57 protein-coding genes (2 of these 57 running past the window's edge) are annotated in these 57,671 nt (G+C 52.4%); 8 read left to right on the top strand and 49 right to left on the bottom strand.

The genetic code is table 11. From position 1 onward, the window contains the following. The 3 genes from RI501_RS04680 to RI501_RS04670 all read right to left on the bottom strand — a co-directional run. Positions 1-714 carry the 5' portion of a LiaF transmembrane domain-containing protein gene (locus tag RI501_RS04680; protein WP_313820571.1) on the bottom strand. The gene continues 9 nt to the left of window position 1, outside the view, so 714 of the gene's 723 nt are visible here — the first part of the coding sequence; the start codon lies at positions 712-714; its stop codon lies beyond the left edge, outside the window. Then, a complete protein-coding gene (locus RI501_RS04675) occupies positions 711-1,172 on the bottom strand; it encodes a LytTR family DNA-binding domain-containing protein (RefSeq protein WP_313820570.1) in 462 nt (153 codons plus the stop codon). The genes RI501_RS04680 and RI501_RS04675 overlap by 4 nt, the downstream gene beginning before the upstream one ends. Positions 1,173-1,330: 158 nt before the next feature. After that, positions 1,331-2,106 (bottom strand): IS5-like element ISLpl3 family transposase gene (locus RI501_RS04670; RefSeq protein WP_096109514.1). Its coding sequence is split into 2 segments (ribosomal slippage): positions 1,331-1,782 and positions 1,782-2,106, totalling 777 coding nucleotides; the frame shifts between segments, so codons are not numbered across the junction. Between the two features lie 188 nt (positions 2,107-2,294). On the opposite strand from RI501_RS04670, the gene clpP reads away from it, so the two are divergent. Next, on the top strand, positions 2,295-2,891 hold the full coding sequence (clpP, locus tag RI501_RS04665; protein WP_057731106.1) for an ATP-dependent Clp endopeptidase proteolytic subunit ClpP: 597 nt from the start codon (positions 2,295-2,297) through the stop codon (positions 2,889-2,891). Between the two features lie 83 nt (positions 2,892-2,974). Here the strand turns inward: clpP and RI501_RS04660 are convergent, their stop codons facing one another. From RI501_RS04660 to RI501_RS04510, 31 genes are all read right to left on the bottom strand, one after another. Continuing rightward, a complete protein-coding gene (locus RI501_RS04660) occupies positions 2,975-4,318 on the bottom strand; it encodes a PFL family protein (protein WP_313820569.1) in 1,344 nt (447 codons plus the stop codon). An 11-nt stretch (positions 4,319-4,329) separates the two neighbouring features. Continuing rightward, entirely contained in the window at positions 4,330-4,599 is a 270-nt protein-coding gene (locus RI501_RS04655) for an ACT domain-containing protein (protein WP_057731110.1), read from the bottom strand. A gap of 306 nt (positions 4,600-4,905) precedes the next feature. Beyond that, positions 4,906-5,835, bottom strand: coding sequence for a DNA-binding protein WhiA (gene whiA / locus RI501_RS04650; protein ID WP_057731112.1), 930 nt, complete (start codon positions 5,833-5,835; stop codon positions 4,906-4,908). 4 nt (positions 5,836-5,839) lie between these two features. Next, positions 5,840-6,853 carry a gluconeogenesis factor YvcK family protein gene (locus RI501_RS04645; RefSeq protein WP_313820568.1) on the bottom strand — a complete coding sequence of 338 codons (1,014 nt, stop codon included), beginning with the start codon at positions 6,851-6,853 and terminating at the stop codon, positions 5,840-5,842. Further along, positions 6,850-7,734, bottom strand: coding sequence for an RNase adapter RapZ (gene rapZ, locus RI501_RS04640; RefSeq protein ID WP_313820567.1), 885 nt, complete (start codon positions 7,732-7,734; stop codon positions 6,850-6,852). Before rapZ ends, RI501_RS04645 begins: the two co-directional genes overlap by 4 nt. Before the next feature lie 156 nt (positions 7,735-7,890). Then, entirely contained in the window at positions 7,891-8,436 is a 546-nt protein-coding gene (locus RI501_RS04635) for an HdeD family acid-resistance protein (protein ID WP_313820566.1), read from the bottom strand. A 180-nt stretch (positions 8,437-8,616) separates the two neighbouring features. Next, the gene (gene uvrA, locus RI501_RS04630; protein WP_313820565.1) at positions 8,617-11,481 is read right to left on the bottom strand and encodes an excinuclease ABC subunit UvrA; all 2,865 of its coding nucleotides are present in this window, start codon (positions 11,479-11,481) and stop codon (positions 8,617-8,619) included. Between the two features lie 20 nt (positions 11,482-11,501). Continuing rightward, entirely contained in the window at positions 11,502-13,508 is a 2,007-nt protein-coding gene (uvrB, locus tag RI501_RS04625) for an excinuclease ABC subunit UvrB (protein ID WP_313820564.1), read from the bottom strand. 106 nt (positions 13,509-13,614) lie between these two features. Beyond that, a complete protein-coding gene (locus RI501_RS04620) occupies positions 13,615-14,151 on the bottom strand; it encodes an acetyltransferase (RefSeq protein WP_313820563.1) in 537 nt (178 codons plus the stop codon). A 3-nt stretch (positions 14,152-14,154) separates the two neighbouring features. After that, positions 14,155-14,796, bottom strand: a complete 642-nt coding sequence (locus tag RI501_RS04615) for an HD domain-containing protein (RefSeq protein WP_313820562.1) — start codon at positions 14,794-14,796, stop codon at positions 14,155-14,157. A gap of 218 nt (positions 14,797-15,014) precedes the next feature. Next, positions 15,015-15,956: a thioredoxin-disulfide reductase gene (trxB, locus tag RI501_RS04610; RefSeq protein ID WP_313820561.1), complete on the bottom strand. Its 942-nt coding sequence runs from the start codon at positions 15,954-15,956 to the stop codon at positions 15,015-15,017. A gap of 67 nt (positions 15,957-16,023) precedes the next feature. Next, positions 16,024-16,923 carry a UTP--glucose-1-phosphate uridylyltransferase GalU gene (galU, locus tag RI501_RS04605; protein ID WP_313820560.1) on the bottom strand — a complete coding sequence of 300 codons (900 nt, stop codon included), beginning with the start codon at positions 16,921-16,923 and terminating at the stop codon, positions 16,024-16,026. 40 nt (positions 16,924-16,963) lie between these two features. Then, complete coding sequence (locus RI501_RS04600) at positions 16,964-17,977, bottom strand: NAD(P)H-dependent glycerol-3-phosphate dehydrogenase (protein WP_313820559.1); 1,014 nt, start codon at positions 17,975-17,977, stop codon at positions 16,964-16,966. Positions 17,978-17,991: 14 nt separating this feature from the next. Further along, entirely contained in the window at positions 17,992-18,843 is an 852-nt protein-coding gene (gene lgt, locus RI501_RS04595; protein ID WP_396442531.1) for a prolipoprotein diacylglyceryl transferase, read from the bottom strand. Positions 18,844-18,845: 2 nt separating this feature from the next. After that, positions 18,846-19,793, bottom strand: a complete 948-nt coding sequence (hprK, locus tag RI501_RS04590) for an HPr(Ser) kinase/phosphatase (RefSeq protein WP_313820557.1) — start codon at positions 19,791-19,793, stop codon at positions 18,846-18,848. 170 nt (positions 19,794-19,963) lie between these two features. Continuing rightward, on the bottom strand, positions 19,964-20,335 hold the full coding sequence (locus RI501_RS04585) for a phage holin family protein (RefSeq protein ID WP_313820556.1): 372 nt from the start codon (positions 20,333-20,335) through the stop codon (positions 19,964-19,966). After that, a complete protein-coding gene (locus RI501_RS04580; RefSeq protein WP_313820555.1) occupies positions 20,336-20,674 on the bottom strand; it encodes a PspC domain-containing protein in 339 nt (112 codons plus the stop codon). It lies immediately after the preceding gene. A 473-nt stretch (positions 20,675-21,147) separates the two neighbouring features. Next, complete coding sequence (gene phoU, locus RI501_RS04575; RefSeq protein WP_313820554.1) at positions 21,148-21,825, bottom strand: phosphate signaling complex protein PhoU; 678 nt, start codon at positions 21,823-21,825, stop codon at positions 21,148-21,150. 14 nt (positions 21,826-21,839) lie between these two features. Continuing rightward, complete coding sequence (gene pstB / locus RI501_RS04570; protein WP_313820553.1) at positions 21,840-22,598, bottom strand: phosphate ABC transporter ATP-binding protein PstB; 759 nt, start codon at positions 22,596-22,598, stop codon at positions 21,840-21,842. 16 nt (positions 22,599-22,614) lie between these two features. Further along, on the bottom strand, positions 22,615-23,403 hold the full coding sequence (gene pstB, locus RI501_RS04565) for a phosphate ABC transporter ATP-binding protein PstB (protein WP_313823138.1): 789 nt from the start codon (positions 23,401-23,403) through the stop codon (positions 22,615-22,617). A gap of 48 nt (positions 23,404-23,451) precedes the next feature. Then, the gene (gene pstA / locus RI501_RS04560) at positions 23,452-24,336 is read right to left on the bottom strand and encodes a phosphate ABC transporter permease PstA (RefSeq protein WP_313820552.1); all 885 of its coding nucleotides are present in this window, start codon (positions 24,334-24,336) and stop codon (positions 23,452-23,454) included. 1 nt (position 24,337) lies between these two features. Next, a complete protein-coding gene (gene pstC, locus RI501_RS04555; RefSeq protein WP_313820551.1) occupies positions 24,338-25,270 on the bottom strand; it encodes a phosphate ABC transporter permease subunit PstC in 933 nt (310 codons plus the stop codon). Then, positions 25,267-26,154 (bottom strand): phosphate ABC transporter substrate-binding protein, encoded by an 888-nt coding sequence (locus RI501_RS04550; protein ID WP_396442508.1) that lies wholly within the window; start codon positions 26,152-26,154, stop codon positions 25,267-25,269. Before RI501_RS04550 ends, pstC begins: the two co-directional genes overlap by 4 nt. Positions 26,155-26,340: 186 nt before the next feature. Continuing rightward, a complete protein-coding gene (locus tag RI501_RS04545; RefSeq protein ID WP_313820550.1) occupies positions 26,341-27,729 on the bottom strand; it encodes a sensor histidine kinase in 1,389 nt (462 codons plus the stop codon). Next, entirely contained in the window at positions 27,722-28,429 is a 708-nt protein-coding gene (locus tag RI501_RS04540; RefSeq protein WP_313820549.1) for a response regulator transcription factor, read from the bottom strand. Before RI501_RS04540 ends, RI501_RS04545 begins: the two co-directional genes overlap by 8 nt. A 3-nt stretch (positions 28,430-28,432) precedes the next feature. After that, on the bottom strand, positions 28,433-29,584 hold the full coding sequence (locus RI501_RS04535) for a PDZ domain-containing protein (RefSeq protein ID WP_313820548.1): 1,152 nt from the start codon (positions 29,582-29,584) through the stop codon (positions 28,433-28,435). 224 nt (positions 29,585-29,808) lie between these two features. Further along, a protein-coding gene (gene prfB, locus RI501_RS04530; protein ID WP_313820547.1) for a peptide chain release factor 2 occupies positions 29,809-30,925 on the bottom strand; the annotation gives its coding sequence in 2 pieces (ribosomal slippage) (positions 29,809-30,852 and positions 30,854-30,925; 1,116 coding nt in all). A 121-nt stretch (positions 30,926-31,046) separates the two neighbouring features. Further along, positions 31,047-33,410, bottom strand: a complete 2,364-nt coding sequence (secA, locus tag RI501_RS04525; RefSeq protein ID WP_313820546.1) for a preprotein translocase subunit SecA — start codon at positions 33,408-33,410, stop codon at positions 31,047-31,049. 290 nt (positions 33,411-33,700) lie between these two features. Further along, positions 33,701-34,261, bottom strand: a complete 561-nt coding sequence (hpf, locus tag RI501_RS04520; RefSeq protein ID WP_313820545.1) for a ribosome hibernation-promoting factor, HPF/YfiA family — start codon at positions 34,259-34,261, stop codon at positions 33,701-33,703. A 139-nt stretch (positions 34,262-34,400) separates the two neighbouring features. After that, positions 34,401-35,075: a ComF family protein gene (locus RI501_RS04515; RefSeq protein WP_313820544.1), complete on the bottom strand. Its 675-nt coding sequence runs from the start codon at positions 35,073-35,075 to the stop codon at positions 34,401-34,403. After that, positions 35,072-36,382: an ATP-dependent helicase ComFA gene (locus RI501_RS04510; RefSeq protein WP_313820543.1), complete on the bottom strand. Its 1,311-nt coding sequence runs from the start codon at positions 36,380-36,382 to the stop codon at positions 35,072-35,074. Before RI501_RS04510 ends, RI501_RS04515 begins: the two co-directional genes overlap by 4 nt. Positions 36,383-36,461: 79 nt before the next feature. Here RI501_RS04510 and RI501_RS04505 point away from each other — a divergent pair, with 79 nt between their 5' ends. Continuing rightward, positions 36,462-37,124 carry a YigZ family protein gene (locus tag RI501_RS04505; RefSeq protein WP_313820542.1) on the top strand — a complete coding sequence of 221 codons (663 nt, stop codon included), beginning with the start codon at positions 36,462-36,464 and terminating at the stop codon, positions 37,122-37,124. A gap of 140 nt (positions 37,125-37,264) precedes the next feature. Here the strand turns inward: RI501_RS04505 and RI501_RS04500 are convergent, their stop codons facing one another. Beyond that, entirely contained in the window at positions 37,265-38,359 is a 1,095-nt protein-coding gene (locus RI501_RS04500; protein ID WP_313820541.1) for a glycosyltransferase family 4 protein, read from the bottom strand. 560 nt (positions 38,360-38,919) lie between these two features. On the opposite strand from RI501_RS04500, the gene RI501_RS04495 reads away from it, so the two are divergent. Both RI501_RS04495 and RI501_RS04490 read left to right on the top strand, forming a co-directional pair. Further along, on the top strand, positions 38,920-39,288 hold the full coding sequence (locus tag RI501_RS04495; RefSeq protein WP_313823135.1) for a CidA/LrgA family protein: 369 nt from the start codon (positions 38,920-38,922) through the stop codon (positions 39,286-39,288). A gap of 23 nt (positions 39,289-39,311) precedes the next feature. Beyond that, entirely contained in the window at positions 39,312-40,118 is an 807-nt protein-coding gene (locus tag RI501_RS04490; RefSeq protein ID WP_313820540.1) for an LrgB family protein, read from the top strand. A gap of 87 nt (positions 40,119-40,205) precedes the next feature. Here the strand turns inward: RI501_RS04490 and RI501_RS04485 are convergent, their stop codons facing one another. Then, a complete protein-coding gene (locus RI501_RS04485; RefSeq protein ID WP_313820539.1) occupies positions 40,206-40,946 on the bottom strand; it encodes a sulfite exporter TauE/SafE family protein in 741 nt (246 codons plus the stop codon). A gap of 125 nt (positions 40,947-41,071) precedes the next feature. Here RI501_RS04485 and RI501_RS04480 point away from each other — a divergent pair, with 125 nt between their 5' ends. The 3 genes from RI501_RS04480 (at position 41,072) to lrgB (ending at position 43,092) form a co-directional block, all read left to right on the top strand. Next, positions 41,072-41,641 (top strand): TetR/AcrR family transcriptional regulator, encoded by a 570-nt coding sequence (locus RI501_RS04480; protein WP_313820538.1) that lies wholly within the window; start codon positions 41,072-41,074, stop codon positions 41,639-41,641. 189 nt (positions 41,642-41,830) lie between these two features. Continuing rightward, complete coding sequence (locus RI501_RS04475; RefSeq protein WP_313820537.1) at positions 41,831-42,289, top strand: CidA/LrgA family protein; 459 nt, start codon at positions 41,831-41,833, stop codon at positions 42,287-42,289. Beyond that, a complete protein-coding gene (gene lrgB, locus RI501_RS04470; protein WP_313820536.1) occupies positions 42,286-43,092 on the top strand; it encodes an antiholin-like protein LrgB in 807 nt (268 codons plus the stop codon). The genes RI501_RS04475 and lrgB overlap by 4 nt, the downstream gene beginning before the upstream one ends. 427 nt (positions 43,093-43,519) lie before the next feature. On the opposite strand, the gene RI501_RS04465 is transcribed toward lrgB, so the two are convergent. The 4 genes from RI501_RS04465 to RI501_RS04450 form a co-directional block, all read right to left on the bottom strand. Next, on the bottom strand, positions 43,520-45,355 hold the full coding sequence (locus tag RI501_RS04465; RefSeq protein WP_313820535.1) for an APC family permease: 1,836 nt from the start codon (positions 45,353-45,355) through the stop codon (positions 43,520-43,522). A 444-nt stretch (positions 45,356-45,799) separates the two neighbouring features. Next, positions 45,800-47,425, bottom strand: a complete 1,626-nt coding sequence (gene groL, locus RI501_RS04460; RefSeq protein ID WP_313820534.1) for a chaperonin GroEL — start codon at positions 47,423-47,425, stop codon at positions 45,800-45,802. A 66-nt stretch (positions 47,426-47,491) separates the two neighbouring features. Beyond that, on the bottom strand, positions 47,492-47,776 hold the full coding sequence (gene groES / locus RI501_RS04455; RefSeq protein ID WP_313820533.1) for a co-chaperone GroES: 285 nt from the start codon (positions 47,774-47,776) through the stop codon (positions 47,492-47,494). 671 nt (positions 47,777-48,447) lie between these two features. Continuing rightward, complete coding sequence (locus RI501_RS04450) at positions 48,448-49,086, bottom strand: redox-sensing transcriptional repressor Rex (protein WP_057732308.1); 639 nt, start codon at positions 49,084-49,086, stop codon at positions 48,448-48,450. A gap of 365 nt (positions 49,087-49,451) precedes the next feature. On the opposite strand from RI501_RS04450, the gene RI501_RS04445 reads away from it, so the two are divergent. Beyond that, on the top strand, positions 49,452-51,404 hold the full coding sequence (locus RI501_RS04445; protein WP_313820532.1) for an ABC-F family ATP-binding cassette domain-containing protein: 1,953 nt from the start codon (positions 49,452-49,454) through the stop codon (positions 51,402-51,404). A gap of 84 nt (positions 51,405-51,488) precedes the next feature. On the opposite strand, the gene tsaD is transcribed toward RI501_RS04445, so the two are convergent. From tsaD to tmk, 9 genes are all read right to left on the bottom strand, one after another. Further along, positions 51,489-52,532 carry a tRNA (adenosine(37)-N6)-threonylcarbamoyltransferase complex transferase subunit TsaD gene (tsaD, locus tag RI501_RS04440; protein ID WP_313820531.1) on the bottom strand — a complete coding sequence of 348 codons (1,044 nt, stop codon included), beginning with the start codon at positions 52,530-52,532 and terminating at the stop codon, positions 51,489-51,491. Positions 52,533-52,587: 55 nt separating this feature from the next. Next, positions 52,588-53,205 (bottom strand): ribosomal protein S18-alanine N-acetyltransferase, encoded by a 618-nt coding sequence (rimI, locus tag RI501_RS04435; protein ID WP_313820530.1) that lies wholly within the window; start codon positions 53,203-53,205, stop codon positions 52,588-52,590. Next, the gene (gene tsaB, locus RI501_RS04430; RefSeq protein ID WP_313820529.1) at positions 53,189-53,911 is read right to left on the bottom strand and encodes a tRNA (adenosine(37)-N6)-threonylcarbamoyltransferase complex dimerization subunit type 1 TsaB; all 723 of its coding nucleotides are present in this window, start codon (positions 53,909-53,911) and stop codon (positions 53,189-53,191) included. Before tsaB ends, rimI begins: the two co-directional genes overlap by 17 nt. A gap of 200 nt (positions 53,912-54,111) precedes the next feature. Further along, a complete protein-coding gene (locus RI501_RS04425) occupies positions 54,112-54,852 on the bottom strand; it encodes an acyl-[acyl-carrier-protein] thioesterase (protein ID WP_313820528.1) in 741 nt (246 codons plus the stop codon). Beyond that, entirely contained in the window at positions 54,842-55,744 is a 903-nt protein-coding gene (rsmI, locus tag RI501_RS04420; RefSeq protein ID WP_313820527.1) for a 16S rRNA (cytidine(1402)-2'-O)-methyltransferase, read from the bottom strand. The genes RI501_RS04425 and rsmI overlap by 11 nt, the downstream gene beginning before the upstream one ends. A 16-nt stretch (positions 55,745-55,760) precedes the next feature. Further along, positions 55,761-56,102 carry a DNA replication initiation control protein YabA gene (locus RI501_RS04415; RefSeq protein ID WP_313820526.1) on the bottom strand — a complete coding sequence of 114 codons (342 nt, stop codon included), beginning with the start codon at positions 56,100-56,102 and terminating at the stop codon, positions 55,761-55,763. Positions 56,103-56,125: 23 nt separating this feature from the next. Continuing rightward, entirely contained in the window at positions 56,126-57,142 is a 1,017-nt protein-coding gene (holB, locus tag RI501_RS04410; RefSeq protein WP_313820525.1) for a DNA polymerase III subunit delta', read from the bottom strand. 9 nt (positions 57,143-57,151) lie between these two features. After that, positions 57,152-57,481: a cyclic-di-AMP receptor gene (locus RI501_RS04405; RefSeq protein WP_313820524.1), complete on the bottom strand. Its 330-nt coding sequence runs from the start codon at positions 57,479-57,481 to the stop codon at positions 57,152-57,154. A gap of 13 nt (positions 57,482-57,494) precedes the next feature. After that, on the bottom strand, positions 57,495-57,671 hold the end of the coding sequence (gene tmk, locus RI501_RS04400; RefSeq protein ID WP_396442507.1) for a dTMP kinase. The gene runs 477 nt beyond the window's last position; only the last 177 of its 654 coding nucleotides appear in the window; the start codon falls outside the window, past its right edge; the stop codon is at positions 57,495-57,497.

Here is a 57,671-nt window from a genome sequence, read left to right as displayed (position 1 = left end):
AATCACGGTCAGTCCCGATAACGATATTCGGCCCTGAATGACGACCGTGGGCCCATCACCAGGGGTGTGACTGCCCTTCTCCTCGACGCCACCCAGGCTCGAATCAACCGCGATTTTCACCGGCCAAGTCCGGGGAAGGTACAGTTCCGCACCGCCCAACGACACGTCAAGGTTAATGACCGCACCGGCCGGATTCAGCCGAACATCATCGAAGTACAGCTTGGCGTCACCCATTCGCACCCACACATCGGCGCGTTGAAAGTCCTGCGACTGGAGGTACCGAATGCCACTGCCCATGTTAACGCTGACCCGCGTTTGGGCCTCATCCGTAGTCATCCGTTCCGTGGTCTGCCGCCCGTGATGCCAACTACTTTGCTGATGATACTGATAATGGTAGTTAAAATAATGATGCGGATTCAAAATTAACGACAACCCAATGGTCACCAGTAAAGCCACGCCCAGGATGGTCCACGGTCCCAGCGCCGTGATCCCCAACGGCTTGGCAAACAAGATGGCTAACGCTGCCAGACCAAAGACCGTCCCGGTGATTCCCCGGTGGGCCAGGCTAAAGACCACGATCGCCACCAGAAAAATCGCGAATAAAATCCGCCAGAAACCAAACTGATAAGGTAAGATTCCTAGCTGACTCAAGACCAATACCACGGCTCCCACGATAAAGAAGCTCCCCCAAAACCACCGTCGACTCGTTCTCATTTTGTGAACCCCTTTCGTTCTAATGCCCGTTTAACGTCACCGTAATAGCGACGAGACACGTACAATTGCTTATGCGACTGCTGAAACTTGACCAAGTTTCCCGTTAGCGACCTGCTCAGTGACGCCACCTGATCCCGGTTTAAGATGGCCGATTTGGACGCCCGAACAAACTGATCGGGTAACCGTTCGGCTAACTGGTACAAAGGCTCACGGGTGGTGTAGAGTTGGTCAACCGTGTGGACCGTGACCTGGTGACCCGCCGCCTCACAGAATAGGATGGTCGCAATGGCGACGCGGACCTGCTTCCCCCGGTGACTGAGCGTCAGCTGTTGGGGCGTTACGGCCGCTTGAAGCGCGGCCACCAGTTCCGCCGTCCCCGCCGTTTGGGGTGGCACCCGCAAAACCACTTCCGGCGTGGTTAAATTTTCGTCTTGTTCGATGCGGACCCGCACAGCCATCCCCCCTTTTGTGTCTTTAGTACACCATAGCCGCATTCCCTTGTAAACACAACGCACACAACGGGCATCGTTAGCGACCCAACCGGTCGTTTTTCGATGATAGAATACGTGACGTTTACCCATTTTCTGTTATGATGGGGCTAGGGTCCGTCTGAAAACTACTTAAGTAAGATGCAAATTGAGGCAATGTAAACCGTAGCCAGATAAACATGAGCGAGCTTATCATAACGCGTTGCAATCCTACGAAAGTTCTTCAACTGATTGAAGAAGTTCTCAATCAAATGGCGCTCACAATAAACGTGGTAATCACAGGTCCACTTGTCTTTGGTATTTTCCTTTGGCGGAATGGTATAGACGGCTGCTTTATCTTTAATATACTGGCGAAGTTTCGCGGTGCCATAGGCTTTATCCGCGATAATATTTGATTGAGAAATATCGAAGCCTTCCAGCAACTCACTGGCAACTTGGCTATCATGTACTTGACCACCTGTTAGGCGAAAACCCAAGGGATTCCCTAATCCGTCAACGAGTGCGTGAATCTTGGTCGTTCGGCCACCTCGACTTAGTCCAATAGCTTGATTTTCGACCATACATTCGGCGTTTTTTTTGCCCCAGTGGCCTTTTGATGCGCTCGAACGATCGTTGAATCTAAGCTCAAGTTTTCCATGTCGGGATTGTCAATCAATTCGAGAAAAACCTGTTCGAACAAGCCTGAACTTACCCAGGCTCGGAAGCGACTATACACCGTTTTCCAAGAGCCATAGCGTTCAGGTAGATCACGCCAAGGAGCCCCGCTGCGCATGAGCCAGAGGATAGCGTTGAGGGCGGTACGGTTGTCTAGGCTTGATGGACGGCCAGTCCGGTATGGCGGGAAGTATCCTTTGATTCGGTCCCACTGAGCATCTTCCAGTTCGTATCGTTTAGGTGTTGTCATCGGAATGCCTCGATTCGTTTTTCCTCAGATTATACCTGAATTTTTAGTTTTCAGACAGTCCCTAGTTAAATGGTTCTGGTCCTCAAGTAAGTCATTTCGTTTGACCTACTCTGACCATAGCGGTACACTGACAACATGTTAGCAAACTGCTAGCCATTCTATGTAAATTCAAAGGAGGCTATCTTGTCATGAATTTAGTACCAACGGTTATTGAACAATCATCCCGTGGCGAACGGGCCTATGATATTTATTCACGACTTTTAAAAGACCGGATCATCATGCTATCCGGCCCCATCGAAGATGACATGGCCAACGCCATCATCGCGCAATTGCTCTTCTTGGATGCCCAAGATTCCACTAAGGACATTTCCTTGTATATCAACTCGCCCGGTGGTGTCGTTTCTTCCGGGTTAGCCATTTACGATACCATGAACTTCATTCAATCCGACGTACAAACCATTACGTTGGGGATGGCGGCTTCCATGGCTAGTGTCTTGGCTTCCTCTGGGACCAAGGGCAAGCGGTTTGCCTTACCACACGCCCAAGTCATGATTCACCAACCTTCTGGTGGTGCTCAAGGTCAACAAACCGAAATCGAAATTGCGGCGCGTGAAATCTTGAAGACCCGGAAGTTGATCAACCAAATCTTGGCGGACAACTCCGGTCAACCAATCGAACGCATCAACAAAGACACCGAACGGGACAACTACTTAAGTGCCCAGGATGCCGTTGATTACGGTCTGATCGATCACATCATGACCAACAGTTCCGAACAAAAGAAGTAATTTACGCATACTCCTTGCGATAAAAAACGTTCTCGTCAATCGACGGGAACGTTTTTTGTCGTTCATAATTGCCTTCAGTTAGTTTAGTTTTTAAACGAATGAATCGGTGCCGGGATATGGCCACCTCGCGCGATGAAGGCCTGGGGTTGACTAGCATTGACGGGCATCACCGGAGCGCGGCCAAACAAACCGCCAAACTCGACTTCATCCCCCACCGTTTTACCCGGTGCCGGAATGACCCGTACCGCGGTGGTCTTATTGTTGATCATCCCAATGGCCGCTTCATCGGCAATCATGCCGCTGATGCTGGCCGCACTGGTGCCACCGGGGATGGCAATCATGTCTAACCCCACGGAGCAGACCGCCGTCATGGCTTCCAGCTTCTCGAGACCTAGTCGACCGGCCCGCACGGCGCAAATCATTTCGGCATCTTCGGAAACCGGGATAAAGGCCCCCGACAACCCGCCGACGTGTTCACACGCCATCACACCACCCTTTTTAACGGCGTCGTTGAGGAGTGCTAAGGCCGCTGTGGTCCCCGGCGCACCGACACTTTCCAGACCGATTTCCTCCAGAATTTCCGCCACGGAGTCCCCTTCGTTCGGCGTGGGCGCTAGCGACAGGTCAACGATACCAAACGGGACACCCAGGCGTTCCGACGCGATACTGCCCACGAACTGCCCCATTCGAGTGACCTTAAAGGCCGTCTTCTTAATCTGTTCGGAGACCACGTCGATCCGTTGGCCGCGAACCTGTTCTAAGGCTCGTTTAACCACGCCGGGACCACTGATCCCAACGTTAATGATCCGGTCGGCCTCCCCGACCCCGTGGAAGGCCCCCGCCATGAAGGGGTTATCCTCCACGGCATTGGCGAAGACCACCAGGCCCATGCAGTTGACGGGGTCAATGGCCGCGGTCTGCTTAATGATGCGGCCTAGTTCACCCACCGCGTCCAGGTTGATGCCGGCCCGCGTCGACCCAATGTTAACCGAGCTGCAGACCCGACTGGTTTCGGCTAAGGCCTGTGGAATCGAGGCAATCAACTTGCGATCCCCACTTTGATAACCCTTTTGGACCAGTGCGGAAAAGCCCCCAATCAGGTCGACTCCGATGGCTGTGGCCGCTCGTTCCATAGTTTGCGCGTAGGCGACGTAATCCGCATCACCACTAGCGGCCGCCACCAACGCAATCGGTGTCACGGCAATCCGCTTATTAATGATGGGAATCCCGTATTCCGTTTGAATCTGACCAGCCACCTTGACTAGGTCCTTGGCGCTGGTGGTAATTTTATCGTAAATCTTCTGGCGGGCCTTAGCCCCATCGCTATCGATACAATCCAACAGGGAAATCCCCATGGTAATCGTCCGAATATCCAGGTTTTCCTCATCAATCATTTGAATCGTTTCGAGAATTGACCGACTCTCCATCTGCCCGCCCCCTATAACTTCTGGATGGCGTCAAAAACCGCCTGCCGTTGAATACGAATCGTGAGATCGTTGGCCTGACCCAGCTGTTCCAACAATTGCTTGGCTGCCACAAAGCTTAAATTAGCCTCGTCCCACTCACTCAATAACATCATGGTAAAATTCTGGTCCATGATGGTTTGCGAAATATCGACAATATTCATGTCGTGCTGGGACAGTTCGTTAGCGACCGCCGCCACGATGCCCACGTGGTCGTGCCCGATCACCGTAATAATTGCTCGCATTAGTTGTACCTCCAGCTCATAGTTATTGCTATTATGATAGCACGACCGCAATGAAAGCGCACCCACTCTTTTTTCACGCTAGTGACTAAAAAGACCGTTTCTCGGAAATTAAGCTCCGAGAAACGGTCTTTGATTTTTAGTAGTAACGTTGGTATTACACTCTTAGGTTGGCGCTATCTGCGGCCGCCGAAACGTGCTTTTAGGGGGCAACGGGTTCCGCTTAGCCCCATTTCGGCGATTAGCCAAGCCCAGGCTAATCACCGAAATGACGTTAATGCTCGCCCGCTGACCGCCCCTGAACACACTCTATGCCTCGCGTAACTGCTTAGCGTAATCGTTAATCTTTCGTAACCGGTGGTTGATCCCGGATTTCGAAATCGGTCCCCCGGGTACCAAATCGCCTAGTTCCTTAAGACTGACTTCCCGGTGCGCCAGACGCGTTTCCGCCACCTCGCGTAACTTCGTCGGTAATTGCCCTAACCCCACGGTCGCCTCGATGTACTGAATATTATCGATTTGACGGGTAGAGGCATTGGCTACCTTGTCCAGATTGGCGTTCTCGCAGTTAACTAGCCGGTTGACCGAGTTACGCATATCGCGCATAATCCGGACGTCCTCAAACTTCAACATCGCCGTGGTGGCCCCGATTAATGACAGAAAGTCAGCAATCTTTTCGGCCCCCTTAAGGTAGGTGATGTACCCACTACGCCGCTCGATGGACCGGGCATTTAAGTTGTACTGGTTCATCATTTTGGCAATCATCTGGTTGTGCTCCTCATACAAGGAGTAGATCTCCAGGTGGTAGCGACTGGTTTCCGGATTGTTGACCGACCCGCCGGCCAAAAAAGCGCCTCGCAAGTACGAGCGCATCTGCAAGTCGGACTTTAAGATGCTTTCCGGAACGGATTCGGAAAGCTGGACCCCATCAAAGATGCCGAGATCCGATAAAACCTCGGTCACGCCCGTTTTGACCCGCACGATGTACAGGTTATTTTTCTTCAGCTTCATTTTCCGCCGCACCAATAATTCACTTTCCAGATCGTAGAACTGCTTGAGCAGTTGGTACATCCGGCGGGCAATGGCGGGGTTTTCCGTTTGAACGTTCAGGACAAAGTGGTGATTGGCCAAGCCTAGGGCCCCGTTCATCCGAATCAGGGCGACTAATTCGGCCTTGGCATTGTCCCGGTGAACCTCCAACGTGGTCAGCTCTTTTTTGACTTCGCTGGCATAAGACATGTGGTTAAAACCCCCGATCGATACGGTAACGCGGCTGGCCAATCAGGTTCAGCAGTTCGCTGACCACCTCTTGACCGTTATGAAACGCCCCGTTATCGCGTAATTGTAAGAAGTCCGTCGAAATTACCCGACATCCTTGGTCGCGTAATCCTTGGAAATCGTGACGGACTGGTTGAGACATTTCGTCCCACCGTTGATAGTCGATGTACTGGTCCGGCACCTTACGGGTGTTGACCAGGACTGTGTCAATAAAGTTAGTGTTTAAATGTTGATTCAGTACCCGCACATGATCGGCATCGGTAAAGTTTTCGGTTTCACCCTTTTGCGTCATGATGTTGCAGATGTAGACCACTTCGGCCGGGCTCTTACGCACCGCGTTGCCGACGCTTTCGATCATTAGGTTGGGCAGGATACTGGTAAACAAGCTCCCCGGACCTAAGACAATCTGATCGGCATCCATGATAGCGTCGATCACGGGCTGAACCGCGTGGGGTTGCTGGTGGTGATTACTCGTTTCGACCCACACCCGTTTAATCAGCTTGTGAGCCGCCGTGATTTCCGACTCCCCTTTAAGGGTACTGCCATCGGCAAATTGCGCGTGTAACTCCAAGGGTTCGTTGGCTGCCGGATAGATGTGGCCATTCACCCGCATCAGTTGCGATAATTCTTGCACCGCGTCGAAAATACCGCCCTTCATCTCGGACAGCGCCGCGATAATCAGGTTACCAATCGCGTGACCGGCAAAGAAATCGTCGGTAGTTTCAAACCGATACTGGAACAAATCTTTATAAATATCGGGAACCTCGGCCAAGGCCACCATCACGTTACGGATGTCACCAGGCGGCACCACGTTGACGTAGTGGCGAATAATGCCGGAGGAACCGCCGTCATCGGCCACGGTCACGACCGCGGTGATGTCGACGTTCTGGTCCCGTAGATTCCGCAGAATCACGGGTAACCCGGTTCCCCCACCGATCACGACAATCTTCGGCCGGTGGGTATGCATAGGATCTCTCATGAGCGGTTAGCGGACTCCTTTCTCTTCTCAATATCGCGATGGGTCACGTGGACGGGGTACTGATCCCCGAGTGCCTGCCCAATGCGCTGAGCCAAGGCAACCGAACGGTGCTGGCCGCCGGTACACCCAATGGCGATGGTGAGGTTAGCTTTGCCTTCCTTTTTATACCCCGGCATGATGGACTGTAAGAGCTCCAGGAAGCGCTGGTAAAAGGCCTCGGTCTGGGGCTGCTTCATCACGTAATCGTACACGGGTTGGTCTAACCCCGTCTGGTCCCGTAACTCCGGTAAATAGTACGGGTTCGGCAAGAACCGCACGTCCATCACGATGTCGGCGTCGATCGGCAACCCGTACTTAAACCCAAAGGACATCACTTCGATGTGGAAGGTCTGGGTCGTTTCGGTTTCGTAGTTATGAAAAATCTCTTCGCGTAGTTTGCGCGGCGTAATCTTGGTGGTATCAATCACCAACTGAGCGGCCTGGCGAATGGGGGCCAGCAGGTGCCGTTCCCGTTGAATTCCCTCCATGACCCGGCCATTGCGGGCCAACGGGTGTGAGCGCCGGGTTTCCTTGTACCGGGAAACCAGTTCTTCGTCGGAGGCGTCGAGGAACAACACCTGCGCCTGCATGGTTCCGTGGATCGCCACGTCGTTTAGCATCCGCACGATCTCGTCGTAAAACGCTCGCGACCGTAGATCAATCACTAGGGCAATCTTATTGAGTTTGCCAGATTCGCGTACCAGATCCCAAAACTTGGGCAGTAGCGATGGTGGTAGGTTATCAATACAGAAGTAGCCTAAGTCTTCGAAGCTTTGCATGGCCACCGTTTTACCGGCCCCACTCATCCCGGTAATAATTACTAAATGGACCTGTTCAGTCATGTGTGTCACCCTCTCTACCGAAAAATCATCTTCATGCAGTATAGCACACCGGGCGTGTCTTTTCTAATATTTGCCAGAATCCACCGGTTTTAGCGTTCAAACTGGCCCGGGTACCAAAAAAGGCCCGGCACCCGGGCCAGACCTTACTTCGTAAATTTACTGACGACTCCGCGCAATGGCGATCCAGATTGCGTTCACCCCGAAGACCGCGAAGAACACCGCAATCAACGTGTTGAGCGAGAGGGCCGCAACCACGGGATTAATAAATAACATAATCCCAATGATTAACGTCAAGACGTCTAACACCATCGATACCCAGAAGAACCCGCCGCCGAAACGCCGCAGATGGCTCCCCACAATCAGCCGTTCAATCGAATCAAAGATAAACCACAGGGCAAACAAGTAACCCAAGGTGACGATGGCACTGTTCATATCGAAGAAGAACACCACCGCAATCAAGATATCCAAGATCCCGAAGACCAGCGCAAAGTTCGCGTGAATCCCCGTGACCTCGTGCAATTTCCGGTAGCCCGCAATCGTGGTCAAGCCACTCAAAAGCGCCATGACCGCAAAGATAATGGCTAGGCCCGTTAACCCAATCTTAGGTGAACGGAACAACCCATACGCGGCAACGATAAACAAAATACCGAGAATGAATTCGCCCCAATCAAAGCCCCACCGGGTTCGGTTCATATTAAACATGCTGTGACACTCCCTCTCACAAGTTCAGTCGTGTGTGACTGGTTTTATTCATTGTACTGGTTTTCTAAATTTCCCACAAGTTAAGGAGCAACGCTAAAGGCGCTCACCCCTATTCACACTAGGAATGAGCGCCTTTCTAACAATTTCATAACATGGGACTAACCTGCTGCCAAGTTTCCCTTACTGCTTCGCCGTTGGCTGGTCTTCTTCGGTCCGTTTGCGGTCACGTTCTAAGACGGGCTTGAGGTACTGACCCGTGTAGCTGTTGGTAACCTCGGCCAGTTCCTCCGGCGTTCCCGTGGCGACCACGTTTCCACCGGCATCCCCACCCTCGGGACCCAAGTCGATCAGATGATCCGCCGTCTTAATGACGTCCAGGTTGTGCTCAATGACCAGCACCGTGTTGCCTTTATCGACCAAGCGGTGCAGGACCTCCAACAACCGTTTGATGTCGTCGGTGTGCAAGCCGGTCGTGGGTTCGTCCAAGATGTAAAAGTTCTTCCCGTTCTGCTGCTTGTGCAGTTCGGAAGCCAACTTCATCCGTTGCGCTTCCCCACCAGATAGAGTCGTGGCGGGTTGGCCCAACTTGACGTACCCTAAACCAACGTCCTGAATGGTTTGCAGTTTACGGGTAATCTTGGGAATAGCGTCGAAGAACTTCAGGGCTTCACTGACCGTCATGTCCAAGACATCGGCGATATTCTTCCCTTTATATTCGACTTCCAGGGTTTCTGAGTTGTACCGCGTCCCGTGGCAGACTTCACACGGCACGTAGACGTCGGGCAAGAAGTTCATTTCGATCTTCAAAATTCCGTCCCCGTGGCAGGCCTCACAGCGGCCCCCCTTAGTGTTGAAACTAAAGCGGCCCTTCTGGTAGCCCCGTAACTTCGCGTCGTTGGTCTGAGCAAACAACGTCCGAATGTCGTCGAAGACCCCGGTATAGGTGGCCGGGTTACTCCGCGGCGTCCGCCCAATCGGGCTTTGATCGATGTCCACCAGTCGTTCGATGTTCTTCACGCCCGCGATACTCTTGTATTTCCCGGGTTTTTCGGAGTTATGGTTCAACTTCTGCGCCAAGGCCCGTTTCAAAATCGTGTTGACCAACGTGGACTTCCCGGAACCGGAAACCCCGGTCACCACCACGAACTCGCCTAACGGAAAGTCGACGGTGATGTCCTTCAGGTTGTTTTCCGCGGCGCCGGTCAACCGAATCGACTTGCCGTTACCGGTCCGCCGTTCGAGCGGCACGGGAATGTACTTCTTGCCGGAGAGGTATTGGCCGGTCAACGACTTCCGTGACCGCATCACCTGTTTCGGTGTCCCGGCGGCCATTACGCGCCCGCCGTTTTCTCCGGCCCCCGGGCCAATGTCGACGATGTAGTCGGCGGCCCGCATGGTGTCCTCGTCGTGTTCGACCACGATCAAAGTGTTCCCCAGATCACGCATCTGTTTGAGTGAGGCAATCAACCGGTCGTTGTCCCGCTGGTGTAACCCAATTGACGGTTCATCCAAGATGTACAGCACCCCGGACAGGTTCGAGCCAATCTGCGTGGCCAACCGAATCCGCTGGGCTTCCCCACCGGATAGGGTCCGCGCCGAACGACTCAACGTCAGGTAATCCAAGCCCACGTTACGCAGGAAGGTCAGCCGGTCCCGGATTTCCTTTAAGATCGGTTGGGCGATGACGGCATCCTGTTCGCCAAAGCTCAGGTCCATGAAGAAGTGCAGTTCCTTGTCAACGGGTAAATCGGAGACCTGCCCGATGTGCTGACCGTTAATTTTGACACTCAGGGCCTTCTCGTTCAGCCGGTAACCGTGACAGGTGTGACAGGTCAGTTCAGTCATGTACTTGCGCATCACGTCGCGGGTAAAGTCACTGTTGGTTTCGTGGTAGCGCCGATTGATGTTCGGCACGACTCCTTCAAAGGCCACGTCAACGTCCCGCACGCCCCCGAAGTCGTTTTCGTAGTGGAAATGGAACTCCTTACCTTGTGAGCCGTACAGCACCAAGGCCTGGTCCGTCTTCGATAGGTCCTTAAACGGCGTATCCATGTCCACGCCAAAGGCCGCACAGGCTTGTTCCAGCAAGGCCGGATAGTACTGCGAACTGATTGGGTTCCAGGGTTCTAGAGCCCCTTCTTTTAACGTCTTAGTCTTGTCGGGTACCACCAGGTCGAGATCGACTTCTAGCTTGACCCCTAGCCCGTCACAGTCGGGACAGGCCCCGAACGGCGCGTTAAAGGAAAACAGCCGTGGTTCGAGTTCACCGACCGTAAACCCACAGACCGGGCAAGCGTAGTGTTCCGAGAACACCATGGGGTCGCCGTCGATCAAATCAGCAATGGCGTAGCCCCCACTCAGCCGTAAGGCGGCTTCAAACGAATCGAACAGCCGGGAACGAATTCCCTTCTTGACCACGATCCGGTCGATCACGATGGCAATGTTGTGCCGCTGGTTCTTGTTTAATTCCGGCACATCGTCGAGGTCTTGGGTCTCCCCATCAACCCGGACGCGTACGAAGCCTTCGCGCCGAATTTTTTCAAAAATTTGTTTATGTTGGCCCTTTTTGTCGCGCACGATGGGCGATAGGACCTGTAACTTGGTCCGTTCGGGCAGTGCTAGGACCTGATCAACCATCTGTTCCACACTCTGGCTGGTGATCTTGGTGCCGTCGTTAGGACAAATCGGCGTCCCCACCCGGGCCCACAGAAGCCGGAGGTAGTCGTTAATTTCGGTCACGGTTCCCACGGTCGACCGTGGGTTCTTCGAGGTGGTCTTTTGGTCGATGGAAATTGCCGGGCTTAACCCGTCAATCGAGTCGACGTCGGGCTTATCCATCTGGCCCAGAAATTGCCGGGCGTAGGACGAGAGACTTTCGACGTACCGGCGTTGACCTTCCGCGTACAGCGTATCGAAGGCCAACGAACTCTTCCCGGAACCGGAGAGGCCACTAATGACCACCAGCTTGTTCTTAGGAATCGTCACGTCAATATTTTTTAAGTTATGGGCGCGCGCGCCGTGAATCACAATTTTATCGTTGTTCAAGTTCGCCTAACTCCTTATCACTAGTCGCCAATCTCCGTCTTCATGTCCATGATGGTATCCCGTAACGACGCCGCTTGCTCGAAGTCCAATTTCTTGGCCGCCGCACGCATCTCGTCTTCCAGGCGGGCAATCAGCTTTTCCTGGTCGTCCTTGTCCATGTCTTCAAAATCATTGGCCACGAAGTCGTCGCTTTCCCCGCTATCGTCGCTCTTCTTGGTGACCGCAATCAGGTCACGAATTGGCTTAATAATCGTCTTGGGCGTAATGCCGTGCTTTTCGTTATAGGCCATCTGAATCTTCCGCCGCCGCGCCGTTTCGTCGATGGCGGACTGCATAGATTCGGTCACGCTGTCGGCGTACATGATGACCGCCCCGTGCGAGTTCCGGGCCGCCCGACCGATGGTTTGAATCAACGACCGTTCGTTACGCAGGAAGCCTTCCTTGTCGGCATCCAAGATCGCCACCAACGAGACTTCGGGGATATCAATTCCTTCCCGCAACAGGTTAATCCCGACCAACACGTCGTACTTACCTAAACGCAGGTCCCGCATGATCTGGGTCCGCTCCAACGTCTTGATGTCGGAGTGCAGGTAGGCCACCTTGATCCCCAAATCCTTGAGGTAATCGGTCAAGTCTTCGGCCATCTTCTTGGTTAACGTGGTAATGAACGTCCGTTCGTTAGCGTCGATGCGTTGGTTGATTTCACCCACCAAATCATCCATTTGCCCCATGATGGGTCGAACTTCAATGGTCGGGTCGAGCAAGCCGGTCGGCCGAATGATCTGTTGAACCACGTGGTTGGTCTGGGCCTCTTCATAAGGACCGGGCGTGGCCGACATGTAAATCACTTGGTTAACGTGTTGTTCAATTTCACTGAGTTTTAACGGTCGGTTATCCAGCGCACTGGGCAACCGGAACCCGTAGTCCACCAACTGTTGCTTGCGGGCTTGGTCCCCGTTATACATCCCCCGAACCTGTGGCATGGTGACGTGTGATTCGTCGACCACTAATAGGAAATCCTTGGGGAAGAAGTCCAGTAACGTGTACGGCGGTTCGCCGGCTTTACGGCCATCCATCCAGCGCGAATAGTTTTCGATTCCGCTGGTGTAGCCCATTTCCCGCATCATTTCGACGTCATAGGTGGTCCGTTGCTTCAAACGTTGGGCTTCCAGCAACTTGCCTTGACCCTCTAGCTCGGCTAAGCGGTCTTTCAACTCGCCCTCAATACCGGCCGTGGCCGTCGCCATGATGTCGTCGTTGGTCATGAAGTGGGTCGCCGGGAAGATGGCGACGTGTTTTCTGTCGCCCACAATTTCACCGGTCAGCGCGTCGACCTCCCGGATCCGGTCAATCTCGTCGCCGAAGAATTCGACCCGTAAGGCCCGTTCATCCCGAGAAGCCGGGAAGATTTCGACCACGTCACCGTGGACCCGGAAACGGCCCCGTTGAAAGTCGTAATCGTTGCGTTCAAATTGAATGTTGACTAATTTCCGGAGTAACGCGTCTCGTTCGATCTCTTGGCCGACCCGTAACGAAACCACGTGGTTCTTGTATTCCGTGGGGTCCCCTAATCCAAAGATGGAGGACACGGAGGCCACCACAATCACGTCGTTACGTTCCAGCAACGAACTCGTGGCCGAATGCCGTAACTTATCGATCTCGTCGTTAATCGAGGAGTCCTTTTCGATGTAGGTGTCACTAGATGGCACGTAGGCTTCGGGTTGGTAATAATCATAGTAACTCACAAAATATTCGACCGCGTTGTGGGGAAAGAACTGCTTGAATTCCCCGTACAACTGGCCCGCCAACGTTTTGTTGTGTGACAACACCAACGTCGGTTTATTGACGTTCTTAATCACGTTCGAGATGGTGAAGGTCTTCCCCGTCCCGGTGGCCCCTAGTAGAATCTGGGCCTTCTCGTGGTCCTCTAACCCCTGGGTTAACGCCTTGATGGCTTGGGGTTGGTCCCCCGTTGGTTGATAATCCGAAACCAGATCAAACTTCCGATCAGTCTGTCGATCGATCATGGCATGGTCCCTCCTTACCCGTCAAAAAATAGTTTTCAGCGAAAAAAATGGGAAACCTTCGCTTCCCATCACGTTCAAATAGTTTACCACACCGAACATACTTTCGCTAGTTTGCTGTTTGGTCAAACTTATGCTGATAAATGGTCACATTGGCCGTGCGTTCACCCCGCACCACCGTGGTGGTCTGCACCTTCGTCAACCCCTGAGCATCCCAGAAGGCTGGCGCTTGCCGGTCCCCCATAAAAACACTTAATTGGAGCTGCACGGCGTCGGCGGCCCGCAAGGTTTGCACCAAACTCTGGTACAGTTCGCCCTGACGTTGCCCACTCAAGGACTTGGCCGGTAGCCACAAACCTAGCCAGACCAAGCTGGGAAGGGGATAATCGATGATCAAGTCAACAATCAAGACTAATTGATCATTTTCAAAAACACCGAGGTAGGTTTTCTGATCGGCCGTCGCATTGAGTGGCACGTCATCGATATCCTGAATTGCTTCCTGACGGGTCACTGGGTGATCCTGAAAGTGTTCAAAGTAATCCGGGTGTTGTGCCTGAAACTGGTAAATCAGCTCATCATCGGCATGGGTCAAGGCGCGCACCGTAGCGTCAGTCAACCGCTGGTTCCAAACCGTTGCTAATTCCATGTCTTAATCCTCCGTTTGGTCTAATAATTCGTTGGTCAATGCTTCTAATTTTTGGCGATCACTGAAATCCGTCGCCAGAAGTTCGGGTAAGACTTCCTTTAAGAAGTACTGAACGCAGGCCATCTGCTTAAACTTAAGAATCGTCGCCAGACTTTCGCGGTAAATATCCGTATAGACCGGTTCCGGATTGCCCTTTTGAATTTCACCGAAGGATTCATATAGCAGATCAACCTTGTCGGCCACGGAGAGAATTTGCCCCTCTAGGGTGTCATCCTTGCCTTCACCCAAACGCCGAGCGTAGGCGGCCTGAAATTGCTGAGGAATTTCGTTATGAATAAAGTTAGCCGTCAGCGATTCTTCCACGTCGGCCAGCATCTTGCGCAGTTCGGGCGTGGCATATTTGACCGGTGTTTTGATGTCGCCAATAAACCGCTCGGTGTAGTCATGGTTCAACGCCTTTTCGTATAACGAACGCCAATTAACCGTGTGGCCGGCTTGTTCCTCAACGTCGCCCAAGAACTGGGCCACCTCAGCCACCTTAAACGAATGTGCCGCCACGGAATGTTGCTCGAACTTGAAATAGCCCGGTGCCCGGTTGATAGTCTCGAGATCACTAAGACTCTGTAAAAATTGATTCATGCCCATTGCACTCAACTCCTCTGGGGTGGGAAAATCCCCACCCAACGTCATAATTCTATCCTAGGCGATGTCCGCCTGGATTGCAAAAGTTCAGTGAGTTAAATTTTGAAATAGGTTGGCTTTTCCCGGCCAATTTCTCCTGGCTCACCGTCACCATTAAGTGCTTGGCCTACCAAAAAACGGAGACGTCCAGTCGGCCGCCTCCGTTGCATCGTTTAACTCGTTTAATCTTGTGCTGCTGCCTGGGACTTGAGCGTTTCCAGGTAAGCGAACGCGGCTTGTCCCGCCGTGCCACCTTCTCCGACTGCCGTGGTAATCTGCCGCAAATCCTTTTGCCGCACATCCCCAATGGCAAACACGCCCGGAACGGCCGTAGCCATGTGATCGTCGGTCAAAATCCAACCGGCGTCGTTGGTAATCCCTAAGCCCTTGAAGGCATCGGTCATCGGTAAAGTCCCCACGTAAATGAAGACCCCGTTCGCAGCGATGTGTCCAGCTTCACCGGTCTGGTTATTGTGCGTCGCCACCCCGGTAACCTTCATCTTATCGCCTTGGATTTCCGTGACGTTAGTGTTCCAAACGAATTCAATCTTCTCGTTCGCAAACGCCCGGTCCTGCAAAATCTTCTGGGCCCGTAATTGGTCGCGCCGCACAACGATGGTCACCTTAGACGCGATTCCGGCCAAGTAAAGGCCTTCTTCAACGGCTGAGTCGCCACCACCGACAACCACGACTTCACGGTTCTTGAAGAACGCCCCGTCGCAGACCGCGCAGTACGAAACCCCACGGCCACCGTATTCGTCTTCACCGGGAACCCCGAGTTTCTTGTACTCGGACCCGGTCGCAATCAACACGGCCTTAGCGGCATAATCACCATCATCGGTCTTGACGACCTTGTGATCACCGTGATCTTCAATACTTTCAACGCTCCCATAGGCGAATTCTGCGCCAAACTGAGTTGCGCCGTCGTACATGTCCTTGGCTAAGTCGGGTCCTAAGACGGACTTAAAACCGGGATAGTTTTCAATCGCAGCGGTGTTATTCATCTGCCCACCGTAGATTCCCCGGTCGAGCATCAACACGGACAGGTTGGCCCGCGAAGCGTATAGCGCGCCGGTCATCCCACCGGGTCCGGCACCGATGACAATTACATCGTAATTCTTCAAGTTAACAACTCCCCTTCATCCTGATTTGCTTGACCATTACTTTACTAGGAAAAAGTAAGTTTGTCACCTATTTTGACTTCGGTTGATCTTCGGCATCCAAGCGCTTGCCTAGATCCTTGATGTATTGCCGTAATTGCGCCTTAGTTTCGGGATGTTGCAACCCGTATTCGATGTTGGTTTGCAACCAACCGAACTTATTGCCGACGTCATAACGCTTACCTTTATATTCGTGGGCAAAGACGCGTTGAGTTTTGTTCAAGTTATCGATGGCGTCGGTCAATTGCAGCTCATTACCTAACCCGATCGGTGTGTTTTCCAGAGCCTCAAAGATTTCCGGTGTAAAGAGGTACCGGCCAATGATGGCCAAATCACTCGGGGCTTCATCCGGTTGCGGCTTTTCCACGAAATTCGTAACGTTGTACAGTCCCGGCATGGTTTCCTCGGACGGGTTAATCACCCCGTACTTGGCCGTGTCCTTGTGGGGAACCCGCATCACAGCCAACGTGGAGGCCCCCGTCTGGTTATATCGATCAATCAGTTGCTTGGTCAGGGGCACCTTACTATCCGTCATGTCATCACCCAACATCACCACGAAGGGCTCATCCCCAATAAAGGCTTTGGCCGTCAACACGGCGTCGCCTAATCCCCGGGGATACGGCTGCCGAATAAAGTACAGGTTCATGCCCGTGGTCTCTTGGACCTGCTTGAGCATCTTTTCCTTGTGCTTAGCTTCTAGGTTAGCTTCCAATTCAGGATTGGAATCGAAGTGGTCTTCGATGGAACGCTTCGACTTCCCATCCACGACCACGATGTCTTCGATGCCGGATTTACGGGCTTCTTCGACGATGAACTGAATGGTTGGCTTATCCACAATCGGCAGCATTTCCTTGGCTAACGCCTTGGTTGCTGGTAAGAAACGGGTCCCGAGACCCGCCGCCGGGATAATGGCTTTTCTGACTTTTCTCATAAGAACTAAAACCCTCCTCAAATCTATGACGCAGTAATGGCTAAAACTCGGACCGACCCTCACGTTGCATCAGTTCGGAAATCGCCGTTTTAATGTCCTTACCTTGGTAGAGAACCTGGTAAATGGCTTCCGTGATGGGCATCGAAACGCCCCGCTTTTGTGATAACTCGTAGGCGGCCTTAGTCGTTGCCAGACCTTCGATCACCATCCCCATATGGCTGATCACGTCATCGAGCTTTTCACCACGGCCTAATTCGTCGCCGGCCCGCCAGTTTCGCGAGTTGGTACTAGTGGCCGTAACAATCACGTCACCGACACCGGACAACCCGATAAAGGTCATCGGGTCCGCCCCAAAGGACGTCCCTAACCGTGAAATTTCGGCCAAGCCCCGGGTCATCAACGCTGCTTTAGCGTTATCCCCGTAACCTAACCCGTGCAAAGCACCGGCACCCAACGCAATGATGTTCTTCAATGCCGCACCAATTTCCACGCCAATCACGTCAGAATTCGTGTAGACCCGGAAGTACGGCGTCATGAACCGTTGTTGCGTGTGCTTAGCGGCTTCGGGATTGGCACTAGCCGCCGTGATCAAGGTAATGTCGTGACGGGCCACGTCCTCGGCGTGACTGGGTCCCGACAAGACCGTCACGGATTTCCGGTTAGCGGCCGGAATCTCTTCTTCTAAGATTTGTGAAATGCGCTTGTAAGTCTTCTGCTCAATCCCTTTGCTGGCATGGATCAATTCCGGCTGCAAGTGCTTAGCGGCTAAAATACCGGCTACTTCATGGGCCACGGACCGCACGGCCTTGGTCGGCACTACAAACAGGATCGCATCCACGCCGTCAATGGCACTCGCCATATCCGCGTAAGCGACTAGGGATTTCGGAAACGTAAAGTTCTTAATATAGTGGCTGTTGGTGTGTTGCGTATTTAATTCCTCGACTTGCTTAGGATTGTAGGACCATAAACGCACATCATGCCCATTTTCATCTAAGACGTTCGCTAAGATGGAGCCCCAAGAACCGGCACCCAGTACGGCAATTTTCTCTGACATAGTCTAGATTCTCCTTAATTAGAAAGTTTGGTTCGTTCACGGAACGGGTTACCCGCCAGGTAGTCCGTCGGTGGCGTCGTCTGACGCCGGCGATAAATCCAAATCACAGCGGCGCCCACAAACAAAATCACGGATAAGAGTTGCGATACCCGAATCACGTTACCCAACATTAAGCTGTCGGTCCGCATTCCTTCGATAAAGAACCGGCCCAACGAATACCACATGACGTAGCCTAGGAAGACTTCCCCCTGCTTGAAGAGCTGTGGGTAATGCCGCAAGCTCATCAGGACCACGAATCCCAGGAGATCCCAGGTTGATTCGTACAAGAAGGTTGGCTGCCGGTAAGCCCCATTAATGAACATCTGCTCAATAATGAAGTGTGGCAGGTGTAGTCCCTGCAGAAACGACAAACTGGTAATGCGCCCGAAGGCTTCCTGGTTCATGAAATTGCCCCACCGACCGATAGCTTGCCCTAAAATCACGGTTGGCGCGGCCACGTCAAGCATCAACCATACGGGAATGAATCGCGACCGACAGAAGAAGTACACCACCAGCCCGGCCCCAATCAGCGAGCCGTAAATGGCAATACCACCATCCCAGATGGCGATAATCTCCCCGGGATGCTGACTGTAGTACGGCCACTGAAAGATCACGTAGTACAGGCGGGCGGCAATCAAAGCCGCCGGTAACGCCCACAGAATCATATCATAGATATCGTCGGGATTAATGCCCCGCCGCCGTCCTTCGCGCACGGCTAAGAGGACCGCTAGAATCACCCCGGAAGCAATAATCACGCCGTACCAGTGGACCTGAAGGGGCCCTAGGTGCATCGCAATCGGATTCAGCGCCGCTAAAAATGGTGTCACCGTCATTGCGTTCCTCCATTCTTTTGGGAATTTTGTTTGATTAAGCGGTTCAGATTTTCATCGAAGACCTTCGTCGCGTCGTAACCCATCGACCGAGCCCGGAAGTTCATAGCCGCGGCTTCGATGATAATGGCTAAGTTTCGCCCAGTCTTAACCGGAATGGTAATCTTGGGCACTTCAACGTCAAAGAACTTCTGACTTTCAGTGTTGTTCCCCAACCGATCGAAGTGGTTATCGTCGTGCCAAAGTTCCAGGTGCACGATTAAATCAATATCGGTTTCACTCCGCACGGCCCCGGCACCGAAGAGGTTCATCACGTCGATAATCCCAATTCCTCGAATTTCTAGCAGGTGACTCAAGATGGCGGGAGCGGCACCGACCAAGGTCTGTTCGTCTTGCTGGTAGACTTCCACTCGGTCGTCAGCAATCAGCCGGTGGCCCCGTTTGACCAGTTCCAAGGCGGTTTCACTCTTACCAACGCCAGAATCACCGGTAATCATGACCCCAACCCCGTAGATATCGACCAGCACCCCGTGTACGGATTGCCGTTCGGCAAGTTTGCCTTCCAAGAAGTTGGTCATGTTACTCAAGACCCGCGACGTGGTGAGCTTGGTTCCTAAGATTGGAATATGGGCTTCTGCTGCAGCCTGCTGCAATTCTTCCGGCGGATCAAGTTGCGTCGAGATCACGAACGCCGGGGTTTCCGGTTGACACATCTTCTGCATCACGTCTAATAATTGTTGGTGACTCATCCCCTTGGCGAACGAGGTTTCCGTAATTCCCAGTAATTGAATTCGTTTGGCCGGATAATAATTAAAGTATCCCGTCAATTCCAACCCGGGACGCGAAATATCGCTGGTCGTAATCTGCCGGTCCAGGTCGTCCTGGCCGGAATAAACATCTAATCGATTAACCTTGACCAGGTCGGCGACTGTAACGCTTTCTGGCATGCATGTTCCTCCTAACTACATCGTCTCATAAAACATACCCTAATTTTAGCACTTTAGCGGGGCTTCTCCTATCAAATTCAATTCGTTACCGCGGCCGCTTTAATAATCATTAACCGCCTAAAGATAGCGCTTACTTAACCGATTAGCCCAAACAACTGGGCGCTGGTGAACTACCCCCGGGCAAAGTGATCGCTGATGATAGCGTTAAATAACGACATCACGATGGCCACGATCAGGGTCACCCCAAAGGACGCAAAGGCGAAGTTACTCCCGACGAACCAAGCCGTCAGTTCCAGCATGATGGCGTTAAGCACCACGCTAAACAACCCCAACGTCAAGATCGTAATGGGTAGCGATAGTACGAACAAAATGGGCTTGACCACCGCGTTTAACACGGCCAGCACTAGGCTAGCCAACAACGCAATTCCCACGCCAGAAACGTAGAACGCGTGCTGGTAACTCCCGGCCAAGGAGCTCTGGAAGAAACCGGCTAACGCGAGAAAAATTAAGGCATTGACTAAAATTCGGGTCCAAAACCGCATTTACTCACCGTCCTTACGATGAACGTCGTGTTCCGTGACGTCGTGAATGACTTTTCGGTCGGCTTTCGGATTAGTTTGCTGCCCCCCGCGACCAAAGCCAAACAGGTCGCTGAAGCTGGAGCCGGTGGGGTGCGAGTCGTCCAACGGAATAAACGTCATTAAAATCACGTAGACCAATAGGCCCAACACCACGTGCATGAACGGAATGGAAATCGTCACAATCACGTAGATCAATCGCAATAGGTTGGCATTCCAGCCGAAGTAATCGGCGATTCCCCCCAAGACCCCGCCGACTAAGCGGTTGGTCCGGGAACGCACGAGTTTTTTCTTTGCTGCCATTGTCATGGCCTCCTTATCATTTGTGTGTCACAAGTTAATTAAGCTAAAGCTGGTCGTTGATAACCTAAAGGCAGGGTGGGTTTACAGCCTCGTTAACTCTCCCGGCATGCACCGCGGGGCTTAAGTCCGCGATAATCGTTACACTTACCAGCCCGACACAGCTTTTGCAACTTGTCCTATTGGGAAAAGAATAACGAAAGCGGCCACTGAAAGCAAGTTTTCAGTGGCCGCTAGGTAAAATCTTCAAATTTCGGTAAGAATTATGAGAGTGGGACAAAAGGCGATTAGCTGGTGAGCATGAACGTCGTAAGCCGGACAATCCTGAATTTGGGTTGGCTGGCGACTTTACGGGGTTAAGCGGAACCGGCTGCCTTTTGGCGCACGTTTCGACACTAAATATTCGGAGACACTGAAGAGCCTGGGGCTTCTGTCCCAGACTCACCTCGATCACTCCGGCCGGTCTCTCTTCTAGTCTAGTTTTCCGTGCCTTCGCTAGCCGAGTTCAGTTCCACGATCTTGCCGGACCGCAGGTAAATGATCCATTCACACACGTTGGTCACGTAATCGCCAATCCGACTCAAGTCCTGTGCCACGTTTAAGTAAATCGACGCCCCCGTTTCGAAGGTTGCGTCCTGGCTCATTGCGCGGTAGCTCAGGTTCCGGACCTGATGATTCAGGTGATCGAGTTGCCGGTCTACGTCGGCTAACGACCGGGCTTCGTGGTCGTCCTTATTCACATAGGCCGCCAATACGTCCTGCACCATCTTGGTAGTCATCTGACCCATCTCAGCCATCAGCTGCTCCAGTGCCGGCACCTTCTGCTTTTCACCCATCTTAATGGTCGAATGGGCAATGTTACGGGCGTGGTCCCCGGCGCGTTCCAAATCAGAAACGGCCTTTAAGATCGTCACGATTTCGCGTAGATCGGTCGTCACCGGTTGGTACAGCGCAATCATTTCGAACGTCTTCTTCTCTAACGCAATTTCTCGTTCGTTGATGTCGTGATCATGGTCGATGATCGACTGAGCCGTAGTGGCGTCGCGTTCAATAAACGCGTTCACTGACTTCTGGATCACCTCGCTGACCAGCATCCCCATTTCCGTAAAGTCTGCATCCAATTCTGCTAATTCGTCATCAAATAACCGGCGCATCGGTCTACCTCCTATTATCCGAACCGACCACTAATGTAGTCTTCCGTTTGTTTCTTGGCTGGGTTCATGAAAATATTCTTCGTTTGATCCACTTCCACCAGTTCGCCGTTCATAAAGAAGGCCGTCCGATCGGCAATCCGCGAGGCCTGCTGGAGGTTGTGGGTTACTGTAATAATCGTATAATCGTGACGCAAATTCAAGAGGGTCGCTTCAATTTGGCTACTGGAGACCGGGTCCAAGGCACTGGTCGGTTCGTCCAGCAGGATAATCTCCGGTGACACGGCCAGAACCCGCGCGATGCAGACCCGTTGTTGTTGTCCCCCGGACAAGGCCAACGCGCTTTCGTGCAAGTGGTCTTTGACTTCATCCCAGACGGCGGCTTGCCGCAAGGACTTCTCAACCACGGCATCGAGTTTTTCCTTATCGCGTTCCCCCGCAATGCGCAACCCGTAGATCACGTTATCGTAGATGGAAAACGGAAACGGGTTGGGTTGTTGGAACACCATCCCAATTTCCTTACGAATCTGAACCGTATCGGCGTTGGGTGCGTACAGGTCTTCCCCTTTGAACTGCACGGTTCCCGTGATGGTGACGCCCGGAATCAAGTCGTTCATCCGGTTCAGTGTCCGCAAGTAGGTCGACTTCCCACAGCCAGACGGCCCAATTAACGCCGTAATCCCCTTCTCATCGAAGTTCAAATTAATACCCTTAAGAGCTTCCTTATTCCCGTAGTACAGGTGTAAGTCCTGGGTCGTTAAAATTTCCTTACTCATTCTTCCTCGCTCCTCGCTAACCAAAGTTCCCCGAAACATAATCACTCGTGACCTGGACCTGCGGATTCGTGAAGATGTGGCTGGTGGTATCGTATTCCAACACCCGTCCTTGATTAAAGAACGCCGTATATTCACTGATCCGCGCGGCCTGTTGCATGTTGTGCGTCACGATAATGATCGTGTAGTGCTGCTTTAGCTTCAACAACGTATCTTCCAGTTGACCGGTTGATACGGGATCTAGGGCACTAGCGGGTTCGTCCAACAGCAACACGTCGGGTTTAACGGCGATTGCGCGGGCAATACACAGCCGTTGCGCTTGACCCCCGGACAAGGCTAAAGCACTCTTGTCCAGTTCGTCTTTGACTTGGTCCCACAGCGCCGCTTGACGCAACGAGGTTTCCACAATCTCATCTAATTTATTTTTAGCCGTTACGCCCCGCAAGCGCAAGGCGAACGCAATATTATCGTAGATCGACTTCGCAAAGGGATTCGGTCGTTGAAACACCATGCCGATTCGCCGGCGCATCTCGTAAACGTCGATATCGGGTTGGTTGATGTCCACGCCCCGATACATGATCCGGCCCTTAACGGTGGCAATCCGGTCATTCATCCGATTTAGCGACCGCAAGAAAGTGGATTTACCGGACCCTGAAGCCCCAATTAACGCCGTAATCTGGTTACGGGCAAACTGCAGGTCACCTTCGTAGATGGCCTCCTTCTCACCGTAAAAAACGTGTAGGCCTTCCGTCGACAACACAATGGGGTGCTGCGGATCGGTCGGTTGGACGATGTGCCGCTCCGCCATGGCGTTCGGCTTGGCAATATCACTACTCATAAACATAGGCGTTCCTCCTTAAGCCGACGTGAGCCGCTTGTACAGCCGCTTTCCCAGATACCGGGCGGCCAAGTTGAAGAGCAGAATCGCGATCACCAAGACCGCGGATGAACCGGACGAAATCGCCTTAGCATCCGGCATAATGCCTTCTGAATTAATCTTCCAGATGTGGACCGCCAGCGTTTCGGCAGGGCGCATCGGGTTTAACGGACTGGAGATGTTAAAGGGATTCCAGTCCATGAAGTTTAACGCGGGGGCACTTTGACCGGCCGTGTAAATCAACGCGGCGGCTTCCCCAAAGACCCGCCCGGCACTTAGAATCACCCCGGTCAGGATACTGGGAACTGCGGCGGGTAAGATCACCCGCGTCACGGTTTCCCATCGCGAGAGGCCTAACGCTAGGCCCCCTTCGCGCTGCTTGTCGTCGATGGTGTGCAGGGAATCTTCAACACTTCTCGTCAGCAAGGGTAAGTTGAAGAAGGTTAATGCAAAGGCCCCGGACAGAATTGAGAACCCTAAGCGCAACTTCACCACGAAGAACAGGAAACCAAACAGTCCCACCACCACGGAAGGCAGCGAACTCAGAATTTCAATCGCCGTCCGAACCAAGTTGGTGACCCAATTGTCCTTAGCATATTCGTACAGGTAAATGGCCGCACCCAACGCGATGGGAAACGAGATGAGCATGGCTAAAATCAAGAGGTAAAACGAGTTAAAGAGTTGGACGCCAATTCCCCCGCCCTTTAAGAAGGCCTTCGCGGGCGTGGTCAAGAAGTGCCAGCTGACTTTCGGTAAGCCACTCACCAGAATGTATCCCACCAGGGCCAGCAAGATCAGAACCACCAGCCCGGCAATGCCGTAGAGCACGCCAATCGCAATTTTATTTTGAACTTTGGAATTCATATTATTGGAGACGCCCCTTTCGACCAATTAACCGGATAATCAAGTTGAAGACCAATGACATCAGCAGTAAAACTAGGGCCAAGGACCACAGGGCATTGTTTTGCAGCGAGCCCATCACGGTATTCCCGATCCCGGTGGTCAAGACCGACGTTAACGTCGCCGCCGGATCGACCAGCGAATGCGGCATCAGCGCCGCGTTCCCGATAACCATTTGAACCGCCAAAGCTTCACCAAAGGCCCGCGCCATCCCGAAGACCACCGCCGTCATCAATCCTGGCGTGGCCGCTCGTAAGACCACCTTGTAGATGGTCTGCCATTGCGTGGCACCGAGGGCTAACGATGCTTCCCGGTAGTACCGGGGTACGGCGCGTAAGGCGTCGGCACTCATCGACGTCACCGTCGGTAAGATCATCACGAACAACACACAGGTCCCGGATAAAATCCCGAACCCGCTACCGCCAAAGACCGAACGGGTAAATGGCACGACCACGCTCAAGCCGATGAACCCGTAAACGACGGAAGGAATCCCCACCAGCAGTTCGGTGACGGGTTGTAAGATCTTGGCGCCCCGGTTAGGCGAGATCTCGTTCATGAAGACCGCCGTGCCAATTGCAAACGGCGTGGCCACGATAGCCGATAGGATCGTAATCAGAAATGACCCGACGATCATCGACAGCGCCCCCACCTCGGGTTTGCCGTGCGCGTCCGTCAGACTAGGATTCCAATTTTTACCACTTAAAAAGTCCCAAAGATTGACGTGGTTAGTGGTAAACGTGGCGATCCCCTTAGAGGCCACGAATCCGATAATGGCCACCACGACGGCCACAATCAAAATGAGAGCCGAAAAACTGACCACCCGGCCCCAGATTTCTAGCTTGGCCGCCTTGGAACGGCGTTTCAGTTCTTGTTCCAATTGTTCAGGTGATTTGGTCATGAGCGGGTCCCTCCAATCGGCGTCACTTGGCCGTTAACGTCACGTTCTACGTGCATCTGGCTGGGCGACAGGTAACCTAATTGACGCACCAGCGTTTTCTGAATCGTGGGAGATTGCACGTAGGCGATGAAGTCTTTGGTCAGTCCCGTAGGCTGGCCCTTGGTATACAGATGTTCGTACGACCAGATCTTCCAGCGGTTAGTGACCACGTTGGCTTCAGTGGGCGCTACGCCGTTCAAGCTAACGGCCTGAACCGCCTTGGTTACATAGGAAAAGGCCACGTAACTGATGGCTCCGGGAGTGGTCTGCACGATTTGTCGAACCATCCCCGACGAATCTTGTTCCTGGGCAGTCTTGGCTTGGTGGCCGGCAATCCCAAATTGTTCAAAGGTTGCCCGCGTCCCACTTCCTTGAGCCCGGTTAATCAACACGATGGGCAGGTCCTTGCCGCCGACCTGTTTCCAGTTGGTGGCTTGACCAGTAAAGACGGCCGTTAATTGTTTGGTTGTTAAGTGCGTAATGCCATTCTTACGGTTGACGATCGGCGTAATGCCCACCACCGCAACCCGGTGGTCGACCAGGCCCTTAGCCCGGATGCCCTTTTGTTCAGCCGCAAATAAATCGGAATCCCCGATTTGGACGGCGCCTTCTTGAATCTGGCTCAGCCCGGTCCCGGTTCCCCCGCCTTGCACGTTGATAAACGTGCCCAGGTGGTCGGCCGTGTATTGTTCACCGGCCGCTTCAACCAAAGGCTGTAAAGCCGTGGAGCCCACTGCCGTGATTGATCCGCCCGCATGACTCACCTGGCGGGTCTGGTACGCAAAGATTCCCAGGGCTACTAAAATCATGAGGAGTAAGCCCTGTAACCATCGTCGTTTTGTCATCCCGTTGTCCCTCCTATACCGACCGGTGTGGCCACCGCCGGTTCTCTCAAGTGTCAGTATAGCGGGTCATTGTAAATATCATGTAGTCGTATTGTAAAGGTTGTGTAAATGTCCCTCAAAAAGGTGCCGACACCAAAAAAAGCCGATCCGACTCATCGACTTTATGATTTGTTTTATTTTAACCGGTTAGTCTGCCGGCCCCGTCGATGCTGAATCCGCGGTCGTTGGTGTTGCTCGGGGAAAGGTCAACGTGACGGTCGTCCCGCTTCCTAGTTCACTTTGCAAAGCCAGCTTACCATTCAACGCCTTCACCAGTTCACGCACGATGGCCAACCCTAACCCACTGCCACTCACCCGTTGATTCGAGTGGGAAACGTCGGCCCGGTAGAAGCGTTCAAAGACGCGTAGTTGATCCTGTTGCGAAATGCCGATTCCGGTATCGGCCACGGTCAACGACCAAGTGGTCGGCGTGGTGGCGGTACTCAGCGTCACGGTTCCCTGCGGTCGGTTGTATTTGATGGCGTTACTCAACACATTTTTGACAATCTGATCGAGCTTGCGTTGGTCGGTTGCCGCGACAAAATCAACCGGCACCTGGTTTTGTAAAGTCACCTGATTGACCGCCGCTAGGGGCTCTAACAAATGGACCTGTGCCGCCAACTGCTGCCCCACCGGTACCTGATTAATCTCAACGGCGTTCCCGGACTCGATGTGGGAGATGGTCAACACGTCGTTAATCAATTCCACCAGCCGGTCGCTTTGCTGATCAATAATCTTCAAGAACTCAACCAGCTTATCTGGATCATCCTTCGCCCCCGCGAGCAACGTCTTGGCAAAACCCGCAATCGCCGTCACCGGCGTCTTAAGTTCATGCGAAGCGTTCGACACGAAGTCCAACTGCATCTGTTCAACCGCGTAGACCTCGGTGACGTCGTAGAGCAAAACGAGCACCTGAAAGAAGTCTTGGGAGGTCGCCGTGTAGACCACTTGCACGTCAACGGTGCGTTCGTTGGGAGTTCCCGGTAGTTTCAGAACCTGGTGTTGGATCTGCCGCTCGTTAAGCGCTGTGTTAATCAGACTGGCCAGTTCGAATTGCTGCACGTCCTGCGTGAACGGGTGCCGCCGCGGCGACACTTGCTGTTGCAAGAACTGTTCCATGGCCGGATTAGCCAACTCAACCTTTCGGTACCGGTCAATTACCATGACCCCCACCGGGAGGTAGTCAAGCAGGGTCGCAAACTCCTGATTTTGCCCCGCCATCTTCCGTCGAAGTTTCCGTTGATGAGTTTGCAGATAGTTGATCTGGAGGGCCAGTTGATAAAACGGATCGTGGGGGGACAATAACACGTGCGCCGGGGCCTCCGCGTGCCGCATTTTTTCAACCTTACGGGTCAGAATTGAAATGCGCTGCTGGGCCCACCGCTGGTAGAGCAATAAGCCGCCCCACTCAATCACGGCGAACGACCACCCAATCCCGATGGCGATGCCCAAGCTATCGGGGCGTAAACACCACACTAATAGCGTGTTAATGATCAAAAGAGCCACCCCGCTTACTCCCAACATTTGCTTACTCATGGGGCGCCTCAAAGGTGTAACCGAACCCCCGAACCGTCTTTAGGAGTTGGGGATGCTTGGGATCCGCTTCGATTTTTTCTCTTAAATGGGACACGTGGATATCGACCATCCGTGTCTGACCGCTATAGTCAAAGCCCCAGACGCCTTCGAGTAACTGCTCGCGGCTCCAGACCTTGCCCGGGCGCTTGGCAAAGAATAAAAGCAGTTCGAACTCCTTGGGGGTGAGGTCAATGGTTTGTTGCCCCCGCTTAACCCGGAACTTGTCCTGATCGATACTGAGCCCAGCGATGTGAATGACGTGGCCGTTGTCCACGGCCGTTTGTGGCGTTGCATCATCGTGATACCGCCGCATGACGGCCTTCATCCGCGCCAGCACCTCTCGTGGACTGAACGGTTTAGTAATATAATCATCGGCACCCAATTCCAAGCCAACCACGGTGTCAAATTCACTGGTCTTAGCCGTAATCATGATGATGGGCGTCTTAATTTTTTCTTGCCGCAGGCGCTTCGTCACCTCGACGCCATCCAACTTCGGCAGCATCAGATCTAACAAAATCACGTCAAATTGTTCATGTTCTGCCAGCTTTAAGGCCTGTTCCCCGTCAATGGCCGTGACAACCTGATAATCCGCTTGCTCCAGATTATACTGTAACAACGTCACAATCGCTGGTTCATCATCCACGACTAGCACTCTACTCATGATTTACCCCTCCTGATCTCTGAATAGAACTATCCCGATTTCATGTGGTGCCCCGGAATAAATGGCCGTTTCCGTTACTTTCAAATCACCTGCCATGTTTCGCACCCGCAAATGACAATACGTTGGATTAAGTAATAGCGCTTCGTAAAAGGCGGTTTCACTGTTAACCGCTTGGTGGTTACATTCCAAAATAATGTCCCCCGCCGCTAAGTTTAACTTGACCGCCGGTGTTCCCGGCCGAATTGCCAGGACCCGCACCCCGTCATCTACTTGAGAATACCAAAAGGACTGCCGTTGGTCATAGCGTTTGGCTCGCCATAAACAACCCCCGTAACAAACCAACAAGACGATGACAACCACGGCAAGATCCTGCGGCCGCCAGAGTAACCACCCCACACTCAGCAAGGCTAAACCGGCCAAAACTAAGATATGGTGGGCTAAGCGCTGATAAACCACCCGTGGTTTTTCCCGAAAGACCGTGAACCGAACCCCCAACAGCAAGGGTAAGATGATCACGGCAAACGAGTGCCCGTGTAGCGTCAGCAGTGGCCAAAACCGCCACGAACTATTAAACCAATCACCGGGAATTAACGTTACCAGGGGGATTACCAGCAATTCACGCCAGGGATAACCGGCAATGCGTTTGCCCCGCTGCTTAGCGTAAATCCGGGGACTAGCGAACCGGCCGCCGTAATGGGCAATCCAATGCCCTAAGCCTAAAAAGGCCACGACTAATAACCAAGCGAAACTACTAGCGGGAACTGACCCCCAGCTGAGACCCAGTTCCGTTAGATTCCCCTTAGGCAGCCAGTGATCCCCGTACGTGGCCACCAACGTGCTCACCACCAGTAGGGTCACTGGCAATAGTGTCGTGGGAAAGATCACCAGCGAGAGGAACGCCAAGGCTTCATAGCTCAGGACCCAAACTAATGGTAAGCTGGCTCCCACAATCAGGTTTAACACCGACAGGCCAACGCCCAACATCAGTCCCTGGGTCAGCATGTGGCGTAACTCGTAATGGTCACTATCCACCGCGCTACTGAAGTCATGCCGTTCGCGTTTGATTCGCGCACGACTGGTCAACCACGAACGCAGAATGGCTAACCACAAGAGGGGCTGCAAAAAGAAACTGCCCAAAACGAACAATGTCCGCATGAAATCGACACCTTTCTAAAAATAGCTGATTTCAGTATAGCATTAAACAAAAACGGGTAACACGTCATTCGCGTTACCCGGTCAATCATTAGTTGTGATTTCGATTTGTTTTCAAAGATATTTTCGGCCCACTCAAAACCGAGTGCCCGCCGAATGCGGCTACCCAGCTTTGAACCAGGCTCTCGCTCACGAACCCCCATCAACATCGGCTACCGTTTACCCAGTTAGTCTGGGTTCTTTTGGCTCAATTGCCATTGCAGGTAGGCGTCGATGAACGGATCGAGATCCCCATCCATCACGGCTTGCCCCTGTGAGGTTTCGTAGTTAGTCCGGTGATCCTTAACCATGGTGTACGGGTGGAAAACGTACGAGCGAATCTGCGATCCCCAACCAATGTCTAACTGTACACCTTCCAGAGCAGCCTTTTCCTTAGCCTTTTTCTCTTCTTCTAACTCGTACAACTTAGCCCGCAGCATTGCCAGCGCCGTTTGCCGGTTTTGCAACTGTGACCGTTGTGCCTGGCTTTGCGTGACGATTCCCGTCGGTAAGTGGGTAATCCGAACGGCGGACGAGGTTTTGTTAACGTGCTGGCCCCCGGCCCCCGACGCCCGGTAGACGTCGACCTTCAAGTCGGCCGGATTGATTTCCACGTCGACCGAGTCATCCAATTCGGGCAAAACGTCCACGGACGCAAATGACGTATGGCGCCGCCCCGCCGAATCAAACGGCGAGATCCGGACCAACCGGTGAACCCCCTTTTCGGAACGCAGGTACCCGTAAGCGTTGCGTCCGGCAATCAGCATCGTGGCACTCCCTAAACCAGCAACTTCACCCGCTTGATAATCTAGGACGGTGACTTTAAAGTCGTGCTGCTCGGCCCAACGCGTGTACATCCGCATCAACATTGAACCCCAATCTTGGGATTCGGTGCCCCCGGCCCCCGGATGAATTTCTAGAATGGCATTATTATGATCGTATTTCTGGTTCAGTAACAGGTTTAGCCGGTACTGCCGGAGGGCTTCTTGGGCTTGAGTAAAGCTACGCTCGAAGTCGGCTTGCATCTCCGGATCTGGTTCTTCACTCAGCAACTCAACGGCCACGTCCAGGTCATCAACCTGATTGGAGAGGTGTTGAAACTCATCGACCTTTTTCTTCATGTCGTTCGTCTCATCGATTAACTTTTGGGCCTTTTGGGGATCGTCCCAAAAACCCGGTTCGGCCATCTGGCCCTCGTTGACACTGATGCTTTCATTTAGGGCATCAAAGTCAAAGCGACCCCCTAAAGCCGGCAAGTTGCTCGTGCATGGTTTGAATGGCGTGTTTCGCATCCGTTAATTCCATTTTGTTGGCTCCTTTAAAAGTTATTTTGATGGTTCCCAATCCAGTGTACCATCAATTACGCCGGACATAACAAAACGAGGTTGGAAAAATTCCAGCCTCGCTTGAACGGCATCATTGACGTCTACCGCGTAATATTTTGACGAATTTCAGACTTCATGAACAACCGGGTCGCGTCGTATTCGATGTCGGAAATCATTTCTTCGAACATCCGGAACCCGTCCTGTTGGTATTCCACCAACGGGTTCAATTGACCGTAACCCCGCAACCCAATGGATTGCCGTAATTGATCCATGGCATCAATGTGGTCCGTCCAGTGAGAATCCACCACCCGGAGTAAGACCACTTTTTCGAATTCCAGCATCTGAGCCGGATCGTACAGTTGCTTGGACTTTTCTTCGTAAACCTTGTCGGCCAAGGTCATGAAGTAAGCCACAATCTCATCCGCCTTCTTGTCCTTCAAGTCAGCCAAGCTGATCTGATCAGGCGACACCATGGCTGAAATCCCAAAGTCCAGTAAGGTATCCAAATCCCAATCGGCTTGGTCCCCCTGGGTGTGTAAACTAACCACCCGGGTAACGGTCCGCTTGATCATTGGCATCAAGACCCACTTCAGCGACTTGTCTTCTTGAATGACCTGGTTACGTTCACCATAGATGACGTCCCGTTGTTGACGCATCACATCATCGTATTGCAAAACGTTCTTCCGGGAATCATAGTTATTCCCTTCAACCCGCTTCTGTGCGGACTCAACCTGTTTGGTGATCATCCGACTCCGAATCACGGCGTCTTCACCATCCACGTTCATCCGTTGCAAGAAGTCTTTGACCCGATCGGAACCAAACCGCCGCATCAAGTCATCTTCCAAGGAGAGGTAGAACTGCGTCATACCAGGGTCCCCCTGCCGGCCAGAACGGCCCCGCAGCTGGTTATCAATCCGCCGCGATTCGTGACGTTCAGTCCCAATCACGGCTAACCCACCGAGCTCAACCACACCGGGTCCCAACTTGATATCGGTCCCCCGTCCGGCCATGTTGGTGGCGATCGTCACGGCGCCCCGTTGACCCGCATTTTGAATGATGTCGGCTTCCTTCGCGTGGTTCTTGGCGTTCAAGACCACGTGCGGGATGTTTTCGTCATCCAACCGTTGCGACAGGTATTCGGACGTTTCCACGGCCACGGTCCCGATTAGCATCGGTTGACCTTTTTCGTGAAGATCCTTGATTTCCCGAACAACGGCATCGAACTTCGACTGGAGCGTCGGGTACAAGACGTCGGGATGGTCAATCCGCACCACCGGTTTGTTGGTCGGCACAGAAATGACTTCCATGTTATAGATTTCCCGGAATTCTTCGGCTTCGGTCTTAGCCGTCCCCGTCATCCCGGCTAACTTGGCGTACATCCGGAACAAGTTTTGGTACGTGATGTTGGCCATGGTCTTGGTTTCTTCTTGAATCTCGACGCCTTCCTTGGCTTCGATGGCCTGGTGCAACCCGTCAGAGTAGCGCCGGCCTTCCATCACCCGCCCAGTAAAGGAATCGACGATCAAGACTTCGCCGTCTTGAACCACGTAGTCCTTATCCCGTAACATGATGAAGTTTGCCCGTAAGGCTTGGTCCATATGGTGGGTTAAGGCCGTGTTATCCGTATCGTACAAATTCTTCAGATTAAAGTATTTTTCGGCCTTTTCAATCCCCGTATCGGTTAACGAAACGGTCTTGGATTCCAGGTCGATCTTAAAGTCTTCTTTTTCGTGTAAGGTCTTCGCAAAACGGTCCACCCGTTTATAGAGTTGGCTCGTGCCTTCGGATTGACCGGAAATGATCAATGGCGTCCGGGCCTCATCGATTAAGATGGAGTCCACTTCGTCGACAATGGCGAAGTTTAACGGCCGTTGAACCATGTCTTCCTTATAAACCACCATGTTATCCCGCAGGTAATCGAACCCGATTTCCCCGTTGGTGGAGTAAGTGATATCCGCATTGTAGGCTTCACGCTTTTCATCGGGCGACTTTTCGGCAGAGTTCAATCCCACCGTCAAGCCCATCCAATTGTAAAGTTCCCCCATTTCGGTGGCATCCCGCGCGGACAGGTATTCGTTAACCGTAACCACGTGGACCCCTTTACCGGCAATGGCGTTTAAATACACGGGCATGGTGGCGGTCAAGGTCTTCCCTTCACCGGTCTTCATTTCCGCGATATTCCCTTCGTGAAGCACAATTCCCCCCATGATTTGAACATGGAATGGGTACAAGCCTAAGACCCGGCGTGCCCCTTCACGACAAGCGGCAAAAGCTTCGGGCAGTAAATCGTCCAAGGTTTCGCCGGCTTGATAACGCTTCTTAAATTCAGGCGTTTTAGCCTTCAGATCTTCGTCTGAGAGCTTTGAATATTCATCAGCGTAAGCGCCAACCTTATCCGCTAATTTACTGAGGCGTCGCAAAGTTCGTCGATCGCTTTCGACCCATTTCTTTAAAATGTTTGCCATGTGAGAATTCCCTTCAGTACTTCGTTTAATTAATCTATTTTAAGTTACCCATTCTTTTGCAATAAATCAACCTACATTTTAACACTAACACCGCCAAGATGAAACTCTTCTCCCCAGTTAACGCAGGCTAAATCGTTTTCAATTGCCAAACGGCTATAAAAACCCTAATAGTCCGAACATTTACGGCTACTTTAATCGAATCCCCCGCTAATTAACGCTGTGTCATTTCTCTTTAAGACAGAAAAAAGCCCGGGACAACGGCCCCAGGCTTTCACGTGTTTAGTTTACGGTTAGGCTTCGTCGTTAGCTTCAATCAAGCCGTACCGACCATCATTGCGCCGGTAAACGATGCTGGTACCATTGGTTTCAGCATCTTGGTAGATAAAGAAGTCGTGTCCCAGCATATCCATCTGCAGGATGGCTTCTTCATTGTCCATTGGCTTTAAGGAAACTCGCTTGGTCCGGACCACTTGAAGATCAGACCCTTCGGCTTGATCATCATCCGCCGTAGCGTTCGGGGCAAAGTCCAAGTTCTTGTAGCCCTTTTCACGTGACTTACGGTTAACCTTGGTCTTGTACTTGCGGATTTGGCGTTCCAACTTATCAGTCACCAAGTCAACACTGGCGTACAAATCTGGTGAGGTCTCCTCTGCCCGTAAGGTCAAGTATGGGAGTGGGATCGTTACTTCAACCTTGGCCGTCTTGTTTTGGTAGACCTTCAGGTTGATATGCGCAATTGCCTCAACGTTGTTATCGAAATACTTCTCTAACTTGCTGATCCGCTTTTCAACGTAATCCCGTATTGCGTCAGTAACTTCGATGTTTTCACCACGAATATTAAATGTGAGCATAAAACTTCTCTCCCTTCAGCCAAGAAATCCCTTGGCTTGCTTAGCACTCGAAGGACCACTCTTCATAGGTGCTTTGCTTACTATTATTATAATAGAAAGCGCTACGATAGACAATTATTCTAACTAATTAAAATTCGTTCTATCGCGCTAAAGTCAAGCTAGTAACCGCTTTCGCGCCCCCTAAATAAATTTGAGTCGCAGCGTGGCGCAGGGTCCGACCCGTGGTGTAAACGTCATCGAGCAACAGAACGTGTTGATTGCGGAGTAATTTAGTGGCCCCCGGTTGCAGGCTGAAAGGCTGCGGACTTTGTAGGCGTTCCTGCCGGGTCTTACTAGATTGAGGTCGCGGCTTGCGGGCGGCATCCACGGTCAGTACCTGTTGAAAGGGTTGATCGGTCAGCCACCCCGTCACCTGGTTGAACCCCCGCGTCAACCAAGTTTCCGCCGTGACGGGAATGGGAACCAAGACGTCGTAACGTTCTTGCGCCAAGGCCTGACGCAGATAGGGCTGCATCACCAAGCGTAACCGATAATCCCCCTGAAACTTATATTGTTGCATATAGGCCTTTAGCGTGGCATCGTACGGAAAAATCGCGTGGTTGACCCAGGAATCCCCCCACCGCTCACAATCATGGCAGACTTTGGTGGTGCTTTGCTGACGACCACACCGGGGGCATTGTGGCGCGTGGAGTGGCCGCAAGCGCTTCTGGCAAACCGCACACAGATTAGGACTTGGTAAGGGCGCCCACCGCCACATGGCAGCCAGCGTGACGCCGGAAGTGACGGGACGTTGGCACCAGACGCAGTTTTTCATGGTCGACGGCCCCCTAAGCGGCGGCCCTTCCGATTCAAGGTTCGAATCATCCGCTGAGCCCGTTGGACGGCCCGGGTTTGACTGTGACAATAACAGATGACCTCCCCACCTGGATGGTCCGGGTGGCGCCCCACCCGTCCTGCCATCTGAACCAGTGCCGCGGTTGAAAAGACGGCGTCATCGCCCCCTAAAATGACGACGTTCACGGCGGGAAACGTAACACCTCGTTCCAGAATTGTGGTGGTAATTAGACTGGTCACCTGTTGGTCACGAATGGCCTGCACCTTAGATTGCCGATCGGGATCGGCCGCGTGGACGGTCACCCCACCGTCTAGGTGCGCGTGTTGGAGGGCGTGCTGAACTGGACTCAAATCGGCGACGTGGGGCACAAATAGGAGGTACCGTTGCTGGGTTTGTTGATACCGGCGTAATCGCCGTAAGATTGCGCCGGGCAGCCGTGGTTGGGATAATCGTTGGCGCCAATTACCAACTAGTCTGACTTGAATCGGCGGTAACAAGTAGCCGTGGTACCGCAAAGGGAGGTAGGTCACGGCCAATTGGCGCCGTTGTACTTGCCGTTGGAGGTCGCGCCCCGGGGTGGCGGTCAGATACAGGTGGCTGCCCGTGGGTTTCTGCGCGCGTTTAACCGCCAATTGTAATAAGGGGCTCGTCGCTAAGGGAAAGGCATCCACCTCGTCGACAATCAGCCAGTCGAAGGCCGCCTCGAACCGAAGTAACTGATGCGTCGTACAGATGGTCAGCGGACAATACTTGTAGGGTAACGCCTGTCCCCCGTATAGCACGGTCTGAGGGACGGTAAAGGCTTGCGCCAATCGGGGGGCCAATTCCAAACAGACGTCCACTCGCGGTGAGGTCCAAGCAACCCGCCACCCCTGCTGCAATGCCCAGGCTAGCGCGGGAAAACCGATCTCCGTCTTCCCCGCCCCAGTCACGGCCCATAACAGCTGGTCGCGCCCAGCCATCGTGTACCGTTTAACCGCCTGGGCCGCCGCTAACTGGATCGGGCTAAGTTGCCCCGGCCAGTTCAGCGGCGATTCCGTCAACGTCGCAAACTGATTAGGCTCCGGAATAGTGTATAATTTGGTATGAGCGGTTAGCCGTCCCAGGTTCAAGCAGTGCCGACAATACGGGATCTGCTGAGGTAAGTAATCGGTCGTTGCGACCCATTGTTGGCAGCGCTGACACCGCCAACGGCCGTTAACCTGCCGCAATGCGGGAATCCCGTGGCCGGATGCCGGGGCTTGTTCTAACGGCAACCGTCGCCCGAAAAGTTGACTTTTTTCCATGGACTTTCTCCCCTTCACCATTGGTCTTTAGGAATAGGTCCGTTCGGGGACGCTGAAATTTTGAAAAAGGGTGTTTTAAATGGAAACCGATTATTTAACCATTCAAGCGGCTGGTCACCACGAAATAGAAATCAAAAAGTCGCGGTTCATTGCCGACCTTGGTCGGGCCGCAACCGAAGAAGAGGCCCAAGCCTTTTTGGCAACCGTCATCGCGCGTGAACCCAAGGCCACCCACCATTGCTGGGCTTACGTACTGGGCGATCACGATCAGATCCAGCGGGAAAGCGACAACGGGGAACCCTCCGGTACCGCCGGCGTGCCCATCCTTACGGTCTTGCAACGAAACCACCTGCACAATACGATTGCCGTGGTCACCCGGTACTTTGGTGGCATCAAATTAGGTGCTGGAGGCTTGATTCGTGCTTACAGCAACGCCACGTCAACCGGAATCGAGGCCGTGGGCGTGGTCAAGCGAGTACGGCAACGGGCGATCCACATCACCGTCGATTACCCGAACTACGACCGGCTGAATCATTACCTTAAGGAAAACGATCTGACCGTGTTACAGACCCTCTACACCTCATCCGTGCAGGTCACCATCGCCGTTGATCTCGCCGCCGTGGAAGCCACCCAGCAGGACATTACCAATTTTCTAAATGACCGGCTCACCATGACCCTAGGTGACGTGGACTACCACGAAGTTCCCGTTGAGATCCACGCCAGCAGCCGAGCTGACGATTGAGTCTGGGGTTAAACCAGCCCCTCGTTTGAGTTTTTCAATCCGGGCTGCGTCCCCAATAAATTGGTCCACTTAACGTAAAATCGACAATTATTCCAACTTTAGGAATAATTGTCGATTTTACGTTATTAAGGTTAATTTCATTAATCTGACGTTTTCGAAGTGAACCGTTTAACAATATGCTTGATCCAATGCAGCAAAGGCTGCCGGTTGGAGCCAACTAAGCCGATGGCCTCGACGAATAACTCCAGACCGATCATGATGGCCACGGTCAACAAGACGGAGCCCCAAATCGTGGATAACGGATACAGGAGCGCAATAAACGAGAAAATCAAAGCAATCCCGTAAATCACCAACACCGTTTGCCGGTGCGTTAATCCCAGTTGCATCAACCGGTGGTGCAAATGGTGCTTATCGGCGTGCGAGATGGGCTGCCGGTTTAAAATCCGGCGAATCATCGCGTAAACCGTGTCCGTAATCGGCACACCCAAGATAATCACGGGAATGATCACGGAGATAAAGGTCACGTTTTTCAAGCCATATAATGAGAAGCACGCAATCATAAACCCGATAAACTGGGCGCCGGTATCGCCTAAATAGATTCTTGCGGGGAAAAAGTTATAGGGTAAGAAGCCCACCATTGCCGCCACTAACGCAAAGATCATAATGGCCACCCAGGTATTCGCGACGTTTAAGAAGAACAACCCGGTAATCCCGGTAGTGGTCAACGCAATAATGGATACCCCGGTCGCCAGTCCATCCAACCCGTCGATCAAGTTGATGGCGTTGATGATCGCCACGATCCACAGTAGCGTGATGGGCAACGCTAGTAAGCCTAAGTGCCAGGTACCGATAAACGGCAGCGTGATGTAGCGCATTCGCACCTCGGCAATGAAGTAGACCTCTAGCGCCGCCAGCAATTGCCCGATGACCTTTTGATGCGGTTTTAATTCGTAGACGTCATCGATCATCCCCTCGGCCACGATAATACACTCCCCACCGAAGAGTCCCCAGAGTTGCTGGGTCGGCATCTGATCACGTAATAAGAACATGGTTGAGAAGGTAAACGCAATGAAGATGGCCAATCCCCCCAACGTCGGCATGGGAATCTTGTTGACTCGCCGCCGGTTGGGCTTATCGACCGCCCCAATCTTAAACGCGAACCGGCGGACAAACGGCGTCAGGATTGCGGAAATGATCATGGTAGCAAATAAGCTAACAATAATCTCAAATTTCATAAAACTTCCTCTTTCTGTTCTGCAGGTCAACGCAAACCCCGATCCTTAGACCGGATTCACGACACCCCTTGATTAACGGTGCCGCTTCCCCACAGATTCTTGACATATCTTTTGCTAATTATACAAAGCCACGAAATCAAACACAACCGCCAGTTCAAATTATCACGAAAACGCAATAGTTGGTTTGGTTAGTTAATCAAAATTCACAATCTATCCAATTTGGTCACTTAATGAATGATTATTCGGAAAGACTGGCCGGTCGCTTTTCGCAACGAACCACTAATTATTACACGACACCACGTTTGCGTATCAAAGTAATTATATCAGGGCTTTAGCTTGTGCTTAAAACCTAAACTTCATATAATGAATTTACACGATTAGGAAAACCGGCAGGTGCCATTTTCGACTAATCGTCGACTTGCTATCATTTGTGAAAAAATTATATTCGTGCCGCAACATCATGACGCACCTGAAGGGAGATTTTTTAATTGGCAACTCAAAATAAGGTCACTGTCACCCCGGATACGCCCGCGGAAAAGCCATCTCCCATCTTAATTCAAATGGGAATTTTCGCCGCCGTATTATTTGTCTCCAGTCTCATTTCACCCCTCTTTCCAGCATCGTTTCCCGTCCCGACACCGGTGATCGGACTGGTTTTGTTGTACGTCTTACTGGCCACACACATCGTCAAGCTCCGTAACGTCGAAAAGTTTGGCGACTTCATGATCAGTCTCATCGCTTTTCTGTTCGTGCCATCCGGAATTCAGCTAGCGGCGAACCTTGATATCTTAAAGGCTGAAGGGGTTCAGATTGTTTTGGTGACGCTGATTGCCACCATCATCCTACTGGTCGTCGTGGCCTATACCACCGCACTGTTCATCCGAATTGCCAAGAAGGTCTTTCACATGAACACCGACGTGCATAACTAGCCGCCTAAGAAAGGAAGCATATCATGATTAATCTAGCAGTTACCCCGCACATGGCGGTTTGGGGCAAGTGGCTTGGTGATGCCTTAGGGACCAATGCCACCGGCGCCTCCGCCGGAAATGCCATTTTTGGGATCTTCTTATCATTGGTGGTCTATCTGATTGGGCAATGGCTCTTCAAGATTGGTAAGGGATTCTTTCTCTTCCAACCCCTCTTCGTGGGGATGGTCTTAGGAATCTTTATCCTCTTTCTGCTCGCCAAGGCCTTTGGCACCACCACGGCCACGTTCTACAAGTCCGCTTACTTGCCAGGAGGAAACATTATTTTCTGGTTCTTAAACCCAGCGACGATTGCCTTCGCCATCCCGCTGTACCGGCGAAACGACATCGTTAAACGTTTCTGGCCGGTCATCATCTTGTCGCTGATTGTGGGGTTGGTCATCTCGCTATTCGCGATCTACGGAGTGGCTAAGCTGTTCCACTTAAACGACGTCGGTATCGCCTCCATGTTACCACAGGCAGCCACGACCGCGATCGCGATGCCAATTGCCACCGCGATTGGGGGGAACGCCGCCATTACGGCGATGGCCTGCATTCTCAACGCTGTCATTATCTATGCCTTAGGGGATTGGCTGGTCAAGTTCTTCAAGGTCAATAGCGATCCTATTGGGGCCGGGCTAGGGTTAGGAACTGCCGGGCATACCGTTGGTTCCGCCAAGGCGTTACAACTGGGATCCATTCAGGGATCCATGGCCTCCATCGCCGTAGTTGTCATTTCCATCGTGGTGGACGTGGTGGTTCCGCCATTCGCTTCGATTATGGGTCTCCATTAAGCCCGTCACTAGTTAAGTTTAACCGATAACCATTAAATAACCGCCCCCGTACCAAGCCGTTGTGCTCAGTATGGGGGCGGTTTTATTTTATTTGAAAAAGATGTTAACTCCAAAGTAAACAATTACCAGCCCCATTAATGGGGTCAACCATTTGTTTAACTTAACCATATCCAGTCGATGCAGTAACAGCGGCGTCACAACCGCCCCGATTACGGAACCAATCATCAACGTCACACCGGCACTCCAGGCAATGTTCCCCGTAAACAAGTGACTGACCGCCCCAACCAGCGCCATCACACTCAAAACGTAAGTGGAAGTCCCAGCCGCACTCATCGCGGAAAGCCCCAGAATCGACAAGCCCGCAACGGTTGGACCACCGCCGGTCAGACCACCAATACCGACCATCATCCCGCTCAGAAAGCCCAATCCCACGGCTACACCTAACCGCGAACGACCGGTCGGGGCCGACTGTTTTTGTCGCAGCCCCCGAATCACGACAATGGTCCCCATAATCATCAGGATGGTCCCCACCACCCAATCGTAGATCTGATTAGGAATAAACGGCGAAATCCCGGTTCCTAAGAAGATCCCCGGTAGCGCAGCCAGAATCATCCGGTTGCCCAGGTCAAAATGGACGTTATGAATGCGAATCTGGGTAAAACACCCAAACAAGAGCGCTGGAATCGCCACGATCAGAGAGGTCGGGGCCGCAACCGCGGTGGAGATTCCTACCTGACTCGTCAGCACCCCCAGGTATAACGCGGCACCACCGCCCCCCATGACGCTAATAAACGCCCCAATTAAAACACCATCAATCAAAACCAGCATCGTGTTGACTTCCCTTCTCAATCAGTTTCCTCCTTCTATTTAAGTGGAACCAGTTCCGCTTGTCAAGTCCCGCCCAATAGTGTACCTTAGAGGTAACTTTAGTAAGTCCGGAAAGGAGACCGCGTATGCGAAGCGATGCTCGCGCCAACCGCGAAAAGATTTTAACCACCGCCACCGCTTTATTTGCCCAACGGGGGGTGGCCAACGTCGGGATGAAGGAACTCGCCCAAGCCGCCCACATCGGTGTCGGCACCCTCTACCGTAATTATCCCAATAAGGGCGCGCTCTGTATGGCCCTGATCCGCGATAGCATGGAACGCTACGTGGCGCAAGAGACCGCCTATCTTGACACCACCACCGATGACCCCCAGACCCAGCTAGTGACAATCCTGCAAGGGTACCTGGACATCCGCGTGACGCACGAGGATGCCTTCACAATTATCGAGAGTGACACCACGCCGTTAGAATTTACGCAACTCTTACAAACACCCATCTACCATGACCGGATTGCCTTACTGATTCGCGTCCTGCACCGCACCCAGCCCGCTAGTTCCCCCGCCTACTTGCAATTTGAAGCCGATATGATTGCCGCAATGCTGCGCAGTCGGGTCTTTGCTTTCGAACGTCACCAACGCCACCTCTCGAGCCAGGCGATTCTCGATTACATTTTAAAACTCCTCAAACCAGAGCCTTAACGTTTTTTCACAAGCCGATTGAGGGCCCCAACCGCCCCCGTCTAATCTTAGGATAAGTTCGGCTTGTATTCGGTGCACAAACCCCATATAATGAAGCCAGATAATTTGAAAGGGCTTACATTATCAAGCCTCATCCCCAGCACTCATTTGAATCGTCCGCCGGTCTTACTTTCGAAAGGAGCGCTTCTTATGCCTACTCAGCCTCAATCGCCAGTAGCCACCCCCGCAGAAAAACCGGCCGCCCCCATCCTCATCCAGATGGGGATCTTTGCGGCAATTCTTCTTGTCTCTAGTCTCATCTCGGCCCTGTTTCCACCCGAGCTCCCGGTCCCCACGCCGGTAGTTGGGCTGGTCATCCTCTACCTATTATTAGCAACTCACGTGGTGAAACTCCATCAAGTTGAAAAGCTGGGGGATTTCCTGATTAGTTTAATTGCCTTTCTGTTCGTCCCCTCCGGTATCCAGGTGGCGGCAAACCTAGATATTCTGCGAACGCAAGGGGTTCAAATCTTTATCGTCATGTTCTTAGCCACCATCATTCTCTTAGTGTGCGTGGCGTATACGACAAAACTGATGATTTGGATCCGCCAACACGTCTTCCACGGGGACGTGACCGTGGTGGCCGATCCCGACGGTGAAGACTCATGATGGCCCTAGCCGCAACACCGCAGATGGCCAGTTGGGGCAAGTGGTTGGGAGATGCGCTGGGCACCAACGCCACCGGTGCCAACGCCGGTAACGCACTGTTCGGCATATTTCTGTCCCTAGTCGTATTCCTAATTGGCCAGTGGCTGTTCAAGATTAGTAAGGGGTTCTTCCTCTTTCAGCCCCTCTTCGTGGGGATGGTCCTGGGAATCTTGGTGTTAGCCATTCTGGCCCGCTTTTTCGGCACCGACACGGAAACCTTTTACCGGTCCGCTTACTTACCTGGGGGAAACATCATCTTCTGGTTCCTAAATCCCGCCACCATCGCCTTTGCCATCCCCTTATATCGCCGTAACGACGTGGTCAAACGCTTCTGGCCGGAGATCATCCTTTCATTAGTGATTGGGACCAGCATCGCCTTGGTGCTGATCTACTACGTTGCTCGCGCCGTGGGGATGAGCGAAAGCGGTATCGCCTCTATGTTGCCACAGGCTGCCACGACCGCGATTGCCATGCCAATCTCCGCGGCTATCGGGGGCAACCCCGCAATTACCGCCATGGTCTGCATCCTTAACTCCGTGGTGATTTACGCGTTAGGTGACTGGCTGATTAAGACGTTTCGGATCAGTCAGGACCCAATTGGCGCCGGACTAGGGCTAGGGACCGCTGGCCACACGGTTGGGTCCGCTAAGGCCCTTCAATTGGGCTCCATTCAAGGCTCCATGGCCGCCATCGCCGTGGTGATCATCTCGGTGGTCGTTGACGTGGTGGTTCCCATCTTCGCAATGATTGTCGGTCTCAAATAAGTATTGATATATTATTGGTAACCATTATTAAAGGGGCCCGCTCAAGCAAATTTGAGCGGGCCCCCTTTTTAATGATGGTTAACCCAGCGAACCTGATGGCCCTTCACCCGACATCTCAAACTTGATTAAGTCATAGGGCCGTTCAATTCGGAAGTTATAGAGTTGACAGAAGGACTTATGAGTTGAGAAGGTGAGTGTTCAAACCGTAAAATACCTAGCAACTTAACAGGTTAAGCTACTAATCATACAATATCATATGGCTAAAAAAGAGTAAGCCCTATTTCTTTTACATTTTAAATGTTGTATATAGAAGAAATTATAATGGACACACTAAGCGTTTCTAGAGATCACTGTGGGGGCGTTGTGTCGCTCCTCAGCGTATATAAAAAAGGCGTCTCGGATTTTAACCCTAGACGCCCTTGATGAACTATTCTTTTAGATGGTAGTTATACGTCGAAATAATGATATTTTCTCGTGAATTCAGCACCGCCCGCAAGCGCAACGCCGTCTGGTTATGCAAGACGTTTTGCCAAGGATGGCGTGGAACGAACTGTGGAACCAACACCGTGGTCGTAAAGTTTCGTTCCGTCGCCCGCTTAGCAATCACATCACAAAACCGCAACGTTGGCGTGGCGATGGACCGGTACGACGAATGAATATCAACGAACCGGATATCCGGGAACTCTTCCTTAAATTCTAAGGCTGTCTTGTGTTCCTTCTTCGGGTTCTCGTCAAACGACACGTGCATGGCAATGACGTAGTCCCCAATGGACCGCGCATAATTGATGGCCCCACTGGTCACCCGGGTAATGTTGCTGACCAGCACGATGACGGTCGCCCCATCATAATGGTGAATCTCGGCCTTGGCTTTCGCCGCCACCCGCAACTGCCGCGCAACGTTCAGGTAGTGTTGGTGAATCCGGTAGAACATCATCAACAATAACGGCATGATAATCAGGTACGGCCAAACGTTACCGAACCGCAGGAACAGTAAAATGCCCACGAGGACCACTGAGATTAAGGCCCCCAGAAGGTTAATGGCGGCTTTCCCCAACCACCAGCCTTCCCGCGTCCGGAACCAGTGAATGATCATCCCGGATTGGGATAAGGTAAAGGGTACGAACACCCCAATCGCGTATAGCGGAATCAGGAGCGTGGTTTGCCCGTGGAAAATCAGAATCAGGATAATCGCCCCAATGGCTAACGAAATAATCCCGTTAGAATACCCCAAGCGATCCCCTCGGTCGAGATACGCGTGTGGTAAGAACTTATCCTTGGCCAAATTGTAGGCCAAGATTGGAAACGCCGAGAACCCCGTGTTGGCAGCCACCGCTAAAATTAAAGCCGTTGAGAGTTGTAACAGGTAATACAACACGCCGTGGCCGAAAACACCACCGGCAATCTGGGACAGCACCGTCTGATTAGACTGGGGCCGAATGCCCATGTAGTAACTCAGGTAAGTGATCCCCGAGAAGAAGATGGCTAAAATGATGGCCATCATGGCTAGCGTCGCCGCGGCATTGTGCCGCTTAGGCTGCTTAAAGTTCGGCACCGCGTTACTGATGGCTTCCACCCCGGTTAAGGACGATGACCCGGAGGAGAAAGCTCTTAAGAACAGTAGGAGTGTCATCCCCTGCACCGGTGCGCCAATCGCTGCCGCAGCGTGGTAAGTCACGTGACCCGTTACGATGTTGTAAAACCCAACACCGACCATCACCAGAATCATGAGGATGAAGAAGTAGACCGGCACGGTCAGAAAGGCCGCCGATTCCCGCATCCCCCGCAAGTTCAACAGCATAATCCCAATAACAATTAACACTGAGATTAAAACTGAATACGGATATAACGCAGGGATCGCCGACGTAATCGCCTCGGTCCCGGAAGTGGTTGATACGGCCACCGTTAACATGTAATCAACCAGTAGCGAACCACCAGCGACCAAACCAGCCGATTGCCCCCAATTGGTGCTAGCGACCGCATAGGCCCCTCCACCGGACGGGTAAGCATGAATAATTTGCTGGTAAGAAAGCGTGATCGCAAATAACAGAACTAAAACCAACGCAGCAATCCATAACTGATACATCAAGGCTGCAGCGGATAAAGTAATTAGGACTGTGGTAATTTGCTCAGTACCATAAGCCACGGAGGATAAGGCATCAGAGGATAGCAACGCTAAGGCTTTAAACTTAGTGAGCGCCTGACCGCCTTCGTCCATGGTCTTGAGGGGTTTTCCAATCAAAACCCGCTTTAAATAATGCCACATGACTATTTACTCCTTATCTCCACGAAAATAATAATTCGAAAATCCGGTCATTGGCCGGGCTATTCAACACCACTCGCTTTTGCGAATGCAAACGTCATTCTACTACTTCTAGCTCAACATTACCACAATTCTTAGCGTAAGCAAGCTGCAATTTTGGGACCCATTTTGCCAACCGAAAAAATAAAGCGCTCTCATAAAAAGCAATGCCGTTATCCCCCGTCCCCGTAAGGCTAATCGTGACTCCGCACTAACTAAATTTCCGCTTAATTATCTCACGGATTCGCGCAACCTCGCCGGTTAACCGACGGTGCTTAGGCCGAACTATCTGCCGTTATAATCATTTAAATTATCGGCAATTCCGTACCCACGTTCTCACGGCACACAAAAACACCCCCGCCAATGACGAGGGTGTCTGTGACACATTGTTATGCGTTAAGAACGGTTTTACATCATACCGCCCATGCCGGGTTGTGCGGCTGGGGCAGCTGGTGCTGGGTTCTTTTCTGGCTTTTCAGCGACAACGGCTTCAGTGGTCAACAACAAGGCGGAAACGGAGGCCGCGTTTTGCAGAGCAGAACGGGTAACCTTGGTTGGGTCGGTAATCCCGGCAGCAACCATGTCTTCGTACTTGTCATCGGCAGCGTTGTAACCAACACCTGGCTTTTCACCCTTCAAGTGTTCAACCACAACGGAGCCTTCGACCCCGGCGTTCGTGGCGATTTGACGAACGGGTTCTTCCAACGCGCGCAGCACGATGTTAACCCCGGTCTGTTCGTCGCCTTCAGCCTTCACGGCAGCAACATCCTTGATCACGTTGATCAAAGCAGTCCCACCACCGGCAACGAAGCCTTCTTCAACGGCGGCACGGGTCGCGTTCAAGGCATCTTCAATCCGGTACTTACGTTCCTTCAATTCGGTTTCGGTAGCAGCACCGACCCGAACCACAGCAACACCGCCGGCCAACTTAGCCAAACGTTCCTTCAGCTTGTCACGGTCGAAGTCAGAAGTCGTGTCAGCGATTTGACCCTTGATTTCTTCAACCCGAGCAGCGATTTGGTCCTTGGTACCAGAACCTTCCACGATGGTGGTGTTGTCCTTGGTAACGTTGACCTTTTGGGCTTGACCTAATTGATCGATGGTCGTGTCCTTCAAGTTCAGACCTAAGTCATCGGTAATGACAGTCCCGCCAGTCAGAACGGCGATGTCTTGAAGTTGAGCCTTCCGCCGGTCACCAAAGCCTGGGGCCTTAACGGCAACCACGTTGAAGGTTCCCCGCATCTTGTTCAGAACCAAGGTTGGTAAAGCTTCACCGGTAATGTCATCGGCAATGATCAACAGGGAACGACTTTGTTCAACCACGGATTGTAATAATGGTAAGATATCTTGAATGTTGGCAATCTTCTTGTCGGTAATCAAGATGTATGGGTTGTCCAAGTTAGCTTCCATCTTGTCGTTGTCGGTGACCATGTATTGTGACATGTAGCCACGGTCGAATTGCATTCCTTCAACCACGTCCAAGCTGGTGTCCACCCCACGGGATTCTTCAATGGTGATGACCCCGTCGTTACCAACCTTTTCCATGGCATCCGCAATCAGCGAACCCGTTTCTTTGCTAGCAGAAGAAATAGAAGCGATTTGGGCGATATCGTCCTTGGTCTTCACGTCATGGGACATCTTGTGTAACCCATCAACTGCGGCAGCCGTCGCCTTCTCAATCCCCCGACGGATACCAACTGGGTTAGCACCGGCAGTGACGTTCTTCATTCCTTCGTTCACGATGGCTTGGGTCAGAACCGTTGCGGTCGTGGTCCCATCACCAGCGATGTCGTTGGTCTTGGAAGCAACTTCGGAAACCAGCTTAGCGCCCATGTTTTCAAAGTGGTCTTCTAATTCGATCGACTTCGCAATCGTCACCCCATCGTTCGTGATGGTTGGGTTACCGTAACTTTGTTCCAAAACAACGTTACGTCCCTTAGGTCCTAAGGTGGTCTTCACCGTGTCGGCTAACTTGTCAACACCGGCTAACATTGCGCTACGTGCATCTTCAGAAAACTTCAATTCTTTAGCCATTATTCTAGTTCACCTCATACAAAATTTTTTTAAAAATGAGTTTTTGGATCAATCGTTGGGAAAGAATTAGTCGATAATCGCAACTAAGTCCTTTTCGTGTAAAACAAGGTAAGTCTTGTCTTGGTACTTCACTTCAGTACCGGAATACTTGTCAAACAAAACCTTGTCGCCAACCTTGACGCTTGGCGCAACCTTTTCGCCATTGTCCAACACCCGGCCGTCACCGACTGCAACGACGTTGGCCGTTTGAGGCTTTTCCTGGGCATTACTTGCTAACACAATGCCGCCAACCGTTTCTTCTTGTTCTTGTGGTTGGTCTAAAATGACGCGGTCTCCTAATGGTTTTAACACTTGAATCCCTCCAATAAACTGACTAATTAACTTTAGTTTTAGCACTATTAGCACTTGACTAACATAAGTGCTAATCACAGTTTCTAATATATGATTTTTTGTTTTAAAAATCAAGGAATTTGGCAAACTTTCTTGGTGAGTGCTAATTTGTCCCTATTCTACCTAAACTCCGGCAACGTCCCCACTTATTTCACCCGGAATCTGAGAAACTTAAGGTTTTGCTTACCTTTCCCTAGACCTTCAGTCTAATTCAGCTGGAAAATTCTCGCTTACACTGCGCCATCGCCGAAACGTGCTTACCAGGGGCAACGGGTTCCGCTTAAACCCGATTAGCCAAGTGCGTTGCCATTAACAGGTGCTGGATTTTTGTCCTGAAACTATCGCCATCTGCGGCTGCTGAAACGTGCGACTGACGGGCAGCCGGTTCCGCTTAACCCCGATTAGCCAAGTGCGTTGTCATTAACAGGTGCTGGATTTTTGCCTTAAAATTATCGCCATCTGCGGCCGCTGAAACGTGCTTACCAGGGGCAACGGGTTCCGCTTAACCCCATTTCGGCAATTAGCCAAGCCCAGGCTAATCACCGAAATGACGTTAATGCTCGCCCGCTGACCGCCCCTGGACGCACTCTTATACAAAAAAAGCCGTAATCCTTTCAGACTACGACTCTTGTTTAATCTTTGTGATTGTAATGTTCCAAGAAGTAAATCAAGGTTTGTAATTCGTTGGTCAGATCCACGTTTTGGACCCGCACGCCCTTAGGTACCGTGATGCGTAGCGGCGTGAAGTTCAAGATTCCCTTGATGCCCCCCGCGACCGCTTCGTTTGTGACCTCTTGGGCCACGTCCGATGGGACCGTCAAGATGGCCACTTGGATTTGTTGCTCTTCCAGTTGCGTCCGTAAATCCGTCATCGGATAAATTGGAACCCCGCTTTGGATCGTGTTCGCAATATCCTCGTTAATATCGAACGCCGCACTAATCCGTACGTTGCTATCTTGGTGAAAGTTAAAGTTCAACAACGCGTGACCCATATTTCCGACCCCGATCAACGCCACGTTGGTCAGCCGGTCCTGATTTAAAATCTTGCGGAAGAACTTAATCAGGCTTTCAACGTCGTAGCCGTAACCCCGCTTTCCTAGGGCGCCGAAGTAGGAAAAGTCCCGCCGAATGGTGGCCGAGTCGACCTTTACGGCTTCAGAAAGCTCCGTCGAAGAGACCCGCGTTTTATCGGCATCTAGTAGGATGTTTAAGTAGCGATAATAAATCGGCAATCGTTTCGCCGTCGCGCGTGGAATTTTTTGTTCTGTCAAAGCATGTTACCTCCTAATCAATTATTGCCGGTCATCGCTAAAACCACATCAGTCCCCACGACTTATAGGCTTAACTTATTCGACAATTGTGAAACCTCATTTCCTATAGATTATAGCATATCAGCTAATCTTGTGAAAGAAATTGCAAATAATTATTATCAGCTTTCACAATCTGCATCGGTGAGCAGCGCTTTAAATTATTTCACAAAGTCATCCAAAACGCAATTTTTTATTTACTGAGCCGTTCAGGGGCGACACGATGGGAAAATGCGGGCAATTAACCTGACAATATTTCGGCTTAACTGCACAATATGCTAAAATGTAGAGTATTAATAACCGCAAATTGCGTAAAGGAGGTTGGTTTTGTGATTCTCTTACAAGTCCAACAAGTGACCCGGCGTTTCGGGGCCACCGTCCTCTTCCACGATGTCAATCTCGACGTCGCCGAACACGGACGGGTCGCCTTAGTCGGGCGCAACGGGGCTGGTAAATCCACCCTGATTAAAATGATTGCCGGGGAAACCACCCCCGACGAAGGTCAAATTACCCGTAAACGGGGCCTGACCGTGGGGTATCAAGCCCAAAATGCGGGACTAAATTCCGATAAATCGGTCTGGGACGAAATGCTCACCGTCTTTGCCAAGCAGCGCGCCATGGAACGCAAGATTCACGACCTGGAAGCCCAAATGAGTGATCCCAGCGTGATTGCCGACACCGAACAGTTCGACCAGATCACCAAAACCTACGATCAACTCCAACAGGACTTTAGTGATCAGAACGGCTACGGTTATCAAGCCGAAATTCGCGGCGTGTTGCACGGATTTGAATTTGGCGAGGAATTCTACGATAAACCCATCAGCGAACTCTCCGGGGGCCAACGCACGCAACTGGCCTTGGCCAAACGCCTGCTGGAAAAACCCGATCTCCTCATCCTGGACGAACCCACCAACCACTTAGACGTCGAGACGCTGACCTGGCTAGAAGGTTACCTCCAAGGCTATCCGGGAGCCTTGCTCGTGGTTTCCCATGACCGTTACTTTCTGGACCACGTGGCCACCGAAGTCTACGATATGGCCCGTGGCAGTCTCCATCATTACCCGGGAAATTATTCGCACTTCATCGACGAAAAGGCCCAACGACTCCAACAGGAATGGAAGGAATACGACAAGCAGCAGACCGAAATCTCGAAACTTGAAGACTTTGTCAACCGCAACATTGTCCGTGCTTCCACTACTAAACGGGCCCAAGCGCGGCGCAAACAATTGGAGAAAATGGACCGGCTGGATAAACCCGAAGGGGACGAGAAGGTTGCCCGCTTCACCTTTCGGCCCCACCGTCAAAGCGGCAACGTGGTCCTCGACGTGGTCAACGCCGCGGTCGGGTACGACGGCCAGACCTTGTGCTCGCCCATCAACCTCGACATCAAGAAACACCAGGCCATCGCCATCGTGGGGCCTAACGGGGTGGGCAAATCCACCCTACTCAAAACGATTCTCGGGAAGATTCCGGCACTCAAGGGCCAGATCATCTTCGGTACCGGCGTGGACACCGGTTACTACGACCAGGACCAGGCCAACTTGCACGACAAGAAGACCGTTTTGCACGAGCTTTGGGACGACCACCCCACGACACCCGAGGGCGATATCCGCTCGATCCTGGGTAGCTTCCTGTTTACCGGCGCCGACGTCGACAAGACCGTTCACAGCCTAAGTGGGGGCGAAAAAGCTCGGTTACTTTTGACTAAGCTGGCCCTGCGTCACGACAACTTCTTGATGCTCGACGAACCCACCAACCACTTGGACATCGACAGCCGCGAGGTTTTGGAAACGGCTTTAAACGAATTTGACGGCACCATCCTGTTCGTCTCTCACGACCGGTACTTCATCAACCAGGTGGCCAACCAGGTCATCGAACTGAGTCCAGACGGGACGACCCGTTACCTGGGGAACTACGACTACTACGTGGACAAAAAGGCCGAGCAGGACGCTTACGCGGCCAAAGAAGCCGCCGAAGCCGAAGCGGCCCACCCCACGGTCGCCGCACCCAAGCAAACGCAGGTCGACTACCAGCAACAAAAAGAACACCAAAAAGTCAAACGCAAGCTATCCCGACAGGTCGACGCCCTCGAAGCACAGATGGCCAAATTGGAAGCCCAAAAGGCCGATATCGAAAAAACCATGAGTCAGCCCGACTACTTTAACGACGTCGAGAAACTGGGAGACCTGCAGCAACAGTTGGACGCCACCAACCAGGAACTCAACACCGTCGAAGACGACTGGACCAATAAAAGCTTAGAACTCGAAGACTTTACCGATTAATCCTTAACGCCAAAAAGGTCAACCCCTCCCGAGAGTAGTTCTCGCGAGGGGCTGACCTTTTTTAGTACCTATTTTAACTTAAACTTACTTCGCCGCGTCCGCGACCCAGTCAAATTCCAGACTCGGATCGGCATTTAACGTCGCGTCCGCGAAGACCCCGTGCCGGTACGCCACATTGGCAAAGGCACCGATCATCGCGGCGTTATCGCCACATAACTTCAACGGTGCTTTGACCAAGTGGGTTCCGTTAACGGTTGCCAGGTCGTGGTCCAACCGTTCTCGCAGGCCCCGATTAGCGGCCACCCCACCGGCTAAGATCAGCTGGTGAACCGGATAGTCCCGTAAAGCCCGCAAAGTTTTTTCGGCTAGCACGTCAACTACGGCCTGCTGGAAGCTCGCCGCCAAGTCGTGCTTATCAAGCGTTTCACCAATCTGGTCGGCGTGGTGGGTGGTATTGATGAAGGCACTCTTCAACCCACTAAAGCTAAAGTCGAAGTTATCGTCCTTCTCCATCGCCCGCGGGAAGTGGAAGGTGTCGTGCCCCTGGTGAGCCCATTCGTCGACCGTCTTTCCCGCCGGATAGTTGACCCCCATCACCCGACCGACCTTGTCATAGGCTTCACCAGCCGCGTCATCACGGGTCTCCCCGATGATTTCGAATTGGTTTTCGGCGGGCATGTAAACTAGTTCCGTATGCCCTCCGGAAACCAACAACGCCATGGCCGGAAACTCGATGGGTTCCACGTAGCGGGCCGCATAGATATGGCCAGCCATGTGGTTAACCGGAATCAACGGTAAATTATGCGCAAAGGCTACCGTTTTAGCGGCGGTCACCCCAATGAGCAACGCGCCCACCAGGCCGGGTCCGTACGTGACGGCCACGGCATCGAGGTCGGCGTAAGTGACGCCCGCTTCCTGCAGCGCATCCTTGATGCACAAGGTGACCTCTTCGATGTGATGCCGACTAGCCACTTCGGGAACCACCCCGCCAAATCGTTGGTGACTCTTGATTTGAGTCGCCACAATGTTGGACAAGATCTTGTGACCGTCTTCGATCACGGCCACACTGGTTTCATCACAACTTGATTCAAACGCTAGAATTAAATTTCGCTTATCCGTTGGACTCACTCCTTCTAATTTTCTCCGGAAAAAACGCGCGGACGCTGCCGCGCGTAATCTATGCCTAGTTATGAGCTTGTGCTTCCTGTGCGTTTTGGGTGTCCGAGACTTTAGCCGTTTCCAAGTTTAAGACCATATCCGCTGCATCTTCGTGATCACCGAAGTAATACCCCCGCTTGATCCCCGTTTGTTGAAAGCTCAGATCCTGATACAGGTGTTGGGCCTGCTGATTCGAGACCCGCACTCCCAGACTAACGGTCTTGTAATTGAGACGTTGCGCCTTTTTAATCATGATATTGAGCAGAAAGCGTCCCAATCCCCGGTTTTGATAATCCGGTAGCACCGCAATGTTGGTGATGTGGGCGTCTCTGGTCCGTTCATCAAAAGTACTCCCAATAAACGCTAGTAACCGGTCGTTCTTCCGAATAACCAGATACAAGCGGTCCTTGTCTCGTCGCAATTCATTCGCAAAGGCCGTCGAATCCCAGGGGGCCTTACCGGCGTAAACGGCCCGTTCAATTTCAATCATCTCTGGAATGTCGGTAAACAGGGCCTTCGCCACAAAATACGTGACTCCGTTAATCTCAACCTGATGATTTTTGACGCCCAGGGCTTCTTCCCGTACGATTTCCCGCCGACTACCAAAAACGTTTTTATACCAAATTTTAAATTTTTTCAACATATGATTGGTTATCCTCTTTTGGGTTCTTCGCGCGCCATTCGGCTTCCGCTTGGGTCAAACGCAAATAATTCGGTACGAACCGATCGACATCCTTAACCGGCGCTAGGTGTTGTCCCAACAGACCGATGGTGGCCACCTGGGGCAGGTTCACCCACGCACTGACGGTGGGCGTAGCCGCCGAAATAGTGGTGGCAATCAGGTCGCTAAAGTGACTGGCATCACCTAAGAACCAGACGGGTTCCGCGTATTCCTTAACGGCCGCCAAAAAGGCCGTCACGTCGGTATGGGCATCCGCAATAACTGGCACGGGAGCCCCTTCGTGAATTCGGTAGAGCCCCGCAAAGACGTTTTGGTTCCGCGCGTCAAACATGGGGGCCACCAGAGCGCCCTCAACCGGCACGTTAGCCGCTAAGGTCGCCAAACTCGATACGGCCACCAAATCGATATTTAACGTCGAGGCCAACGTCTTGGCCGTCGTCACAGCAATCCGAATGCCCGTATAGGAACCCGGTCCCGCCGCCACCACGATCCGATCGAGATCGGTGGGCTGGAGATCCGCCATCTTTAATAACCGCTCAATCTCGGGTAACAAGTATTCCGCGTGCTTTTGGTGGACCGTTACCGTAATCGTCGCCAAGACCGTCTCATCTTCTAAAACGGCGACACTTAACGGTCGATTAGACGTATCAATTGCTAAAACTTTCATCTTTTACTGGGTCCCCCTCAACGTATTAACGCGACCAGATGCTAAGAGCGGCGCGCTAAATTCGCTGCACCGCTCCGTCAACTATTTCGCGCTGGTGGCCCCGCACCGGTAGTTCAGGACCAGTTCATTCTATTTATTCAGTTTACTATACTACCACAAAGTCTGGTCGGCCACACCCATTACGGGCGTTTAGGCAAATTTTAGACGTTCTGCCACCCAACCGTGGCGATGGCCGCAATGGTCTCGCCAATCATGATTCGGTGTTGCGTGGTCGTAGCGTCGCTGTGCACAACCTGACTAGCTACCTGATGCCCATACTGCACTTCATTTTCAAACCGGATCTGGACGTCAACCGGCTGATGCGTCCGTAAGAAGTCGGCTGGTAAGCTGTCGAGTAGCCAGTCGAAATAGTGAGCGTTGTTCACGTGACCGTTATTGTCGATGTCAAAGTACCGTACCCGGTACGGCTTAGTGGTCAGCGTGGCCGCTTCATCTAAGCGCTTGGGACGGGGCAGCCGTGGTAAACGACCGGTTTCTTCACTCTGATAGGGCGCCATAATTTCGGCCGGAATCGTGGTGATCTTGCGGTTGGCATAGCTCATGGTGACCCAGATCCCCTCGCCGTACGCCAGGGTTTCACCATGAGCGTCTAGTAACCAATATTCCCGGTAGGCAAAGTACCGGTTATAGGCCGTCGCCCGGGTCTTTAAGGTCACCGTTTCGCCGGTTTGGGGTAACCGGGTGATTTGGACGTGGTACTGGGTAACGACCCACCCCACACCGAAGCTTTGAATAAAGTCGGTCGGTAATCCCAAGTCGATACTCTGGTCATCAGAAACCAAAACAAAGAGGTTAATCAGCATTGCCACGGTTAAGTGGCCGGTATCGTCGGCTTCATAATAGACCACGCGGTGGGGTTCTGTATAGGCTTTAGCGCTCATTCGTCGGGGCCTCCTGCTCTGAGTCTAGGTGATGATAAATACGGTAAACATCTTGTTTCTTCAAGTGGCGCAAGTTCGCCACTTCCTTAATCGCAGCATTAGGCTTCTCCCCGGCGGCAATCAGTCGGTCCACCTGTACTGGAATCGGTTCACTTAAATCTACGGTGTCTTCCACCGTGGTTGGGTGCGGGTTACCGCCCACTAAGACCACGAACTCGCCACGGACGGTGTCGGTTGCCGCCCAGTCGGCTAGCTCGCTTAAGCTGCCCCGCAAAAACTCCTCGTAGCGTTTGGTCAACTCCCGACATAGGACTGCTGGCCGCTCCGCACCTAACCCGGCCGCTAAGTTTGCTAGCGTCTTCTTCAACCGGTGGGGTGCCTCGTAAAAAATCAGGGTTTCCGGACGTTGGGCTAATTCCCCAATCTCGGCCTTTTGGTCCTTGGGTTTGCGGTCCAAAAAACCGTAAAAGTAGAAGGGTTGGGTCGCTAAGCCGGACGCAATCAACGCCGTCAATCCGGCGTTGGCCCCGGGCAACGGCACCACCGGGATCTGCGCTTGGGCACAGGCCACGACGAGTTCATGGCCCGGATCGCTGATCGACGGCATCCCCGCATCGCTAACCTGGGCAATCTGTGCCCCAGATTGAAGCTTGGCCAATAGCTGCGGGATCCGTTCTTGCGTGTTGTGTTCGTGAAAACTAATCTGCTTGGTGGTAATGTCAAAGTGATTTAATAGTTTCTGCGTGTTCCGCGTATCTTCGGCGGCAATCAGGTCAACGTCCTTAAGGGTCTTAACGGCCCGAAACGTCATGTCATCGAGGTTACCAATGGGCGTGGGCACCAGGTACAGGCGTCCGACCGTCTCGGCTTGAAAACTCCGTTGTCGTTGCATCGTCACAAAATTCCTCCTACTGATCGCGATAAATAACTTCTAAACAAAAGGCACATTCTTCGTCTTGCTTACGGCGCGTCCCGTAGAATTCTCGGCAGACGTGAAACCCCTCTTCGTAGAGTTTTTCCAAAATTTGCCGCGACTTGGAAAGCCCCTGTTGCGTGGTTTCTGGGGCTTCTGGCAAGGTACGCTGGAGCTCACGCAGTAGATCACGCAGGTGTTGATTTTCAATTTCGAGCTCGGCGTTTTGCTCAAAGACCTGCGTGAGTTCGGTTTGCAGGTCGCTAAACTGAGTCAATGTGGTTTCCAACTGGCTCTTTAATTCCTTTAGTTGATCGTAAACTGCTTGTTTATCCAAATTGCCACCCCTTTTTCAATAATTTAGCGCGGTATCTGCGCTAGGATTTGTAACGTTAAAGCTTCTAGAATTGCTTGAAAATTCAGGTTACCTGCCAATTGGCCCCGCGTTGCCAGGGTCAACGTCACCACGTTAACCAGGCGATCGACCCCTAGGCGCTGGGCAATCTGGCGACTAGTCGCCGCCACCTGGGGGTAGGTCAACGTTTGTGCGTCAACGGCGCCCGTTTGCTGGCGCAAGGCATCGTGCCAGATTTGCACAATCATATCCAGCACAATTCGCTGGCGATCCCGGTTAGTGGCTAACGGGACCAGCTCGGTTTGGACTCGCACGAAGGCTCGTTCATCACCCTGGCAGCAAGCCGTAAACCAATGTTCCAGACTCTTTTGTGCGGTCGCCAACCAGTCATCCACCATTAAATCCTGAGCCGCCGTCACGCTTTCGGTCAACGTCGCCAACAGATTGCGTTGACTAGGGGCCACGCCCACCTCGGCTAATGCGGCTGCTAACTCCTTGGGGGCCACCGGCAATAGGTCGACAATTTGGGTCCGGGATAGGATGGTCGGCAAGATGAGGTTCTTGTTGGCCGTTAACAGCAAAGCTACCGTATTGCCCACGGGCTCCTCGATAAACTTCAACAGACTATTGGCCGCTCCCGTGGTCATCCGTTCAATCTGATCGACGATAAAGATCTTCTGGTTACCCTCGACCGCACTCTTAGTGAACTCGGCTTTCAAGTAACGAACTTGATCAACCTTGATGCGTTGACCGTCCGGAACCACCCGGATCACATCGGGATGGTCACCAGCCATAATCCGTCGGCACTCAGCACACTGGCCGCAGGGTAAGCCGGCCGACGTAACGTTTTGACAGAAGAGCCGCAACGCAATCGTTTGAGCCAGTTCTTGTCGGCCGGTGCCGTCCATTCCGTTAAATAAGTAAGCGTGTGAGAGCCGCTGGGTCCCAATCAGGTGCATAAAATGATTAACTAGCTGCGGTTGCAGCCGTTGGGCGGTCGTAATCGGCGTTTCTTCGGTCATAGCCATCCCCTAAAATTGGTGAAACTGCTCAACTGGCAGTACAAAGACCGTTGCGCCCCCTACCTGCACTTCGACTGGATACGACGAAGTGTTGTCAAGCTGGGCATCCAGGTTAACTGGCGGCGTCATAAATTGCTGCCGCGTATGACTGGCGGTCTTGATGAGGTCTAAGACTTCTTCCACCCGGTCATCCTCCAACCCAATCATGTAGGTCGTGTTGCCGGATTTAAGAAAACCACCGGTGGTTGACAGCCGCGTAGCCCGAATATCGTGATCAATAAACTGATTGCTCAGGCGATTAGCGTCCTTATCCTGAACAATGGCAATAAGCATTTTCATATGGGTTCCTCCCTTAAGCACCAGCAGTAAAGTACTTGCTGGCCGTTTGCTTAATCAAGGTCAACGCGGCGGCGACCACCTGGTCAGGCGTTTGGGTCGCATCGATTAACTTGATTCGTTGTGGGTTAGCCGCCTGCAAGCGTAAGTACGCCGCGCGCACTCGGTCATGAAAGGCCGTTTTCTCGACGTC

Source organism: Levilactobacillus zymae, from assembly GCF_032190635.1.
Taxonomy (GTDB): domain Bacteria; phylum Bacillota; class Bacilli; order Lactobacillales; family Lactobacillaceae; genus Levilactobacillus; species Levilactobacillus zymae_A.
Note: the sequence above shows the minus strand (reverse complement) of the source record. Positions and strands in the feature narration are given on the sequence as shown.

Coding starts and splice junctions, on each gene's coding strand:
- RI501_RS04675 (WP_313820570.1), bottom strand. CDS start 1,172: ATGGCTGTGCGGGTCCGCATCGAACAAGACGAAAATTTAACCACGCCG.
- clpP (WP_057731106.1), top strand. CDS start 2,295: ATGAATTTAGTACCAACGGTTATTGAACAATCATCCCGTGGCGAACGG.
- RI501_RS04660 (WP_313820569.1), bottom strand. CDS start 4,318: ATGGAGAGTCGGTCAATTCTCGAAACGATTCAAATGATTGATGAGGAA.
- RI501_RS04655 (WP_057731110.1), bottom strand. CDS start 4,599: ATGCGAGCAATTATTACGGTGATCGGGCACGACCACGTGGGCATCGTG.
- whiA (WP_057731112.1), bottom strand. CDS start 5,835: ATGTCTTATGCCAGCGAAGTCAAAAAAGAGCTGACCACGTTGGAGGTT.
- RI501_RS04645 (WP_313820568.1), bottom strand. CDS start 6,853: ATGAGAGATCCTATGCATACCCACCGGCCGAAGATTGTCGTGATCGGT.
- rapZ (WP_313820567.1), bottom strand. CDS start 7,734: ATGACTGAACAGGTCCATTTAGTAATTATTACCGGGATGAGTGGGGCC.
- RI501_RS04635 (WP_313820566.1), bottom strand. CDS start 8,436: ATGTTTAATATGAACCGAACCCGGTGGGGCTTTGATTGGGGCGAATTC.
- uvrB (WP_313820564.1), bottom strand. CDS start 13,508: ATGATCGATCGACAGACTGATCGGAAGTTTGATCTGGTTTCGGATTAT.
- RI501_RS04620 (WP_313820563.1), bottom strand. CDS start 14,151: ATGGAATTAGCAACGGTTTGGAACCAGCGGTTGACTGACGCTACGGTG.
- RI501_RS04615 (WP_313820562.1), bottom strand. CDS start 14,796: ATGGGCATGAATCAATTTTTACAGAGTCTTAGTGATCTCGAGACTATC.
- galU (WP_313820560.1), bottom strand. CDS start 16,923: ATGAGAAAAGTCAGAAAAGCCATTATCCCGGCGGCGGGTCTCGGGACC.
- RI501_RS04600 (WP_313820559.1), bottom strand. CDS start 17,977: ATGTCAGAGAAAATTGCCGTACTGGGTGCCGGTTCTTGGGGCTCCATC.
- hprK (WP_313820557.1), bottom strand. CDS start 19,793: ATGCCAGAAAGCGTTACAGTCGCCGACCTGGTCAAGGTTAATCGATTA.
- RI501_RS04585 (WP_313820556.1), bottom strand. CDS start 20,335: ATGCGGTTTTGGACCCGAATTTTAGTCAATGCCTTAATTTTTCTCGCG.
- RI501_RS04580 (WP_313820555.1), bottom strand. CDS start 20,674: ATGGCAGCAAAGAAAAAACTCGTGCGTTCCCGGACCAACCGCTTAGTC.
- phoU (WP_313820554.1), bottom strand. CDS start 21,825: ATGCGCCGGTTATTTGATGACGAATTAGCAGAATTGGATGCAGACTTT.
- pstB (WP_313820553.1), bottom strand. CDS start 22,598: ATGAGTAAGGAAATTTTAACGACCCAGGACTTACACCTGTACTACGGG.
- pstB (WP_313823138.1), bottom strand. CDS start 23,403: ATGGCGGAGCGGCACATCGTCCAACCGACCGATCCGCAGCACCCCATT.
- pstA (WP_313820552.1), bottom strand. CDS start 24,336: ATGAATTCCAAAGTTCAAAATAAAATTGCGATTGGCGTGCTCTACGGC.
- pstC (WP_313820551.1), bottom strand. CDS start 25,270: ATGACCAAATCACCTGAACAATTGGAACAAGAACTGAAACGCCGTTCC.
- RI501_RS04550 (WP_396442508.1), bottom strand. CDS start 26,154: ATGACAAAACGACGATGGTTACAGGGCTTACTCCTCATGATTTTAGTA.
- RI501_RS04545 (WP_313820550.1), bottom strand. CDS start 27,729: ATGAGTAAGCAAATGTTGGGAGTAAGCGGGGTGGCTCTTTTGATCATT.
- RI501_RS04540 (WP_313820549.1), bottom strand. CDS start 28,429: ATGAGTAGAGTGCTAGTCGTGGATGATGAACCAGCGATTGTGACGTTG.
- RI501_RS04535 (WP_313820548.1), bottom strand. CDS start 29,584: ATGCGGACATTGTTCGTTTTGGGCAGTTTCTTTTTGCAGCCCCTCTTG.
- secA (WP_313820546.1), bottom strand. CDS start 33,410: ATGGCAAACATTTTAAAGAAATGGGTCGAAAGCGATCGACGAACTTTG.
- hpf (WP_313820545.1), bottom strand. CDS start 34,261: ATGCTCACATTTAATATTCGTGGTGAAAACATCGAAGTTACTGACGCA.
- RI501_RS04515 (WP_313820544.1), bottom strand. CDS start 35,075: ATGAAAAACTGCGTCTGGTGCCAACGTCCCGTCACTTCCGGCGTCACG.
- RI501_RS04510 (WP_313820543.1), bottom strand. CDS start 36,382: ATGGAAAAAAGTCAACTTTTCGGGCGACGGTTGCCGTTAGAACAAGCC.
- RI501_RS04505 (WP_313820542.1), top strand. CDS start 36,462: ATGGAAACCGATTATTTAACCATTCAAGCGGCTGGTCACCACGAAATA.
- RI501_RS04500 (WP_313820541.1), bottom strand. CDS start 38,359: ATGAAATTTGAGATTATTGTTAGCTTATTTGCTACCATGATCATTTCC.
- RI501_RS04495 (WP_313823135.1), top strand. CDS start 38,920: ATGGGAATTTTCGCCGCCGTATTATTTGTCTCCAGTCTCATTTCACCC.
- RI501_RS04490 (WP_313820540.1), top strand. CDS start 39,312: ATGATTAATCTAGCAGTTACCCCGCACATGGCGGTTTGGGGCAAGTGG.
- RI501_RS04485 (WP_313820539.1), bottom strand. CDS start 40,946: ATGCTGGTTTTGATTGATGGTGTTTTAATTGGGGCGTTTATTAGCGTC.
- RI501_RS04480 (WP_313820538.1), top strand. CDS start 41,072: ATGCGAAGCGATGCTCGCGCCAACCGCGAAAAGATTTTAACCACCGCC.
- RI501_RS04475 (WP_313820537.1), top strand. CDS start 41,831: ATGCCTACTCAGCCTCAATCGCCAGTAGCCACCCCCGCAGAAAAACCG.
- lrgB (WP_313820536.1), top strand. CDS start 42,286: ATGATGGCCCTAGCCGCAACACCGCAGATGGCCAGTTGGGGCAAGTGG.
- RI501_RS04465 (WP_313820535.1), bottom strand. CDS start 45,355: ATGTGGCATTATTTAAAGCGGGTTTTGATTGGAAAACCCCTCAAGACC.
- groL (WP_313820534.1), bottom strand. CDS start 47,425: ATGGCTAAAGAATTGAAGTTTTCTGAAGATGCACGTAGCGCAATGTTA.
- rimI (WP_313820530.1), bottom strand. CDS start 53,205: ATGTTGAAAAAATTTAAAATTTGGTATAAAAACGTTTTTGGTAGTCGG.
- tsaB (WP_313820529.1), bottom strand. CDS start 53,911: ATGAAAGTTTTAGCAATTGATACGTCTAATCGACCGTTAAGTGTCGCC.
- RI501_RS04425 (WP_313820528.1), bottom strand. CDS start 54,852: ATGAGCGCTAAAGCCTATACAGAACCCCACCGCGTGGTCTATTATGAA.
- rsmI (WP_313820527.1), bottom strand. CDS start 55,744: ATGCAACGACAACGGAGTTTTCAAGCCGAGACGGTCGGACGCCTGTAC.
- holB (WP_313820525.1), bottom strand. CDS start 57,142: ATGACCGAAGAAACGCCGATTACGACCGCCCAACGGCTGCAACCGCAG.
- RI501_RS04405 (WP_313820524.1), bottom strand. CDS start 57,481: ATGAAAATGCTTATTGCCATTGTTCAGGATAAGGACGCTAATCGCCTG.